Annotated in this window: 46 protein-coding genes (1 of these 46 running past the window's edge); 30 read left to right on the top strand and 16 right to left on the bottom strand. The window is 72.1% G+C overall.

Annotated features, from left to right (window positions below):
* The 3 genes from MOX02_RS16040 to MOX02_RS16030 all read left to right on the top strand — a co-directional run.
* Positions 1 to 200, top strand: the final stretch of a protein-coding gene (locus tag MOX02_RS16040) for an amino acid ABC transporter permease (RefSeq protein ID WP_147026800.1). The gene continues 493 nt to the left of window position 1, outside the view; 200 of the gene's 693 nt are visible here — the last part of the coding sequence; its start codon lies off the left edge, out of view; the stop codon is at positions 198 to 200.
* A gap of 149 nt (positions 201 to 349) precedes the next feature.
* Complete coding sequence (locus tag MOX02_RS16035; RefSeq protein WP_174804936.1) at positions 350 to 1,078, top strand: amino acid ABC transporter ATP-binding protein; 729 nt, start codon at positions 350 to 352, stop codon at positions 1,076 to 1,078.
* 140 nt (positions 1,079 to 1,218) lie between these two features.
* On the top strand, positions 1,219 to 1,479 hold the full coding sequence (locus MOX02_RS16030) for a hypothetical protein (RefSeq protein ID WP_147026797.1): 261 nt from the start codon (positions 1,219 to 1,221) through the stop codon (positions 1,477 to 1,479).
* Between the two features lie 87 nt (positions 1,480 to 1,566).
* Here MOX02_RS16030 and MOX02_RS16025 read toward each other — a convergent pair whose 3' ends face one another.
* Positions 1,567 to 1,932, bottom strand: a complete 366-nt coding sequence (locus MOX02_RS16025) for a c-type cytochrome (RefSeq protein WP_147026796.1) — start codon at positions 1,930 to 1,932, stop codon at positions 1,567 to 1,569.
* A 184-nt stretch (positions 1,933 to 2,116) separates the two neighbouring features.
* On the opposite strand from MOX02_RS16025, the gene MOX02_RS16020 reads away from it, so the two are divergent.
* Complete coding sequence (locus MOX02_RS16020) at positions 2,117 to 2,344, top strand: helix-turn-helix domain-containing protein (protein WP_170267887.1); 228 nt, start codon at positions 2,117 to 2,119, stop codon at positions 2,342 to 2,344.
* Between the two features lie 23 nt (positions 2,345 to 2,367).
* Here MOX02_RS16020 and MOX02_RS16015 read toward each other — a convergent pair whose 3' ends face one another.
* Positions 2,368 to 2,967 carry a PAS domain-containing protein gene (locus tag MOX02_RS16015; RefSeq protein ID WP_147026793.1) on the bottom strand — a complete coding sequence of 200 codons (600 nt, stop codon included), beginning with the start codon at positions 2,965 to 2,967 and terminating at the stop codon, positions 2,368 to 2,370.
* 208 nt (positions 2,968 to 3,175) lie between these two features.
* On the opposite strand from MOX02_RS16015, the gene MOX02_RS16010 reads away from it, so the two are divergent.
* On the top strand, positions 3,176 to 3,799 hold the full coding sequence (locus MOX02_RS16010) for a phosphatase PAP2 family protein (RefSeq protein ID WP_147026792.1): 624 nt from the start codon (positions 3,176 to 3,178) through the stop codon (positions 3,797 to 3,799).
* On the opposite strand, the gene pyk is transcribed toward MOX02_RS16010, so the two are convergent.
* The 3 genes from pyk to MOX02_RS15995 all read right to left on the bottom strand — a co-directional run bounded on the left by pyk (position 3,796) and on the right by MOX02_RS15995 (position 8,006).
* Positions 3,796 to 5,211 (bottom strand): pyruvate kinase, encoded by a 1,416-nt coding sequence (gene pyk / locus MOX02_RS16005; RefSeq protein ID WP_147026791.1) that lies wholly within the window; start codon positions 5,209 to 5,211, stop codon positions 3,796 to 3,798. The two genes, MOX02_RS16010 and pyk, sit on opposite strands and share 4 nt — an antisense overlap.
* Positions 5,212 to 5,318: 107 nt before the next feature.
* Positions 5,319 to 6,617 carry an MFS transporter gene (locus MOX02_RS16000; RefSeq protein ID WP_147026790.1) on the bottom strand — a complete coding sequence of 433 codons (1,299 nt, stop codon included), beginning with the start codon at positions 6,615 to 6,617 and terminating at the stop codon, positions 5,319 to 5,321.
* Positions 6,618 to 6,833: 216 nt separating this feature from the next.
* Positions 6,834 to 8,006 carry a pyridoxal-phosphate-dependent aminotransferase family protein gene (locus tag MOX02_RS15995; RefSeq protein WP_147026789.1) on the bottom strand — a complete coding sequence of 391 codons (1,173 nt, stop codon included), beginning with the start codon at positions 8,004 to 8,006 and terminating at the stop codon, positions 6,834 to 6,836.
* Positions 8,007 to 8,178: 172 nt separating this feature from the next.
* Between MOX02_RS15995 and MOX02_RS15990 the strand changes: the two genes are divergently transcribed.
* The 3 genes from MOX02_RS15990 (at position 8,179) to MOX02_RS15980 (ending at position 12,501) form a co-directional block, all read left to right on the top strand.
* Positions 8,179 to 8,976, top strand: coding sequence for a GntR family transcriptional regulator (locus MOX02_RS15990; RefSeq protein WP_147026788.1), 798 nt, complete (start codon positions 8,179 to 8,181; stop codon positions 8,974 to 8,976).
* 279 nt (positions 8,977 to 9,255) lie between these two features.
* Positions 9,256 to 11,757 carry a glycosyltransferase gene (locus MOX02_RS15985; protein WP_147026787.1) on the top strand — a complete coding sequence of 834 codons (2,502 nt, stop codon included), beginning with the start codon at positions 9,256 to 9,258 and terminating at the stop codon, positions 11,755 to 11,757.
* 60 nt (positions 11,758 to 11,817) lie between these two features.
* Complete coding sequence (locus MOX02_RS15980; RefSeq protein ID WP_147026786.1) at positions 11,818 to 12,501, top strand: hypothetical protein; 684 nt, start codon at positions 11,818 to 11,820, stop codon at positions 12,499 to 12,501.
* A 68-nt stretch (positions 12,502 to 12,569) separates the two neighbouring features.
* Here MOX02_RS15980 and MOX02_RS15975 read toward each other — a convergent pair whose 3' ends face one another.
* The 5 genes from MOX02_RS15975 to MOX02_RS15955 form a co-directional block, all read right to left on the bottom strand.
* Positions 12,570 to 13,301, bottom strand: coding sequence for a DUF2270 domain-containing protein (locus MOX02_RS15975; protein ID WP_147026785.1), 732 nt, complete (start codon positions 13,299 to 13,301; stop codon positions 12,570 to 12,572).
* Between the two features lie 101 nt (positions 13,302 to 13,402).
* A complete protein-coding gene (locus MOX02_RS15970) occupies positions 13,403 to 14,407 on the bottom strand; it encodes a tripartite tricarboxylate transporter substrate-binding protein (protein ID WP_147026784.1) in 1,005 nt (334 codons plus the stop codon).
* Between the two features lie 62 nt (positions 14,408 to 14,469).
* The gene (locus MOX02_RS15965; protein ID WP_147026783.1) at positions 14,470 to 15,975 is read right to left on the bottom strand and encodes a tripartite tricarboxylate transporter permease; all 1,506 of its coding nucleotides are present in this window, start codon (positions 15,973 to 15,975) and stop codon (positions 14,470 to 14,472) included.
* A 36-nt stretch (positions 15,976 to 16,011) separates the two neighbouring features.
* Positions 16,012 to 16,674 carry a tripartite tricarboxylate transporter TctB family protein gene (locus MOX02_RS15960; RefSeq protein WP_147026782.1) on the bottom strand — a complete coding sequence of 221 codons (663 nt, stop codon included), beginning with the start codon at positions 16,672 to 16,674 and terminating at the stop codon, positions 16,012 to 16,014.
* A 195-nt stretch (positions 16,675 to 16,869) separates the two neighbouring features.
* Positions 16,870 to 17,874, bottom strand: a complete 1,005-nt coding sequence (locus MOX02_RS15955; RefSeq protein ID WP_147026781.1) for a Bug family tripartite tricarboxylate transporter substrate binding protein — start codon at positions 17,872 to 17,874, stop codon at positions 16,870 to 16,872.
* 264 nt (positions 17,875 to 18,138) lie between these two features.
* On the opposite strand from MOX02_RS15955, the gene MOX02_RS15950 reads away from it, so the two are divergent.
* From MOX02_RS15950 to MOX02_RS15940, 3 genes are all read left to right on the top strand, one after another.
* The gene (locus tag MOX02_RS15950; RefSeq protein WP_147026780.1) at positions 18,139 to 18,513 is read left to right on the top strand and encodes a hypothetical protein; all 375 of its coding nucleotides are present in this window, start codon (positions 18,139 to 18,141) and stop codon (positions 18,511 to 18,513) included.
* A 588-nt stretch (positions 18,514 to 19,101) separates the two neighbouring features.
* Entirely contained in the window at positions 19,102 to 22,065 is a 2,964-nt protein-coding gene (locus tag MOX02_RS15945) for an Rne/Rng family ribonuclease (RefSeq protein WP_147026779.1), read from the top strand.
* 211 nt (positions 22,066 to 22,276) lie between these two features.
* The gene (locus MOX02_RS15940) at positions 22,277 to 23,533 is read left to right on the top strand and encodes a methyl-accepting chemotaxis protein (RefSeq protein WP_147026778.1); all 1,257 of its coding nucleotides are present in this window, start codon (positions 22,277 to 22,279) and stop codon (positions 23,531 to 23,533) included.
* A gap of 34 nt (positions 23,534 to 23,567) precedes the next feature.
* Here the strand turns inward: MOX02_RS15940 and MOX02_RS15935 are convergent, their stop codons facing one another.
* From MOX02_RS15935 to MOX02_RS32195, 3 genes are all read right to left on the bottom strand, one after another.
* Complete coding sequence (locus tag MOX02_RS15935; protein ID WP_147026777.1) at positions 23,568 to 24,725, bottom strand: pyridoxal phosphate-dependent aminotransferase; 1,158 nt, start codon at positions 24,723 to 24,725, stop codon at positions 23,568 to 23,570.
* Positions 24,726 to 24,804: 79 nt separating this feature from the next.
* Positions 24,805 to 26,076 carry an NAD(P)/FAD-dependent oxidoreductase gene (locus tag MOX02_RS15930; protein ID WP_373866752.1) on the bottom strand — a complete coding sequence of 424 codons (1,272 nt, stop codon included), beginning with the start codon at positions 26,074 to 26,076 and terminating at the stop codon, positions 24,805 to 24,807.
* Entirely contained in the window at positions 26,073 to 26,534 is a 462-nt protein-coding gene (locus MOX02_RS32195; RefSeq protein WP_238179710.1) for a c-type cytochrome, read from the bottom strand. Before MOX02_RS32195 ends, MOX02_RS15930 begins: the two co-directional genes overlap by 4 nt.
* Before the next feature lie 158 nt (positions 26,535 to 26,692).
* On the opposite strand from MOX02_RS32195, the gene MOX02_RS15925 reads away from it, so the two are divergent.
* From MOX02_RS15925 to MOX02_RS15895, 7 genes are all read left to right on the top strand, one after another.
* A complete protein-coding gene (locus MOX02_RS15925; protein WP_147026775.1) occupies positions 26,693 to 27,472 on the top strand; it encodes a DsbA family protein in 780 nt (259 codons plus the stop codon).
* Between the two features lie 132 nt (positions 27,473 to 27,604).
* Positions 27,605 to 28,069, top strand: coding sequence for a type II 3-dehydroquinate dehydratase (aroQ, locus tag MOX02_RS15920; RefSeq protein WP_147026774.1), 465 nt, complete (start codon positions 27,605 to 27,607; stop codon positions 28,067 to 28,069).
* A 5-nt stretch (positions 28,070 to 28,074) separates the two neighbouring features.
* A complete protein-coding gene (gene accB / locus MOX02_RS15915) occupies positions 28,075 to 28,554 on the top strand; it encodes an acetyl-CoA carboxylase biotin carboxyl carrier protein (protein ID WP_147026773.1) in 480 nt (159 codons plus the stop codon).
* 6 nt (positions 28,555 to 28,560) lie between these two features.
* Positions 28,561 to 29,913: an acetyl-CoA carboxylase biotin carboxylase subunit gene (gene accC, locus MOX02_RS15910; protein WP_147026772.1), complete on the top strand. Its 1,353-nt coding sequence runs from the start codon at positions 28,561 to 28,563 to the stop codon at positions 29,911 to 29,913.
* 825 nt (positions 29,914 to 30,738) lie between these two features.
* The gene (locus MOX02_RS15905; RefSeq protein ID WP_147026771.1) at positions 30,739 to 32,595 is read left to right on the top strand and encodes a peroxidase family protein; all 1,857 of its coding nucleotides are present in this window, start codon (positions 30,739 to 30,741) and stop codon (positions 32,593 to 32,595) included.
* Positions 32,596 to 32,767: 172 nt separating this feature from the next.
* Positions 32,768 to 33,451, top strand: a complete 684-nt coding sequence (gene aat / locus MOX02_RS15900) for a leucyl/phenylalanyl-tRNA--protein transferase (RefSeq protein WP_147026770.1) — start codon at positions 32,768 to 32,770, stop codon at positions 33,449 to 33,451.
* A 204-nt stretch (positions 33,452 to 33,655) separates the two neighbouring features.
* Positions 33,656 to 34,699: a PAS domain-containing protein gene (locus MOX02_RS15895; protein ID WP_170267886.1), complete on the top strand. Its 1,044-nt coding sequence runs from the start codon at positions 33,656 to 33,658 to the stop codon at positions 34,697 to 34,699.
* A 4-nt stretch (positions 34,700 to 34,703) separates the two neighbouring features.
* Here MOX02_RS15895 and MOX02_RS15890 read toward each other — a convergent pair whose 3' ends face one another.
* Both MOX02_RS15890 and MOX02_RS15885 read right to left on the bottom strand, forming a co-directional pair.
* The gene (locus MOX02_RS15890; RefSeq protein ID WP_147026768.1) at positions 34,704 to 35,369 is read right to left on the bottom strand and encodes a DUF2155 domain-containing protein; all 666 of its coding nucleotides are present in this window, start codon (positions 35,367 to 35,369) and stop codon (positions 34,704 to 34,706) included.
* 119 nt (positions 35,370 to 35,488) lie between these two features.
* Positions 35,489 to 35,905, bottom strand: a complete 417-nt coding sequence (locus MOX02_RS15885) for an NADH:ubiquinone oxidoreductase subunit NDUFA12 (RefSeq protein ID WP_132252179.1) — start codon at positions 35,903 to 35,905, stop codon at positions 35,489 to 35,491.
* 679 nt (positions 35,906 to 36,584) lie between these two features.
* Between MOX02_RS15885 and MOX02_RS15880 the strand changes: the two genes are divergently transcribed.
* A complete protein-coding gene (locus tag MOX02_RS15880) occupies positions 36,585 to 40,301 on the top strand; it encodes a vitamin B12-dependent ribonucleotide reductase (RefSeq protein ID WP_147026767.1) in 3,717 nt (1,238 codons plus the stop codon).
* Between the two features lie 191 nt (positions 40,302 to 40,492).
* On the opposite strand, the gene MOX02_RS31285 is transcribed toward MOX02_RS15880, so the two are convergent.
* Entirely contained in the window at positions 40,493 to 40,648 is a 156-nt protein-coding gene (locus MOX02_RS31285) for a hypothetical protein (protein ID WP_170267885.1), read from the bottom strand.
* A 480-nt stretch (positions 40,649 to 41,128) separates the two neighbouring features.
* On the opposite strand from MOX02_RS31285, the gene MOX02_RS15875 reads away from it, so the two are divergent.
* The 11 genes from MOX02_RS15875 (at position 41,129) to MOX02_RS15825 (ending at position 56,619) form a co-directional block, all read left to right on the top strand.
* Complete coding sequence (locus MOX02_RS15875) at positions 41,129 to 41,344, top strand: hypothetical protein (protein ID WP_147026766.1); 216 nt, start codon at positions 41,129 to 41,131, stop codon at positions 41,342 to 41,344.
* 374 nt (positions 41,345 to 41,718) lie between these two features.
* Positions 41,719 to 42,228: an RNA polymerase sigma factor gene (locus MOX02_RS15870; protein WP_147026765.1), complete on the top strand. Its 510-nt coding sequence runs from the start codon at positions 41,719 to 41,721 to the stop codon at positions 42,226 to 42,228.
* A gap of 112 nt (positions 42,229 to 42,340) precedes the next feature.
* Positions 42,341 to 43,270, top strand: coding sequence for a FecR family protein (locus MOX02_RS15865; protein ID WP_147026764.1), 930 nt, complete (start codon positions 42,341 to 42,343; stop codon positions 43,268 to 43,270).
* A 148-nt stretch (positions 43,271 to 43,418) separates the two neighbouring features.
* Positions 43,419 to 45,953 carry a TonB-dependent receptor gene (locus MOX02_RS15860; RefSeq protein ID WP_147026820.1) on the top strand — a complete coding sequence of 845 codons (2,535 nt, stop codon included), beginning with the start codon at positions 43,419 to 43,421 and terminating at the stop codon, positions 45,951 to 45,953.
* Between the two features lie 35 nt (positions 45,954 to 45,988).
* Entirely contained in the window at positions 45,989 to 47,572 is a 1,584-nt protein-coding gene (locus MOX02_RS15855; protein WP_147026763.1) for a PepSY-associated TM helix domain-containing protein, read from the top strand.
* A 373-nt stretch (positions 47,573 to 47,945) separates the two neighbouring features.
* Positions 47,946 to 48,875, top strand: a complete 930-nt coding sequence (locus MOX02_RS15850; RefSeq protein WP_147026762.1) for an AEC family transporter — start codon at positions 47,946 to 47,948, stop codon at positions 48,873 to 48,875.
* A 139-nt stretch (positions 48,876 to 49,014) separates the two neighbouring features.
* Positions 49,015 to 50,373: an SWIM zinc finger family protein gene (locus MOX02_RS15845; RefSeq protein ID WP_147026761.1), complete on the top strand. Its 1,359-nt coding sequence runs from the start codon at positions 49,015 to 49,017 to the stop codon at positions 50,371 to 50,373.
* Positions 50,373 to 51,971: a DUF5691 domain-containing protein gene (locus tag MOX02_RS15840; protein WP_147026760.1), complete on the top strand. Its 1,599-nt coding sequence runs from the start codon at positions 50,373 to 50,375 to the stop codon at positions 51,969 to 51,971. Before MOX02_RS15845 ends, MOX02_RS15840 begins: the two co-directional genes overlap by 1 nt.
* Positions 51,968 to 53,068 carry an ATP-binding protein gene (locus tag MOX02_RS15835; RefSeq protein ID WP_147026759.1) on the top strand — a complete coding sequence of 367 codons (1,101 nt, stop codon included), beginning with the start codon at positions 51,968 to 51,970 and terminating at the stop codon, positions 53,066 to 53,068. The genes MOX02_RS15840 and MOX02_RS15835 overlap by 4 nt, the downstream gene beginning before the upstream one ends.
* Before the next feature lie 12 nt (positions 53,069 to 53,080).
* Positions 53,081 to 55,441 (top strand): DUF5682 family protein, encoded by a 2,361-nt coding sequence (locus MOX02_RS15830; RefSeq protein ID WP_147026758.1) that lies wholly within the window; start codon positions 53,081 to 53,083, stop codon positions 55,439 to 55,441.
* Entirely contained in the window at positions 55,438 to 56,619 is a 1,182-nt protein-coding gene (locus tag MOX02_RS15825; protein ID WP_147026757.1) for a vWA domain-containing protein, read from the top strand. Before MOX02_RS15830 ends, MOX02_RS15825 begins: the two co-directional genes overlap by 4 nt.
* Positions 56,620 to 57,671 lie beyond the last annotated feature (1,052 nt).

The raw sequence follows: 57,671 nt of genomic DNA, 5'->3' as shown, positions 1-57,671 counted from the left end.
CGATCATCCTGTTCCAGGACACCTCGCTCGTCTACGTGCTCTCGCTCACCGATTTCCTCGGCGCCGCCTCGAAGGTCGCCCAGCGCGACGGGCGGCTCGTCGAGATGTACCTGTTCGCGGCCGTGGTCTACTTCCTGATATGCTTCATGGCCTCCGCCCTGGTCCGCCGGCTGCACAGCCGCGTCGCGATCGTCCGCTAGAGCCGCGCCGAGGGTCCGCGATGACATCCACCCCGATTCCGGCACCGGACGCGCCCGAGCCCCATTCGGGACCCGACCCGGCGCTCGCGGACGAGGGCCTCGCCAAGGGGCCGCTGATCCCGCCGAGCAAGGCGGCCTCCGGCGAGCCGATGATCGCGATCGACGGCGTCAGCAAGTGGTACGGCGCCTTCCAGGTGCTGACCGACTGCACGACGCGGGTCTCCAAGGGCGAGGTGGTCGTGGTCTGCGGACCGTCGGGCTCCGGCAAGTCGACCCTGATCAAGTGCGTGAACGCGCTCGAGCCCTTCCAGAAGGGGCAGATCTCCGTCGACGGCACCAAGGTGAAGGACCGGAGCACGAACCTGCCGAAGCTGCGCTCGCGGGTCGGCATGGTGTTCCAGCACTTCGAGCTGTTCCCCCACCTCTCCATCACCGACAACCTGACCATCGCCCAGCGCAAGGTTCTCGGCCGCAGCGGCGAGGACGCCAAGCGGCGGGGCCTCGACCTGCTCGCCCGGGTCGGGCTGTCGGCGCACGCGGAGAAGTTTCCGGGCCAGCTCTCGGGCGGTCAGCAGCAGCGTGTGGCGATCGCGCGGGCGCTCGCCATGAACCCGGTCGTGATGCTGTTCGACGAGCCGACCTCCGCCCTCGACCCGGAGATGGTCGGTGAGGTGCTCGACGTGATGGTGGAGCTCGCGCGCGACGGCATGACCATGATGGTCGTCACCCACGAGATGGGCTTCGCCCGCAAGGTCGCGGACCGGGTCATCTTCATGGATCGCGGCGAGATCGTCGAGGACGCGACGAAGGACGACTTCTTCGGGCAGCCGCGCTCGCCCCGGGCACAGCAGTTCCTGTCGAAGATTCTCTCGCACTGAGGGCGGAGCGTCTGCCTGTTCCTCCCGCCGGCGGAAAGATGCTTCCCCGGCGGTCCGTAAAGTTCGACCGGATCCGGAAAGGACCTCAGAACCCTGCCGGCCCCAGCATCGCCCGGACCACACACGCCCGAGCCGATGCCATGTCGATCCGTACAGCTCCCGACGACCTGCCCCACGCCTCCTCGCCGCTGGGGGATGCCCGCATCATCCTGCGCAACCAGCCCGGCGCCTACGGCTGCCGGGCCGTCATCATCAACCGCCACCGCGCCCTCATCGAGACGAGCCTGCCCGGGCTCCTGCCGGAGTGGTTCAGCCTCGCGGTGGCGCCGGATTTCAGGCCGCGGCCCTGCGCCGTGACATGGCGGGGCAAGCGTCTCGTGAAGGTCGCGCTGTTCGAGTGAGCGCCGCGAGCGAGCGCAGACGGTGATCGCCGACCATCACGCTCGAAAACGTGATGGTCGGATGCCGTGCGGACAGCGGGCGTCCCCCTACTTCTTGGTCGAAAGGTAGGCGATCACGTCGTTGATCTTCTTGTCGTCCGGGATGCCCGCGAAGACCATCTTGGTGCCCGGCACCTTGGCCTTCGGGTTCTTCAGCCACTCGTGCAGGCTGGCCTGGTCCCAGGTCAGGCCGGAGTTCTTGAGGGCCGGCGAGTAGTTGTAGCCCTCCAGGCTCGCGGCCTTGCGGCCGACCACGCCGGTCAGGTTCGGGCCGACGCCGTTCTTGTCGAAGGCGTGGCAGGCCTTGCAGGGCGCGAACGCCTTCTCGCCCGCCGCAGGATCACCGGCGTCCTGCGCGTGCCCGGCGACCGGGATGAGAAGGGCGAGCACGGCGCTGACGATGAGGGATCGCATGGTTGGTCCTTCCGAGGCGGATCAGGTGCGGGGTAGCTAAGGCTGTCGCGAAGTCCGCCCACGGCGTTCCGGCCAGGATCACTAATTTGTGAAGATCGGAGCGGGATTAAAACACGATGGATCTTGGAGGTCGGAAGGCGCGCGCCTAGCTTTCCGGTCCGTCCCCATCCCGTGGGAGTGGACCGTGCCGGTTCGACCTCACACCGTCAGCGAATTCCTGGAGCAGTCGGGCTGGACGCAGGCCCGGCTCGCCTGGGAGCTCGGCGTCAACCAGCCGCGCATCTCGCGCTTCATCCGCGGCCTGAAGAAGCCGAACCCGGAACTCGACCGCGCGCTCAACCGCTTCTTCCGGGACCACCCGACCGCGCGGGAGATCGGGCCGGAGGCGGTGCCCCAGGGCGAGCGCAACTGAGCGGCGGGCCGACCGCCACGGCCTCAGTTCAGGCGGCCGCGGGCCCGGTCGATCCGGCGGGCGATGGCCCGACCGATCTCCCACATCAGGAGATCCACCATCTGGCGCAGCACGGGCGTGCCGTCCGCGTCGATGGCCCGACGCGCGGCGATGGCGTGGCGGGCCGCCCGGTCGAGGGGGCTCAGGGGCGCCCGGTCCGTCTCCGACGCCTCGCCGCCCGCGCACATCCGGTGGGTCACGTCGATCAGGATTCCGTGCCCGTGAGCCGGGGCGGCGTCCGTGGCGGCGTAGATGCGGCCGTGATCGAGGATCCAGCGCACCCCCTCGTCGGTCTCGACGCGGTAGGTCAACACGATGGGGCCGCCCTCGTTCTCCGCCTGCCGGATCCGCCGGAAGACGGCGCAGCGATCCTCCGCGTGGACGCGGTCGAGCGCAGCATCGAGGTTGACCGGCGTCTGCGCGAGCGACGCGTCCCCGAGCAGCAGGTCGGCCGCACCGTCATCGAGCACATGGTCCCCGGCACCCCCGTGCCAGACCCAGGTGCCGACGACGACCGCGTCGTCCGCCCGGTTCAGAAGATCGTCGGCGCATTCCGGCGCGTGATCGTCTGCTCGATGTCGCACGGTCTCCCCCCTCCCCCACGAATGCCGGGTTACCAAGCATCTCTCCACTGTTCAACTTTTCGCGATGAAGCCTCGACTGATCGCGGGAAGCATCGATTGCGCACAATACGCTTTTCAACGATCCGCTTGTCTGTACCTGTACACAGCCCGGTCGAAGCGGCGCGCGCGCCGCGCCTGAACGCCGGAGCCGGTCCGCGCGTTGTCGGCGATGCTGCGCAGGGAGGAACCGGGCCGCGATGCCCCGATCGACCGTCTATCCCGCCCGGAACGGGTCGACATCGCCCTCGCCCTGCGCCTCGCGCGGGGCAAGGACGCGCCGCTCGTGCGCGCCCTCGGGACCTTCAGCGAGATCGGGAGCCAGCAGGCGCTTCTCGCGATCGCCGCAGGGGCTCTCGCCTACGGTCGGCTCGCGGGCAACCGCGGAGCGGCGCGCACCGGCGCCCGGATGCTCGCGGCCCATCTCGCCGCGAGCCTCGCCAAGTCGACGATCAAGCGCCTGACCCATCGGACCCGGCCGGACCTGCTGATCGACGACGGGATCTACGAGCGGGGCTGGCTCGGGCCGAACGCGGGCTCCTGGCAATCCTTCCCTTCGGGCCACGTGGCGGTGACCGTGGCGGTCGCCCGGGCGCTCGCGCGCGCCCACCCCGAGTGGCGCGGGCCGGCCGCTGCGGGCACGGCCTTCATCGTGGCGATGCAGGTCCTGCGCGGCTCGCACTTCCCTGCGGACGTGGTGGCGGGTGCGGTGGTCGGCGCGCTCTCCGAGGCGGCCTCCGCGCGGGCCTTCCGCACGCGGGCGGCGGGCCCGGAGAGCGGGACGGTCCGGGACTAAGGAATCTCCAGCACGCGCAGGTTGTTCGTGGAGCCGGCGCGCCCGAACGGGATGCCGGCGACGACGACGATGTGCTGGTGCGCGGTGGCGTAGCCGTGCCGCACCGCCTGCTCGGCGGCGTGGTCCACCATCTCCTCGTAGGAGACGATGTCGTCGGAGCGCACGCTCTGCGTCCCCCAGAGGAGGCAGAGCTGGCGCGAGACGGTCTCGGAGGGCGTCATCGCGAGGATCGGCACGCAGGAGCGGCGGCGGGCGCTGCGGGCCGCCGTGGTGCCGCTGAGCGTGAAGGCGACGATGGCCGAGGCCCGGATCGATTCGGCGAGGCCCGAGGCGGCGGTGGCGACCGCGTGCGGCGGGCTCTCCTCGTCGCCGGGCTCCGAGGCCGCGACGAGGGACGGGTAGAGCCGGTGCGCCTCGGTGCGCCGGATGATGCGGTCCATCATCCCGACGGTCTCGACGGGGAAGCGCCCGGTGGCCGATTCGGCCGAGAGCATCACGGCGTCGGCGCCGTCGAAGATCGCGGTGGCGACGTCGGACGCCTCGGCGCGGGTCGGGGTCGGCGCGGCGACCATCGAGTCCAGCATCTGCGTCGCCACGATCACGGGCTTGGCCGCGACGCGGCAGGCCCGGATCAGTTCCTTCTGGCGGCCCGGCACGTCCTCGGGCGGGATCTCGACGCCGAGATCGCCGCGGGCGACCATCACCGAATCCGAGAGCCGGATGATGTCGCCGATCCGGTCGAGGGCCTGCGGCTTCTCGATTTTCACCATCAGGCCGGCGCGGTCGCCGATCAGGCCGCGCCCCTCCAGCACGTCGCCGGGCGTCTGCACGAAGGAGAGGGCCACCCAGTCGACGCCGAGCTCGAGGCCGAAGGCGAGGTCGTCCCGGTCCTTGCGCGTCAGCGGCGAGATCTCGAGGAGGGTGCCGGGCAGGTTCACGCCCTTGCGGTTCGAGACGGCGCCGCCGATCGCCACCTCGGCGTCGATCGCGTCGCTCGACAGGCCGGTGACCCGGACGCGGACGCGCCCGTCGTCGATCAGGAGCTCCTGGCCCGGCGTCACCGCCCGGAAGATCTCCGGATGCGGCAGGGGAATCGCGGTGCGGTCGCCCTCCTGGCCCTCGAGCACGAAGCGGACGCTCTCGCCGGCCTCGAGGCGGAAGCCGCCGTCCCGCAGGGTGCCGAGGCGGATCTTGGGACCCTGCAGGTCCTGCAGGATGCCGATCGGGCAGCCGGCCTCCCGCTCCAGCGCCCGGATCGCCGCGTGGACGCGGGCGTGGTCGTCCCGGCCGCCGTGGCTGAAGTTGAGGCGGAAGGTGTCGACCCCGGCCTCGAACAGGGCCTTCAGCATCTCCGGCGAGGAACTCGCGGGACCGACGGTCGCGACGATCTTGGCGTGGCGGTGTCTGCGCATGGTCGGCTCCGGCTCTTCGCGTTGTCCGATGCTCCGCGCCGGACCGGAGCGGGACGCCGCCGGGATGCGCGGGTGCGGGCGCCGCGAAGCGCCCGCGCACGCGTGCCTTACTCGGCCGGGACCACCCGCGGCGTCAACGCCTCCGGCTCGACCGCGAACGGGCGCTCGGGGTGCATCGTGAAGGCGAGCGCCGCGCCGACGACGAGCAGGCCGATCGAGCCCGCGAAGGGCAGGATCCAGTTGCCGGTGACGTCGACGATCCAGCCGAAGGTGAGCGGCGAGACGATCGCGGCGAAGGCCGAGCCGAAGTTCATCAGCCCGCTCGCCGTGCCCGCATATTGCGGGGCGATGTCCATCGGCACCGACCAGATCGGGCCGATCACGAGTTCGAGAAAGAAGAACCCGCCGCTGAGGAGCAGCGCGATCAGGGTGAGCTCCTTGGTGAAGAACACGCCCGCGAGGCAGGCGGCGGCGCCGAGCATGCCGAGGCAGATCACGTTGCGGCGCGCCTTCTGGAGGTCGCCGGTCTTCTTCAGGATGCGGTCGCTCATCACGCCGCCGAGCGTGTCGCCGACGACGCCCGCGAAGAACACGCCCGAGGCGAACAGGGCGGAGTTCTTGATGTCGAGCCCGTAGCCGTCCTTGAAGAAGGAGGGCAGCCAGTTGAGGTAGAGCCAGAGCGACCAGCCGTAGCAGAAGTAGGTGAGCGTCACGGGGGCCATCCGCGGCACGAGCCGGCGCCACGGCACGGGCGGCTTCGGGGCGGCGGGCTTGCGGTCGCGGATCGCGAGGCGCTCCAGATCCTCGGTGGTGATCGCCTTGTGGTCGCGCGGATCGTCCCGGTAGTAGAGGAACCACACCGCCACCCAGGCGAAGCTGACGATGCCGAGCAGCACGAAGGCGCCGCGCCAGCCCATGTAGGCCATCAGCAGCACGACGAGGGGCGGCGTGACGGCGTTGCCGAAGCGGGCGAAGGAGTGGGTGATGCCCTGCGCGAAGCCGCGCTGGTCGGAGGCCACCCACGACTGCATGGCCCGCGTCGCCGTGGGGAAGGTCGCGCCCTCGCCGAAGCCCAGGATGAAGCGGGCGAGGAAGAGCGAGACGACGCCGCCGACGAAGCCCGTGGCGATGGTCGCGGCCGCCCAGATCAGGCCGCAGATGAACAGCGTGCGCCGCGCGCCCCACTTGTCGGCCATGGCGCCGCCGACGATCTGGAACACGGCGTAGGGGTAGGCGAAGGCCGAGAAGATCAGCCCGAGCTGGGTGTTGGTCAGCCCGAGCTCCGCCTTGATGGCGGGGGCCGCGGTGCCGACGTTCACCCGGTCGACGTAGGTGATGAAGTACATCAGGCAGAGCAGGAACAGCACCATGCCCGGCGCGGTGACGCGTTTGGGTATCCTGATCATGTCGTTTCCTCCGGAGGGGAGTCCGCGGGCGCCGGTCTCGAGGCCGGGCATTGTCCGCGCATGGGGTGTCGTCGTGCGGGCGGCAGGCGTCCCGCCTGCCGCGTTGTCGCTCCGCCCCGCGGGGCCGGAGTTCGGACGTCCCGGCCGGGCCGCCGTCCGGGAACCAACCGGCGCCCTCGGCGCGCGGATCCCCGGCCGCTCCCGGCCGGCGCGGGCTTAGCGGCCGTCGCCGGCCCGCAGGCTCGACATCGCGGCCAGCACGCCGCCCCGCTGGTGCGGCACGCCCGCGGCGCCGAGGCCCATCTCGACGCCGGAGAGGGCGCCCATCAGCGTCAGCGCGTTGCACTCGCCGAGATGGCCGATGCGGAAGACGCGGCCCGCGAGCTTCGAGAGGCCGGCGCCGAGCGACATGTCGAGATCGTCGAGGACGATCCTGCGGAAGGCGTCGGCGTCGTGGCCCTCGGGCAGGAGGACGGCGGTGAGGACGGGCGAGTACTCGGAGGGCTCCTGGCAGAGCACCTCGAGGCCCCAGCCCTGGACCGCGGCGCGGGTGGCGGCGGCGAGGCGTTGGTGGCGCGCGAAGACCTCGGGCAGCCCCTCCTCCAGGAGCATCGCGACGGCCTCGCGCAGGCCGTAGAGGAGGTTCGTGGCCGGCTTGTAGGGGAAGTAGCCGCCGGCGTTCGGCTTCAGCATCTCCTCCCAATCCCAGTAGGACCGGGGCAGGTTGTTGCTGCGCGAGGCCGCCCGCGCCTTCTCGGAGATCGCCGTGAAGCCGAGGCCCGGGGGCAGCATCAGGCCCTTCTGCGAGCCGCTGACCGTGACGTCGACCCCCCACGCGTCGTGCCGGAAATCGGCCGAGCCGAGGGAGGAGATCGTGTCGACGAGGAGGAGCGCCGGGTGGTTCGCCCGGTCGATCGCCCGGCGGATCTCCGCGACGCGGCTCGTGACGCCGGTCGAGGTCTCGTTGTGGACGACCATGACGGCCTTGATACCGCGGGCGCGGTCCTCGGCGAGCGTCGCCTCGACGATCTCCGGATCGACGCCGCGGCGCCAGTCGCCGGGCACGAACTCGACCTCGATGCCCCAGCGCGCCGCCATCTGCCGCCACAGCGTGGCGAAGTGGCCGGTCTCGAACATCAGCACCCGGTCGCCGGAGGAGAGCGTGTTCACGATCGTCGCCTCCCAGGCGCCCGTGCCCGAGGACGGGTAGATCACCACCGGCCCCTCGGTCTGGAACACGGACCGGCAGCCCGCCAGGACCTCGCGGCCGAGCGCGCCGAATTCCGGCCCCCGGTGGTCGATCACCGGCCGGTCCATGGCGCGCATCACGCGCTCGGGCACGGGGCTCGGGCCCGGGATCTGCAGGAAATGGCGTCCGGTGCGGCTCATGGCGTCCTCCGTCGGCACGGATCCGGCCGAGGCCGCCCGCTCTCTTTGTTGGGCGCCATAAAATGCATTCATTTTTGAGGCCCGCAAGGACTATCTTGTTCTTAATTGACCGATCGACGCCCCGCGAATGCACTGCTACGGTCCCGTCCATGTCCTGCCTGCCATGTCCCGCATGACGACCCTCGGCCGCGACGCCTCGGAGGACCGGGCGGACGGCGCAGACCGTCTCGCCGGCGGGGTCGCGGCGCGCTTCGGGCTCGGCCTCGCGCCGGCCTTCGCCGAGCGCGCGGCGCCGCCGACCTCGCTCCACGGCGAGGTGCTGACGCGCCTGCGCGACTACGTGGTGGAGGGCGACCTCGCCCCCGGCGCCCGGGTGCCGGAGCGGCTGCTCTGCGAGCGCTTCGGCATCTCCCGGACGCCCTTGCGCGAGGCCCTCAAGGTGCTGGCCGCGGAGGGGCTGATCGAGCTCCTGCCGAACCGAGGGGCGCGCGTGCGCCAGCTCGACGAGCGCGAGCTGATCGAGCTGTTCGACGTGATGGGCGGCCTCGAGGCGCTCGCCGGGCGCCTCGCCTGCGAGCGCATCGGCGAGGCGGACTTCGCGGAGATCGAGCGGCTGCACCACGAGATGTACGGCCACTATCTCCGCCGCGACCTGCACGGCTACTTCGCCTGCAACCAGGCGATCCACCGGGCGATCGTGGCGGCGGCCGGCAACGCGGCGCTGAGCGCCGCCTACGCCACCTTCGCGGGGCGGGTGCGCCGGGCGCGCTACTCGGCCAACCTCGACCAGCACCGCGACCGCTGGGGCGAGGCGATGCGCGAGCACGAGGAGATCCTCGACGCTCTCCGCCGGCGCGCGGGCTCGGAGCTCGGCGACATCCTGTTCCGGCACCTGCGCAACAAGTACCGCTCGGCCGCCGACCGGGCCGCGGATGCCGGCAGCCGCCCGCTGGCGCGGGCCGACAGGTGATCGTCGACAGTAGAACGACTTGCGGATCAATTTTGCATTCAATTTTCGCGCGCTTCACGCCGTCTCTCGAACACTCCACGGTGCGTCTGCGTACCGAACCGGAGGCCGTGTGGCCCCGGAACGGCGAAGCTGGCATCCAGTCGGGCCCGTGCCCGACGATCTCACACGCAGCCTCGAACTTTTGATTGCAGCGTCCGGCGCGCGGGCCGTGCGAACCGCCCGTCCGGCTGCTAGAGGCCGGAGGTCACCGCGCGAGTCGCGCTTCCGGCAGGCCGCCTCTTGAAGTTCCCCCGCCTCAACAGACTGCTCCCCGGTGCCCGCCCCGCGGCCCGCCCGGCGCCGAAGGCGGCCTCGGTCCTGCGCGGGAACCTCGACGGCTACCGCGACGGCACCCTCACCGGCTGGGCCTTCGACCCCGACCGGCCGCACGGCTCCGTGGGAATCGAGATCCGGCTCGACGGCGAGCCGCTCTGCGAGCACCGGGCCGACCGCTTCCGGCCGGACCTGCGCGCGGCGGGCATCGGCTCCGGCTGCCACGGCTTCGCGATCCGCCTCGACGACGAGGCGCGGCGGCGGGCCTCGGCGGCGGGGGCGCGGGTCGAGATCCGCACGGCGGGCGAGCCGTCCCTCCTCCTCGGCGAGGTCTCGCTGTCGGCGCTGTTCGCGCCCGTTCCGGCCGAGCCCCTGCCCGTGGCGCTGCTCCGGCGGCTGCAGGACAGGGCCGCCCGCACCGCCGCCGCGCCGGGCGCTCCCCCGGCAGAGGGCGGGCACGGCGACGCTCCCCCGGTCTACCGCAGGCTCCTCGACGCGGGCGCCGGCACGCCGTCCACGGGCGGCGACGGCTCCGCGCTGCCGCCGCTGTCACCCTTCGCGGCGCAGCTTCGCCAGCGGATGGGTCTGGCGGAGCACTTCGCCGAGCCCGGGGACCGGGACCATTTCTACCGCTGGTACATCGACCACTACGCCGAGCGGCGTCCGCTGCGGGCGCCCTTCAGCGCGGCCGAACTCGCCTACCTCAACGCGCCGATCGTCCTCGGCGGCCAGCGCCACGCGCTCTCGCGCGCCGCCCTGTGGTACGCGCTGGAGGATGACGGCATCCGCGCCGTGCTCGACCTGTCGAGCGAGGAGGGCTACCGGCGCGTCCTCTACTGGTGGGCCTGCGACAGGGCGCGCGGCCTCAACGTCGAGGATTGCCTCGTCCCGTTCCGGCAGGTCTCCTTTCTCCAGGCGGTTCCGGCGGCCGAGCGCGGCAACCTCCTGCCCTTCTCGCGCTTCCTGCAGGAGGCGCTCGTGCAGAACCCGAACCTCGCCTGGGTGGGCGCCGCCAGCGATTCGCAGACGCGGATCGCCTGCCACTACGTGGCGCTCCTCGAGGGGCTGGAGGACCCCGGCCTGCTGCGGTTCCTCCCGCGGGAGGTGCTCGACCATTTCCTGCTCGGGCCGGAGCCGCAATTCGACGCGGTCGGCGCCTCCATCGCCGGCACGGCCGAGCCGCCGCTCGACCGGCAGGGCTACCTCGCGGCGGTCGCCGCCCGCGGCTTCGACATCGAGCGCCAGACCTTCGCGACGCTGACCCGCGACGGCGACCGGATCGACCCGCCCCGCCTCGCGGCGAGCCCGGCGCCGGATGAGCGCCCCTTCGTTCAGGTGCTCGCGCCCTTCGACAAGGCATCGGGCCTCGCCACCGCCGGGCGCTCAACCCGCGCGGTGCTGCTCGGCTCGGGGATGCCCGCCCGGTTCGCGAACTTCTCCCTGGAGAACCCGCAGCCCGCGGTGGCCGACGAGGCCCACGACCGGCAGGTCGCGACGGGAGCGGCCGTCAACATCATCCACGTCAACCCGGACCTGCTGCCCCTCGTCTTCGCGCACTCGCCGGACGTGTTCACCGGCGCCCACAACATCGGGTTCTTCTTCTGGGAGCTCGACCGCATCGCCGAGAATCACCGGCTGGCGCTCGATCTCGTGGACGAGATCTGGGTGGGGTCCGAGTACAACCGCCGCTGTTTCGCCGAGGCGACGGGCAAGCCCGTCCACAACATGCGCCTCGCCCTGCCGCCGCTCGCCGCGCCGGACCCGGAAGCGGACCGGGCCGTGATGGACGGGCTGTTCGGCACCGGCCGCGACGACTTCGTGTTCTTCACCTCCTACGATTCGTTCTCCTACACGGAGCGCAAGAACCCGGTCGCGGTGATCCGGGCGTTCCGCGAGGCGTTCCCGGCGGACGACCGGGTCCGGCTGATCGTCAAGACGCACAACGCCGCCGCCCTCACCGACCCCGGCACCCTGCGCGCCTGGCGCCGGATCGCCGATGCCTGCGAGAGCGACCCCCGCATCGCCATGGTCGACCGCACCATGCGGCACGAGGCGGTGCTCAGCCTGATCGCCGCGGCGGATTGCTACGTGTCGCTCCACCGCTCGGAGGGGTTCGGCCTCGGCATGCTGGAGGCGATGCAGCGCCGCACGCCCGTCATCTGCACCGACTACTCGGGCAACGCGGATTTCTGCACGCCGGAGACCGCCTGGCCGGTGGCGTTCGACCTCGTGCCCACGCCCCCCGGCGCCTACGCCTACGCGGAGCCGGGCCACGTCTGGGCCGAGCCGCGCCACGCCGACGCCGTCAAGGCGCTGCGCGCCGTGCGCGCCGGGCGGCCCGAGCGCGAGCGCCGGGTGGAGAACGCCGCCCGCCTCGTCGCGGAAGCCTACGAGCCCGAAGCCCTCGTCGCGCTCTACCGCGCGCGGATCGAGGCCATCCTGCGGGAGCGCGCCGGCCGCAGCGCGTGAGGCCGCCGTTCAGGGACGCGCGGGCAGAGTTCACCCGGGATGCGAACGGGTGGGTGATCGATGGTGAGGACGGGTCTCGTCTCGGCGGCGGCGCTGATCGCGCTTCTGCCCGCGCCGGCAACGGCGCAGTACGAGCGCCGCTACGAGCGCTACGAGGAGGAGCCGGACGGCCGGCCCGACACCGATCGGCGCCGCGGCGCCGACGACCGGCCGGACGAGGAGGACGAGGGCGGCCCCGCCGGCCGGCGCGGCGACGATCGCGGCGAGGACGAGGGCCGCCCCGAGCGGCGCCCGCGCTTCGACCCGGAACCCCGCCGCTCCCGCGACGAGCCCCGCGCGCCGGCGCGCGGGCGCGAAGAGGAGCGCGGCGAGGAGCGCGATGAGGGCGGCGGGCCTGCCGCCCTCTACGTCAGCACCGAGCCGGGCTGCAACGCCGGCATCGTCTCGACGCAGGCGCGCTACCGCCGCTGCGCCACCCAGCCCATCGGGTCCACGCAGGCGGCACCGGGCGGGCGCGGCGCGGCCGTCTATGTCGGGACGGATTCGGCGAATCTCGGCATCGTCACGAACAACCCGCGGCACCTGAACGCGAGCACGCGCGCCATCGGCTACCTGCTGCCGCCGGGCGCGGGCGGGACGCCGCTCTTCGTGGGCGCGCAGCCGAACTGCAACGCCGGCGTCGTGACGACGAGCCAGAACCACATGAACTGCCGCACCGTGCCGATCGGGTCGACCGGCCGCTGAGCGGGCCCTCGCGCGGACGCCAGCGCTCAGACGTGAAGGCTCAGACGTGAAGGCTCAGACGTGAAGGCTCAGACGTGGACCGGCCCGTCGTCGCGCTCGCGCTCGCGGCGGATCGAGCGCAGGACGATGGTGAGGAGGCCCGCGTAGAAGGCGGCCACGAGGCCGATCACCAGCCAGCCGGGCATCGGGCCGAGGGCGGCGTGGGCGAGGACGCCGTCGAGCGCGACGTCGGCCTCGCCCGCGGGGCTGCCGGGCTGGAGCCTCGGGGAGGTGATCTTGAGCGTCCAGGCGAGCAGCAGGATCAGGAACATCCAGCCGTAGTTGCGGCGCAGGCGGCGGGCCAGCGCGTCGGCGAGCGAGATCCGGAAGACCGGGCGGCGCAGGCTCTCTCCGAGGTCGCGCGACCAGTCGGCCTCGCCGCCCGGCAGCGGCGCGAAGACCTGCGCGTAGTAGTGGCGCTCCAGGCGCCGCACCCGGGCGCGGTAGACGTCGAAGAAGCGGTAGCGCCGCGCCTCGATGGCGAGCAGCAGCAGCACGAGGAGCATGGCGAAGAGCAGCACGCCGTGATGCGCGGTCGGCGTCGACAGCGAGACCGAGAGCATCGCGGCGATGACCGTGATCGACCAGTTGGTGGTGCGGTCGATGCGGTCGCGCCAGCCGGCCATGCGGCCGATCTCGCCGCGGTGGTAGTGGGCCAGCACCGTGATGATCTCGCCCGAGCCGCGGGGCTGCGGCACGGGGCCGGGAGGCCCTTCGTGGTGCGGGCCGGGTATGGGCTCGGGCAGCGGCGCGCGGCTCATGGCGGGTCACGGGCGGGCAGGCCCCGCCGATTGTACACGCGCGGGCCGCCCGTCGCGAAGGCCGGATCCCGGGGCATCCCCCGGGATCCGGCGGGTCGGCCTCAGTTGTTGCCGTCTACGGCGGCGCGCAGCACCGGGGTCCAGCGGGCGACCTCGCTCTCGACGAGCTTCTGGAGGGCGGCCGGGCCCCGCTCGGCGGTGGGCGGGACGGTGCCGCCGAGGTCGAGGATGCGCTTGCGGGTCGACTCGTCCTCCAGCGCCTTGCCGAGCGCGTTCACCAGCGCGGCCGAGACGTCCTTCGGCAGGCCCTTCGGGGCGAAGACCGCGTTCCAGGCGCTCACCTCGTAATTGTCGAGGCCGGCCTCCTTGGTGGTCGGCACGTTCGGCAGGGCGGGCGAGCGCTCGGGCGTGGCGATGGCGTAGGCCTTGATGGTGCCGCCGTTGATCTGCGGGGCCACGTTGACGATCTGGTCGGTCATGAAGTCGACCTGGCCAGCCATCAGGTCGTTCAGGGCCGGGCCGGTGCCGCGGTAGACGACGAGCGTCGGCTTGGCGCCGATGATCGAGTCGAACAGCACGCCGGTCGAGTGCGAGACCGAGCCGACGCCGGCATGGGCCTGGTTGACCGAGGCGCCGCCCGACTTCACCGCCGCGAGGAACGCCTTGAGGTCGGGGGCCGCGAAGTCCTTCTTGGCCACGATGACGATGGGCGTGCCGGCCGCCATCCCGATCGGATCGAAGCTCGTGGCGGGGTCGTATTTCAGGCCCTTGAACAGGGCCGGCGCCGCGCCGTGCGTGCCCATGTGGCCCATCATGATCGTGTAGCCGTCCGGCGCGGCCTGCGCGGCGCGGGTGATGCCCGTGGTGCCGCCGGCGCCGGTCACGTTCTCGATCACCACCTGCTGGCCGAGCGTGCGGGACATGTGGTCGGCCACGATCCGGGCGACGACGTCGGTCGGCCCGCCCGCCGCGAAGGGCACCACCATGGTGATCGGGCGCTGGGGATAGGCGTCCGCCAGGGCGCCGGGGGCGGCGAGGCCGAGCCCGGCCGCCGCGCCCGCGATCAGGGCGAGCCCCGCGAGGCGGCGGGTGAGCGTGCGTGTCATCGTCGTGTTTCCTCTCTACTCGTTTCGAACGGCCCGTGCGCCCCGCGCCCCGCGGCGCGGTCTCAGGCCTCGCTGAAGACGTCGTCGCGGCTGCGGCGCAGCGACGGCGTCAGGGCCGCGACCAGCATGATGATCGAGATCGCGAACAGCCCCGCGCAGATCGGACGTTCGAGGAACACCATCGCATCCCCGCGCGAGAGCGTGAGGGCGCGGCGCAGGTACTCCTCCATCAGCTTGCCGAGCACGAAGCCGAGCAGCAGCGGCGCCGGCTCGAAGCCGAACTTGATCAGCGCGTAGCCGATCAGCCCGAACAGGGCGATCAGCATGACGTCGGTGGGCAGCGCGTTGATCGAGTAGATGCCGATGGCGCAGAACATCAGGATCGCCGGGAACATCAGCCGGTAGGGCACCTTCAGGAGGCGCACCCAGACCCCGACCAGGGGCAGGTTGATGATGAGCAGCATCAGGTTGCCGAGCCACATCGAGGCGATCATGCCCCAGAACAGGTTCGGGTTCTTCGTCATCACGCCGGGGCCCGGCACGATGCCGTGGATCGTCATGGCGCCGACCATCAGCGCCATCACGGCGTTCGGCGGGATGCCGAGGGTGAGGAGCGGGATGAAGGAGGTCTGCGCGCCCGCGTTGTTGGCGCTCTCCGGCCCCGCCACGCCCTCGATGGCGCCGCGGCCGAAGCGGCTCGGGTCGCGGGCGATGCGCTTCTCCACGGTGTAGGCGGCGAAGGGGCCGAGCACCGCGCCGTTGCCCGGCAGGATGCCGAGCGTCGAGCCGATGGCGGTGCCGCGCAGGATCGGCCCCGCCGCCTGCCGCAGCTCGGCGCGGCCCGGCAGAAGGCGCCCGATGTGCTGGCGCACCACGTCGCGGGTCTCGGTGTGGTCGAGGTTGCGCAGGATCTCGGCGATGCCGAACAGGCCCATCGCCAGCACCGAGAAGTCGATCCCGTCCGTCAGGAAGGCGAGGCCGAAGGTCAGGCGCTCCTGCCCGGTCTCGAGGTCGGTGCCGACGGTCGCGAGCAGGATGCCGACGAGGATCATCGCCACCGCCTTGAGGATCGAGCCCCGCGCCAGCACCACCGCGAAGACGAGGCCCATCACCATCAGGGCGAAGTACTCGGCCGGGCCGAACACCAGCGCGAGCCGGGTCAGCGGCGCGCCGATCGCCGCGATCAGCATGGTCGCCACCGTGCCGGCGCAGAAGGAGCCGATGGCGGCGATGCCGAGGGCGATGCCGGCGCGGCCCTGGCGGGCCATCTGGTGGCCGTCGAGGGTCGTGATGACGGAGGTCGCCTCGCCCGGGATGTTGACGAGGATGGCGGTGGTGGAGCCGCCGTACTGCGCCCCGTAGTAGATGCCCGCCAGCATGATGAGGGCGCCGACCGGATCGAGCCCGAAGGTGATCGGCAGCAGCATCGCGATGGTCGCGATGGGGCCGACGCCGGGCAGGACGCCGATCAGCGTGCCGACGAGGCAGCCGAGGAAGCAGAGCGCGAGGTTCTGCAGGCTGAGGGCGATGGAGAAGCCGAGCCCGAGATTGGAGACGAGATCCGACACTGCCGGGGATTCCTTGGGACGCGACCCTGCGGGGCGTCAGGTGGTCATCGAGTGGTGGGCGACGTCGACCGGCTGGCGCCGCTGGGCCCGCTCCAGGAAGAGCAGGGCGAGACCGCCGACGGCGAGGAGCCCGGCCGCGAGGCGCAGCAGCGTGCGCGTGGACAGGGTGCCGGACAGCGCGTCCACGACCGCGACGGGGAAGATCGGGATCGGCAGGTTCAGGAGGTCGCCGAACAGCAGCATGCAGCCCGCCGTGAGGAACAGGGCCAGGATCACGAGCTCGCGCAGGCGCGCCTCCGGCGTCGCGAAGCCGCCGACGATCACGGCGAGCGGGCCCGCCACGATCAGCCCGAGACCCGGCATCGTCACGCTGCCGAAGGTGAAGGGGCGGATCGTGACCGCGAAGGCGAAGATCGCCAGGGTGACGACGACGGGACCGCGCCAGGCCGCGCGGGCGAGCGGCTCGCCGTCCTTGAGGAAGGCCGCCAGGACGAGGCCGAGGCCGCAGATGCCGACGCCGACCGACAGCCAGCGCGGCATCAGGCCGGGTCCCATCGCCCGGAGCGTGCCCTGCGGCAGGTCGCCCGAGGCCCAGAACCCGAACAGGGCGAGCGCGACGAGGCCGATGCCGGCGACGAGGCTCTGGGGTCCACGCACCAGGCCACGGCCCGACGCGCGGCCGTGGTTCAGCTCACTCATGTCGTTTCCTCCTCCCGCCGCGTTCTCGCCGGCGCGCTCGCGCGCGGCCGGCCCGCCCGGCGGGCAACCAGATAGTGCCACGTCCCGCCGGCGCCGTCGCGAGGACGGCGGCGGTTTTCCCAAGCCCGGTTCTCCCGGGCCCGGTTCTCGCGAGCCCGGTTCTGCCGAGCCGCGCCGCGCGCAGGCCCGGCCCCGTCACTCCGACTGCACGCCGGCTTCCTTGACCACCGGCGTCCACTTCGCGACCTCGGCCTTGACGTGGTCGGCCAGAGCCTCCGGCGTCGAGCCGACGACGGTGGCGCTGAACGCCTTCATGCGCTCGACCACGGTCGGGTCCTTGAGGGCCGCGACGGAGGCGGCGTTGAGGGCCTCGATGACCGGGCGCGGGGTCTTGGCGGGCGCGAACAGCGCGTTCCAGGTGTAGGTCTCGTAGCCCGGCAGCCCGGCCTCGGCGATGGTCGGCATGTCGGGGAAGGAGGGCGCCCGCTCCTTCGTCGTCACGGCGACGCCGCGCAGGCTCCCCGCCCGGATGAACTCGGAGGACGAGGGCAGGTTGTCGAACATGATCGGCACCTGGCCCGCCACCACGTCGTTGAGCGCCGGGCCCGAGCCCCGGTAGGGGATGTGCTGCATCTGGACGCCCGCCATGCTCTTGAAGAGCTCGCCCGAGAGGTGGAGCGGCGTCGCGTTGCCCGACGAGGCGTAATTGTACTTGCCGGGCTCGGCCTTCAGCATCGCGATCAGCTCCGGCACCGTCTTGGCGGGCAGGTTCGGGTTGACCACGAGGACGTTCGGCACCACCGCGAGCAGGGAGACGGGGGCGAAGTCGGCGACCGGGTCGTAGGGCTTGCGCTTGAGGATCAGGGGGTTGAGGGCGTGGGTGGCCACCGTCCCCATCAGGATCGTGTAGCCGTCCGGGTCGGCCTTGGCGACGCGGGTCGCCCCGACGTTGCCGCCGGCGCCCACCACGTTCTCCACCACGACCTGCTGGCCGAGGCTCTCCGACATCTTCTGGGCGACGAGGCGGCCCACCACGTCCGTCGAGCCGCCGGCCGCGAAGGGGACGATCAGGGTGATCGGCCGGGTCGGGAAGTTCGCCTGCGCCCGCGCCGCGCCGGACCCCGGCGGCAGCGCCGCGAGGCCGGCTCCCGCGAGCAACAGCCCCAGGAGCGCGCGGCGCCCCATACCCGAACTCATCATCGACAGGCTCCTCGGCGTCTCGATCCCGGCGCCCGCCTTCGTCGAACGGGTCGCGCCGGGGCATTGTGGTCCGGCAAAGCCCGATCCGTAAAGGCGAGGCGGTGGATGAGATTGCCGAGTGCGGATTGACGGTGCGGGCGGTTTGTCATGGCGGCGGACCGCGCCCGGCGTTCACCAAGACCGCAGGAAGATCGCGTGTGGCCGCGCCGCGCGCCTGTCGCGGCCCGGCCCCCGTGCTAGGCTCGACAGCCCCCGGAGACCGCGATGCGCCTTCCCCTCCTCGCCGCCCTGCTCGCCGCCCTGACGGGCCTCGCCGTCCCGCTCGCCGCCGCCGCGCAGGTCGACCCCGCGCCGGGCAAGCGGCGCCCGGTCGCGCCGGGCGCGGCCCCGAAGGCCGAGGACCCGGTGCCGGCGACGCCCGAGGAGATGGAGGCGCGGCGCAGCCGCGTCGACGCCGAGCGCAAGCTCCAGGAGAAGGCGTTCGACGACCGCGTCCGGCGCGCCACCACCTCGATCTGCAGCGGCTGCACGACGGGATGCGCCGCGCCGTCCCGGCGCGCGCGCAGCGCCGGGGCCGAGCGCGACACCGCCCCGAGCGACCCCGCCGAGGCGCCGCCGCTGCCCACGGCCCGGCCCTGACGGCACGTCCCGGCCGCCGCGCCGGCACGCGCGCGGCCGCGGCTTTCATCCGCACCCTTGCCAAATCGCTGCGGCGATCTGTAATGATACGGACCCCTTCCGGTCCCGTCGGTCCGTTTCGCGACCCTCGGCCGAGTCCCCGGGCCCCGTGCGCAACGTCGCTCCCGGTCCCTCGCGGTGATCGCCGGATCCTCATTGGAAATCGGGCGGGTGTCGGCAGACGTGGCGGAATTGTCTCCCGCCACACCCATTTGGAATTCGCGGCCGGCAGATGCCGGCCAGGATGTTTTCGCGAGGTCGGGGAAAGGATGGGCGGACGCACAGCAACGGTTGCCGCTGCTCGTGCCGCAAGCGCGCGTGTTTCGCGTCGCGCCGGGTCGCCCTTCCCCTCGGCCATGTTCAACCCCAGGCGCGCCGATCACCGGCGCCGAGCGGCGGTTGACGGCAATCCCTTCCCCACAGCCCCCACGGCCCCGGTGACGAGGCCGTCGCGAGCGTTTCCCAGGATGGCCCGCGGGCCGGGAGAGGCTCCACCGGGACGCCTCGGTCCAAGGTGTGCGACGTCGGCCGCCATGTCGAAAGTTCGTCATGGCCAACAACAAGATGCTCATCGATGCGATGCACCCGGAGGAGACCCGGGTCGTCACGGTCCACGGCTCTAGGGTCGAGGAATTCGACTTCGAGGCCGCCAACCGGCGCCAGCTGCGCGGCAACATCTATCTCGCCAAGGTGACGCGCGTGGAGCCCTCGCTCCAGGCGGCGTTCGTGGAGTACGGCGGCAACCGCCACGGCTTCCTCGCCTTCAACGAGATCCACCCCGACTACTATCAGATCCCGCTCGCCGACCGGCAGGCGCTGCTCGAGGACGAGGCGCGCGACGCCGAGGAGCACCGCGACCGCGAGGAGCGCCGCCGCACCTCCCGCCGCTCGCGCGGGCGCCGGGCCGAGGCGGCCTCCGCCCGCACCGGCGAGACCGTGAGCGCCGAGGACGCGGAGGGCGCCGCGCGGCCCGAGAGCGACGAGGCGGTGGTGCCGGGCGGCGACGCCTCGGCCGACCTGCCCGAGAGCGCGCTCGAGACGGGCACGGGCGAGGCTTCCGCCGAGGGCGCCGAGACCCGAGCCGAGGGCACCGAGGCTTCGCCGCAGGGCGAGGAGGCGACCACGGGCGCGGGCGACGCGACCGAGGGCGCCGAGGGCGCGGCCGCCGAGTCGGCGCCCGAGCCCGTCGCCGAGGGCCATCCCGAGCCCGCCGCCGTCGCCGCGGAGGCGTCCGGCGAGCCGGAGGCCGAGCGTTCCTCGGACGAGACCTCCGAGGATTCCGACTTGGACGAGGAGGACGAGGACGACGATTCGGACGAGGACGAGTCCGATGAGGACGACGAGTCCGACGAGTCGGAGGAGAGCGACGACCCGGACGCCGAGCCCAAGATCGCCCAGGTCGGCGGCAACGGCGACGCCCTCGCCGAGATCCCCGAGCGGCCCCGCTCCTACCGCCGCCACTACAAGATCCAGGAGGTGATCAAGCGCCGCCAGATCATCCTCGTGCAGGTCGTCAAGGAGGAGCGCGGCACCAAGGGCGCGGCGCTCACCACCTACCTGTCGCTCGCCGGCCGCTACTCGGTGCTCATGCCCAACACCGGCCGGGGCGGCGGCATCTCCCGCAAGATCACCAGCGCCGCCGACCGCAAGCGCCTCAAGGAAGTGGCGCAGGACCTGGAGGTGCCGGATGGGATGGGCGTCATCCTGCGCACGGCCGGCGCCTCGCGCACCAAGCCCGAGATCAAGCGCGACTTCGAGTACCTGATGCGCCTGTGGGAGAGCGTGCGCGAGCTGACCCTGTCCTCGCAGGCGCCGGCGCTCGTCTACGAGGAGGGCTCGCTGATCAAGCGGGCGATCCGCGACCTCTACAACAAGGACCTGGAGGAGGTGCTGGTCTCGGGCGAGGACGCCTACCGCGAGGCCAAGGACTTCATGCGGATGCTGATGCCGACGCAGTCCAAGGTCGTGAAGCCCTACCGCGACCCGACGCCGATCTTCGCCCGCTACGGCGTGGAGCAGCAGCTCGACGCGATGTTCTCCACCCACGTCTCCCTGAAGTCGGGCGGCTACCTCGTCATCAACCCGACCGAGGCGCTGGTCTCGATCGACGTGAACTCGGGCCGCGCCACGCGCGAGCACGACATCGAGGACACCGCCCTCAAGACGAATCTCGAGGCGGCCGAGGAAGTCTCGCGGCAGTTGCGCCTGCGCGACCTCGCCGGCCTCATCGTGATCGACTTCATCGACATGGAGGAGAAGCGCAACAACCGCGCCGTCGAGAAGAAGCTCAACGAGTGCCTGAAGAACGACCGCGCCCGCATCCAGGTCGGCCGGATCTCGCCCTTCGGGCTCCTGGAGATGAGTCGCCAGCGCATCCGCACGGGCGTGCTCGAATCCTCCTCGATCCCCTGCGCCCATTGCGGCGGCTCGGGCTTCGTGCGTGCCACCTCGTCGGTGGCGCTCCACATCCTGCGCTCCATCGAGGAGGCGCTGCTCAAGTCGCAGAGCCACAACCTCGTGCTGCGCACCCGCACCGAGGTCGCCCTCTACATCCTCAACCAGAAGCGCGCCCACCTGCGCGAGCTGGAGGTGCGCTTCGGCGTCACCGTGACGATCGCCGCCGACGAGCGCCTCTCGGCCACCGCCGCCTTCCAGCTCGACCGCGGCGAGCCCGCGCAGCGCCCCGAGGGCCCGGTGACGGGCGTGCGCGCCGTCGCGATCTCGCCCGCCATGGAGGTGGACGACGAGATCGAGGAGGAGGATCTCGCCGAGGAGACCTCGGAGGAGGTCGAGGGCGCCGACGAGGGCGAGGCCCGCGCCGAGGGCCGCGACGACGGTCGCGAGGAGGGCCGGGACGAGGGCGAAGGCCAGCGCCGCCGCCGTCGCCGCCGCCGCCGCCGGGGCGGGCGCTCCGAGGAGGCCGGCGCCGAGGGGCAAGAGGCCGAGGGGCAAGAGGTCGAAGGGCAAGAGGCCGACGGACAAGAGGCCGAGGCCCGCGACGAGGAGAGCGAGGACGAGGCGGGCGAGCGCGAGGAGGCCGGCATCGGCGCCGCGGCCGAGACGCAGGCCGAGCCCGCTCGCGGCGCGGAGGACGAGTCCGGCGGGCGTCGCCGCCGCCGCGGTCGCCGGGGCGGGCGAGGCCGGTCCGAGGGACGCGGCCAGGGCGCGCCCGAGGCGGGCTCCGATGCGGACTCGGACGAGACGGCAGAGGTCGCCGCGCTGTCGCCCGAGGAGCCGGTGAGCGCCGAGGCGCTGGCCGAGACCGTCGCGCCGGCCGCCGACGCGGCCCCCTCCCCGCTGCCGATGGAGGCCGCTCTCGACCTTCCGGTGGCCGCGAGCCCGGCCGAGGAGCAGAGGGCCGCGGCGGGCCCCGAGGCCGCCAACGACGCGGCGGCGCCGGCTCAGCCCGCGCCGGAGCCGGTCGCCGTGGTGCTGACCCCGCCGTCGGACCCGAACCGCCCGAAGCGGGCCGGCTGGTGGTCCCGCACCAAGGCGGCGATCACCGGCGAGTGAGTGCGGCTCGCGGGCGGCCGGATCCCGGGATCCGGCCACCCGCGCCGCATCGCGCCGGACAGGCCCGGAAAGTGTTCGATGGGCCGGAAGCGTCACCGTGATGTCGTCACATAGTGCCCAGAAGCGGCCCGATAGTTTCGAACACGCTTAACGGTCGCTTGATCTTTTCCTGAGCACTCTGCCACGACGACTCTCGAAGGCGTGGCCCTGCATGTTCCGTCTCTTCCGCATCGCAGTCACCGAGCCGACAGCGCAGATTGCCCCCCCGGCGGCCGCCTCGAACGAGGCGCCCGTTGAGAGGATCGAGGCGCCGCCCGCCCCGGCACCCGGGCCCAGCATCGACCTCCTCGAGCGGCAGGCCCGCGTCTCGACGGCCGCCTCCGAGGCCGGCGTCTCGATCGGCTGGATCACCCACGATTCCGCTCAGGTGGCCGAGCAGGCCCGCCTGATCGCCGCCGCGAGCGAAGAGGTGGCGGCCTCCACGAGCGAGATCGCGGCGCGTTCGGCCGGCTCCGCCGACACCGCCGAGCGGGCACGGGCGGGCATCGCCGAGTGCGCCCTCGACATGCGGCAGGCGCGCGAGCGGATGCAGGTCATCGAGGGCTGCACGGCCGAGATCGGCGACCGCCTCGACGGGTTCGCCGTCGCCGCCCGCCGGATCGAGGAGATGGCGAGCGCCATCGCGGCGATCTCGGCCCAGACGAACCTGCTCGCGCTCAACGCCACCATCGAGGCGGCCCGCGCCGGCGAGGCGGGGCGCGGCTTCGCCGTCGTCGCCGGCGAGGTGAAGGCCCTCTCCGCCCAGACCGCCAAGGCCACCGAGGAGATCCGGGCCCGGCTCGCCTCGCTCCAAGGCGAGCTCGCCGCCATGCAGGGCTCGGTCGACCAGAGCCGCGGCGCCGTCTCGGCCGGCTCGGACGTGATCGCCCGCGCCAACGCCCGCGTGGAGACCGAGAGCGCGTCGGTCGCCGCGGCGGCCTCGGAGATGCGCGCGCTCGCCGAGATCATGGACCAGCAGATCCAGGCCACGGGCGAGATCTCCACGAACATCACCCGGATCGCGGCCGGGACCGACAAGTCGCGCGGCGAGATCGCGGACGCGATCGGAAGCCTTCTCAAGCTCGAGGCGGCGAGCCGCGAGCTCCTCTCCGGCGACGATACGGTGGCGGTGCGCCTCGCGCGCCTGCCCGCCGATTGCGCGGCCTGGCGCCGCCGCCTCGCGGCGGTGCTCGTCGGGCTCGAGGGCGCGAGCGACGCGGCCACGACCTGCGAGGGCCAGTCGGCCCCCCTCCCGGGCCCGGTCCAGGGCCACCTCGACGCCGCGCGCGCCAAGGCCGCCGCGATGGTGGCGGGCGTGCGCGCGGCGGACTGGGAGGCGGCGGCGAACGCCTTCCGCGATTTCGAGGCGCGGCTGCAGGACGCCGTGACGGCGGCGAACAGCGGCGCGGCCCGCGGCCTCGCCGCCTGAGACGCCGGGACGGGGGAGATGTCCGCCCCGCCCCTCAGCCCGTCAGCCAGCCCTTCAGCCGGGTGACCGCCTCGCGGCACTCGGCCTCCGAGCCCGCGAAGGAGAAGCGCACGTGGTGCGCGCCCTCGGCCGGGTCGAAATCGAGCCCCGGGGTCGCCGCGACGCCCGCCTCGTCGAGCATGCGCCGGCAGAAGGCGGTGGCGTCGTTCGTCAGGTTCGCCACGTCCGCGTAGAGGTAGAAGGCGCCGTCCGCCGGGTGGGTGCGGCCGAGGCCGAGGCCCGGGAAGGCGTCGAGCAGGATCGCGCGGTTGCGGGCGTAGCCGTCGCGCACGGCGTCGAGCTCCTCCCGCGCGTCGAAGGCCGCGAGCGCGGCCACCTGCGACAGGTAGGGCGCCGAGATGTAGAGGTTCTGGGCGAGCCGTTCCACGGCGCGCACGAGGCCCGCCGGCACCACCATCCAGCCGATGCGCCAGCCCGTCATGCAGTAGTACTTCGAGAACGAGTTGATCACGACCGCGTCGGGGTCGAACTGCAGTGCGGTGGCGGTCGGCACGCCGTAGCTGAGGCCGTGGTAGATCTCGTCCGAGACGAAGGGCAGGCCGAGGCCGCGGGCCGCCGCGCAGAGCTCGCCGAGGCGCTCCGGCACGATCACCGTGCCCGAGGGGTTGGCCGGGCTCATCACGAGGACGCCCGCGAGCGGGGCCGCCGCGTGGGTCGCCCGCAGCGCGGCGGCGGTCGGCGCGTAGCGCGCCTCGTCGCGCAGCACCATCGGGGCCGGCACGAGGTCGAGGGCGGAGAGGATGCTGCGATAGGCCGGGTAGCCGGGCTGGGGCACCGCCACCCGGGCGCCGGCATCGAACAGGCTCAGGAAGGCGAGGATGAAGCCCGCCGACGAGCCGGTCGTCACCACCACCCGCTCGGACTCGACGGCGACGCCGTAAGTCTCGCGGTAGTGCTGGGCGATGCGCTCGCGCAGGGCATGCATCCCCAGGGCCTCCGTGTAGGGCACGCGCCCGCTCTCCAGCACGGCGCGGGCGGCCTCGATCACCGGGCGCGGCGCGGGCGCGGAGGGCTGGCCCACCTCCATGTGCACGGTCGCGGCGCCGGCCCGGTCGCGCGCCGCGGCGGCGGCCATCACGTCCATGGCGAGGAACGGGGCCACGGCGGCGGCGCGGCGGGAGATCTCGGGCATCCCATCCTCTCAGGGGCGCGGGTGCGGGGCCGCCCTGTTACCGGCTGCGCGCCCGCGCCTCAACACGCCGGGGGCGGGATCAGCCGTAGAGCTCCGCCGTGACGGCGCGGAACCACGCCGCGCCGTTGCCGGCCTCGCGGGCGCGCAAGGCGTCCGGCGCGCCGACCGGGCTGATGCCGGCGGCCTCGGGAATGGCCACGAGCCTGTCCCACTCGATCCCGTAGACGCCGGCGATCGAGACTGCGCGGTCCGGCGCCACAAGGCTGTAGCAGACGTTGATCAGGCGCGGCGTCTCGGGCGCGCGGCCGTGCAGGAGGTCCGCGACGGCGCGGGCGCACGTCTCGGCCTGCGCGTGGGCCGAGAAGGCGGATTTCGGCATCGCGCCCGCGATGGCCGCGTCGCCGATGACGTGGACGCCCGGCACGAGGCGCGACTCGAACGTGACCGGGTCGATCGGGCACCAGCCGCCCGCCTCGGCGAGCCCGGCGTCCCGGCAGAGTTCCGGCGCCCGCTGCGGCGGGATCACCGAGGCGACCGCCGCGCGCACCGTGCCGCCCTCGGTGCGCAGGCTCATGCCGGCCGCGTCGACCTCCAGGAGCGCGCCGCCGCGGGCGCGGGGCACGTACTCTAGGAGCCCGCCGTACCGGGCGGCCCAGGCCTCCTCGAAGAGCGGCTGCTTCGAGAACACGTCCTTGGCGTCGAGGATCAGGACCTTCGAACGGGGCTTGTGCGCCTTGAGATAAGCGGCGATCAGGCTCGCCCGCTCGTAGGGGCCGGGCGGGCAGCGGTAGGGGTTGTCGGGCACCGCGAGGACGACGAGGCCGCCATCCTCCATCGCGGCGAGGCGCCGGGCGAGATCCTCCGTCTGCGCCCCGGCCTTCCAGGCATGGGGCATGACCGCGCTCGCGGCCGCGTCGTAGCCGGGGATCGCGTCGAGGCGCATCTCGACGCCGGGCGCGACGACGAGCCGGTCGTAGGCGAGGCTGCCGCCTCCGGCGAGCCGGACGCGGCGGGCGGCGGCCTCGATGCCGACGGCGCGCCCGTGCACCACCGCGACGCCCGAGCGGGCGAGGCCCTCGTAGCCGAAGACCTGCGCCGCCATCGGCCGCAGGCCCGTCACCACGGCGTTGCTCAGGGGGCAGGCGCAGTAGCTCCGCGACGGCTCGACCAGCGTGACGGCGAGGCCGAGCCGATGCAGGGCCCGCGCCGCCGCGGCGCCGCCGAAGCCGCCGCCGACCACCACCGCCCGCGCCAGCGCGCCGCCGAGGGCCGGCGCCGCGACCAGGGCCGGCGCCGCCGCGAGGGCGACGGCGCCGGCGACCGCGCCGCGTCTCGTCAGCCCGCCCCTCACGGCGCGGCCGGGCCCCGGCCCCCGAGATGCTCGGCGAGCGCCCGGATCTCCTCGTGCGAGAAGCCCCGGGCGAGGACGGGCATCACGGAGCCGGGCCGGCGCCCGGCCCGGAACGCCTCCAGCGCCTCGGCGATCGCCTCCGGCGAGAGGCGCGCGAGGCAGGGCGGCGCGGCCGGGTCCGCGGGGCAGGCGGAGTGGCACACGGCGCAGGAGCCCGCGGCCTGCGGCGGCCGGACCTCGGCAGCGGAGGCAGCGAGGGGCGCCAGCCAGGCGGCGAGGAGCGCGAGGGTGGCGGCGAGGAGCGCGAGGGGGGCGGAGCATCGACCGCGCGCGGGCCTGCCCGCCGAGGAGGGTCTCCCGTCGCGGGGCCCGGGACCCGGGCGGGATGAGCGGGCAGCCGCGCTCGCCCGCGCCGCCGCCTGCGCCCGCGCGCCTGCCCGATCCGCCGATGATCCCACGCCGCCCCCGTTGTCGACCTACCACTTGGTAGGCGAGGCCCCTCTCCGGAGCAAGATCGGCCGCCCGCGATTTGACCGGCCGCCGTGAAAACGCCTAACCCCGTCGCTACCGACCCTTCGCTCACCGGCACCGGCCGGTCCGCGTCCCGCGAGGTTCCATGCTCCGCCTACCCTCGATCTCCGCTCTGGCCCTGACGCTCGCCCTCGGCGCCCTGCCCGCCGCCGCGCAGACGACGCCGGAGGCCGGGACCTTCACGGACGCGCAGCGCAGCGCCATCGAGGCGATCATCAAGGACTACCTCGTCAAGAACCCGGAGGTCCTGCAGGAGGCGATCGCCGAGGGCGAGAAGCGACAGATGGAGACGCAGCGCCTCGCCCAGGCGGCCGCCCTCAAGGAATCCCGCGAGGCGCTCCTGAACGGGCCGCACGACGTGGTGGCCGGCAACCCGAACGGCGACGTCACCCTGGTCGAATTCTTCGACTACAATTGCGGCTACTGCCGCAAGGCGCTCGCCGACGTGCAGGCGCTCATCAAGGGCGACCCGAAGCTGCGCGTCGTCATCAAGGACTTCCCGGTGCTCGGCGCGGAATCGCTCGAGGCGAGCCAGATGGCGGTGGCGGCCAAGCAGCAGATCAAGGGCGAGAAGCTGTTCGAATTCCACCAGAAGCTCCTGGAATCGAAGGGCCGCGTGAACGCCGCCAAGGCGATCCAGGTCGCCAAGGAGATGGGCCTCGACACGGCCAGGCTGCAGAAGGACGCGACCGGCCCCGAGGTGAAGGCGGCGCTCACCGAGAACCGCGCGCTCGGCGACAAGCTCGGCCTCTCGGGCACGCCGGCCTTCATCGTGGGCGACGAGATCATCCCCGGCGCCGTGGGCGTCGACCCGATCCGCAAGACGATCACCGATGTCCGGCAATGCGGCCACGCGAGCTGCTGAGCGCGGCGGGCCGCGTTCCGTGCGCGGGCAGGCGGCCCTTGTCGCGGACGAGGCCCATCGTCTAAGAGCGGCCCACCTCGCGCCCGCCCGCCGGACGGGCGCGCCTGACGGCGCGGTTGCGTGTTCTCGCCCATGACCTCGATTCACGTCCTCAACGGGCCGAACCTCAACCTGCTCGGCCGCCGCGAGCCGGGCATCTACGGCACCGCGACGCTCGCGCAGATCGAGCGCGATCTGCGCGCGCAGGCCGAGGGCCTCGGAATCACCCTCACGTTCCGCCAGACGAACCACGAGGGCGAGCTCGTCGGCTACGTGCAGGAGGCCGGCCTCGCCGGCGCGGGCGTGCTCATCAACGCCGCCGCCTACACCCACACCTCGGTGGCGCTCCGCGACGCGATCAGCGGCAGCGGCGCGCTCGCCGTCGAGATCCACCTCTCGAACGTGCACGCGCGGGAAAGCTTCCGCCACGTCTCGCTGATCGCCCCCGTCTGCGCGGGCGTGATCTGCGGGTTCGGCCCGATGAGCTACCGCCTCGGCCTCGACGCGCTGGCCGGCCTCATGGCCGCCCGCACCCCGATCCCCGCTTCCGAAGACTAGAGCCGATGCCCAAGCAAGATTCGATCGATCCCGAGCTCGTGCGCGAGCTCGCCAACCTCGTCACCGAGACCGGGCTGACCGAGATCGAGGTCGAGAAGGGCGACCTGCGCATCCGCGTCGTGCGGCGCCTGGAGCCGGTGAGCCTGCAGGTCGCCGCGCCCGCGCCCATGGCCGCGGTGAGCGCGCCCGCCGCCGCCGCGCCGGTGGCCGGCCCCGCCCCCGTCGAGAAGGGCAAGGCGGGCGCGGCCCATCCGGGCGCCGTGCTCTCGCCGATGGTCGGCACGGCCTACCGCCGCCCCTCCCCCGACGCCAAGGTCTTCGTGGAGGTCGGCTCGCAGGTGGCGGCCGGCGACAAGCTCCTCCTCGTCGAGGCGATGAAGACCTTCAACGAGATCGTGGCGCCCCGCGCCGGCACCGTGACGGCCGTCTTCATCGAGGACGGCCAGCCGGTGGAGTTCGGCGAAGCTCTCCTGGTGATCGAGTAGGCGCCCATGTTCGACAAGATCCTGATCGCCAACCGCGGCGAGATCGCGCTGCGCATCCTGCGGGCCGCCAAGGAGCTCGGGATCGCCACCGTGGCGGTGCACTCCACCGCCGACGCCGATGCCATGCACGTGCGCCTCGCCGACGAGAGCGTCTGCATCGGCCCGCCGTCGGCCCGCGAGAGCTACCTCAACATCCCCTCGATCATCGCCGCCTGCGAGATCACGGGCGCGGACGCCGTGCATCCCGGCTACGGCTTCCTCTCCGAGAACGCCCGCTTCGCCGACGTGCTCGCCCACCACAACATCGGCTTCATCGGGCCGAAGGCCGACCACATCCGGGTGATGGGCGACAAGATCGAGGCGAAGCGCACCGCCAAGCGCCTCGGCATCCCCTGCGTGCCGGGCTCGGAGGGCGGGGTCGAGGACGCGGACGAGGCCAAGCGCGTCGCCGCCGAGATCGGCTATCCCGTCCTCGTCAAGGCGGCCTCCGGCGGCGGCGGCCGCGGCATGAAGGTGGCGCGCACGGAAGCGGACCTGGAGCAGGCCATCGGCATGGCCCGCTCCGAGGCCAAGGCCGCCTTCGGCGACGACGCGGTCTACCTGGAGAAGTACCTCGAGAAGCCGCGGCACATCGAGGTGCAGGTGCTCGGCGACGGGCGCGGCGGCGCGGTGCACCTCGCCGAGCGCGACTGCTCCCTGCAGCGGCGTCACCAGAAGGTCTGGGAGGAAGGCGGCTCGCCCGCGCTCAACGCCGAGATGCGCGCCGAGATCGGCGGCATCTGCGCGAGCGCCATGCAGGAGCTCGGCTACCTCGGGGCCGGCACGGTGGAGTTCCTCTACGAGGACGGCCGCTTCTACTTCATCGAGATGAACACCCGCATCCAGGTCGAGCACCCGGTGACCGAGATGATCACCGGCATCGACCTCGTGATCGAGCAGATCCGGGTCGCGGCCGGGAGCCCGCTCTCGGTGGCGCAGGAGGACATCCGCGTCGAGGGCCACGCCATCGAGTGCCGGATCAACGCCGAGCACCCGGCGACCTTCCGCCCCTCCCCCGGCCTGATCACCTATTACCACCCTCCGGGCGGCCTCGGCGTGCGGGTCGATTCGGCCGCCTTCCAGGGCTACCGCATCCCGCCGAACTACGACTCGCTGATCGGCAAGCTCATCGTCCACGGCCGCACCCGCAACGAGTGCCTGATGCGCCTGCGCCGGGCCCTCGACGAGTTCGTGGTCGACGGCGTCGACACCACCCTCCCCCTGTTCCGGACGCTCGTCCGCAACGCGGACGTGCAGAACGGCCTCTACGACATCCACTGGCTCGAAGGCTTCCTGGCGCAGGGCGGGTTCGACGCCTGAGCCGGTCTCGTCGGGGAAGGCGTCCTGACGTGCGCCTCCGCCCGCGCCCTCCTGCCGGGGCGGACAATTTGCCGGTGCGCGCCGTCCTCGCAAGACGAACCGGCGGGCGCCTGAGACGGCAAGCCTAGCCGCGAGATCATACCGCCGGAGCCGGTCCGTCGCGGGGACGCCGCGGGCCGTCCTGCCGGCGCGGACGGTGCCGGAATGCCTGCGCCGCAGCCCGCCGGCGCGCGCCGATGCGCGTCGCTTCGCGCGGACATCTGCACGTCCCTCGCCCGCCGCGGCGCCAATGCCGCAGATCTGCGGTAGGCAGGCGGCCGCGCGGCGGAAGGACAGTCGTGCGATTCAGCAATAACCGGCCCCACGGGCATGTGCCGTGGCTCGACCCGCCTCCGCAGTGATTTGACAGCTCAACAGTGGATTACCCATTACTTCGAGCGTTTATTTGCGGTAGCAATACAGGCGTAGATCTGAGACTTGATCAAAACGTCAAAAATTTAACATTTGCGGGTTGAACCCGCTTCGAATCATTCCGTATGGTCGAGTTGGCCATCGAACTGGCTGCCTCCTCGGGGCCAGTCTTCCTGATCAGTCGGCACGCTGCGGCCGCGCGCGGGAACGCCACCCGCACGCGCCGCCCCGCGGAACGGCGCCCGGGACCGGGCGCCGCCGCGGCCATGAGGAACCGCGACCGGCGGCGCGCCGGCCGTCGGTCCCCGCGTGCCCCCGTACCCCGGCACCTCATCGCCGGGCTCCGCCCCCGGAGCCCGGGCGCGGTCCCGCGCGGAGCGGGCGAGGCACCAACAATCAGGGAGGACGAACGCGATGGAGCCCTACGCGATCGACGGCCGGAACAACAACCCGACCGATCCCGGCCTCAACGCCGTCGGGGCCACCTTCGCCCGGCTCGGCGAGGCGCACTACGCGGACGGCATCTCCACCCTGGTGACCGGGCCGAACCCGCGCGCCATCAGCAACATCGTCGTCGGCGAGGGCGACCCGACCATCCCGAACCCGCAGGGGCTGTCGGGCATGCTCTACGCCTGGGGCCAGTTCATCGACCACGACCTCGACCTGAGCCCGACCGACCGCGTCACGCCGATCAGCGTCGTGATCCCGCCGGGCGACGCCTACTTCCCCGCCGGCAGCGTGCTGCCGATGACCCGCGCCGTCATCGACCCCGCGACGGGCCCGGGCACGGGCGAGCCCGCCACGGCGGTGAACGCGATCACCGGCTGGCTCGACGCCTCGATGGTCTACGGCTCGGACCCCGCCACCGCGGCGAGCCTGCGGGCGCCGGGCGGCCGGCTCGCGACCTCGAAGGGCGAGAACCTCCCCATCGTCGACGGCGCCTTCGCGGCGGGCGACCAGCGCGCCGCCGAGAACCCCTCGCTCACCGCGCTCCAGACGCTCTTCGTGCGCGAGCACAATTACCAGGTCGAGCGGCTGCTCCGGATCGATCCCGGGCTCGACGACGAGATCGTGTTCCAGGAGGCGCGCGCCATCGTCACGGCGGAGATCCAGCACATCACCTACGACGAGTTCCTGCCCCACCTCCTCGGCTCGGACGCCATCGCGAGCTACCGGGGCTACGACCCGGACACCGACCCGCGCATCAGCCTGGAATTCGCGGGCGCGGCCTACCGGTTCGGCCACTCGATCGTCTCGGCCGAGACCGAGCGGGTCGACGAGACCGGCGAGGTGGTCGGGCCGGCGCTCCAGCTCCGCGAGACCTTCGGCATGACGCCGCAGGACTTCGCCGCCGCCTCCGGCGCGGACGGCTTCCTGCGGCACCTCGCCGACGACGCCTCCCAGAGCATGGACGCGCGCATCGTGACCGACCTGCGCAACTTCCTGTTCGACCCGCCGGTCGGCCAGGACCTCGCGGCGATCAACATCCAGCGCGGGCGCGACCTCGGGCTCGGCACGCTGAACCAGACGCGCGAGGCGCTGGGCCTGCCCCCGCACGAGCGCTTCTCGGACATCACCGACGACGCAGCGACCGTGGCGGCCCTGAAGGAGGCGTTCGGCAGCGTCGACGCGGTGGACCTCTGGACGGGCGGGCTCGCGGAGCGGCAGGCGCCGGGCTCCTTCATCGGCGAGACCTTCTCGGCCATCGTCGCCTCGCAGTTCGAGCGCCTGCGCGACGGGGATCGCCTCTGGTACGAGAACGACCGCTTCGACGAGGACACCCTCGACGCGATCCGGGACACCACGCTCTCGGACATCATCCTGCGCAACACCGACACCCGCTACCTGCAGGACGATGCCTTCACCTTCTTCGACCGACGCGGGAGCGACGTCGCCAGCGACGACCCGGAGGCGCACCAGCTCGTGATCGGCACGCCGGGGCAGGCGCGCCTCGTCGGCGGCCCGCAGGGCGACGTCCTCGTGGCGGGCTCCGGCCGCCAGGTCCTGACCGGCGAGGGCGGAGGCGACCGCTTCGTGTTCTCCGGCGACACCCGGGCCGTGGTGACGGATTTCCGGCCGGGGCACGACCACCTCGTCTTCGAGGAGACCGGTGCGGAGAACGGACGGCCCTGCGGCCGGCACGACGGCGCGGGCGAGCCCGTGATCCTCGAGAGCCACGGGCACGCGGTGGTCGTCTACGGCAGCACCCGGGTCGAGCTCCTCGGCGTCCGCGCCGGCCAGCTCTCGCCGGACGACCTGATCGTGGCCTGACCTCCGTCGGTGAGCGGACGGACCGGCGCGTGCCCAACCTCGGCAGCAGGGCGGGCTTCCGGGTCTTCCGAGGCGCGCCCGGACGACAAAGCTGCGGCGGAGCGTCAGCTCCGCCGTTTTCGTCACGACAAGCCTCTGGTCTTCCGGCGGCCGCCGCGCCAGACTCTCCCGCATGCACGATGGCGCCCGTGTGGAGATCACACCCGAGATCCTGCTCAAGGCTTACGCCGCGGGCATCTTCCCGATGGCGGAGGACGCGAGCGACCCGACCCTCTACTGGGTCGAGCCGCGCGCGCGCGGCGTGCTGCCGCTCGACGGCTTCCGGATCTCGCGGCGCCTCGCCCGGACCGTGCGCTCCGACGTGTTCGAGGTCCGCAGCGACACCGACTTCGATGGCGTGATCGCCGGATGCGCCGCGCCCCGGCGGGACAGCGAGCGGACCTGGATCAACCGGCGCATCCGCGAGCTCTACGGCGCCCTGTTCGACCAGGGCTACGCCCACACGGTCGAGGTGTATGCGGGCACGCCGCGCCGGCTGGTCGGTGGTCTCTACGGGGTCTCGCTCGGGGCGGCCTTCTTCGGCGAGAGCATGTTCCACGAGGTGCGCGACGCCTCGAAGGTCGCCCTCGTCCACCTGATGGCGCGGCTGCGCCGGGGCGGCTACCGCCTCGCCGACACGCAGTTCGTCACGGACCATCTCGCCCAGTTCGGGGCGCACGAGCTGCCGCGCCACGTCTACAAGCGCCTCCTCGGCGAGGCGCTGGCCGCCCGCGCGAACTGGGCGGTCTGGCCCTCGGACGGGTCGGTCAGCGGCGCGCAGGCCCTCGCCATCCTCGGTCACGGCCCGGACGCCTGAGCGGGACGCCCGCGCCTGAGCGGAGCGCCGGCATCAATACAACTAGTAGTAAGTATTGAGTCGGGCGAAGACCTTCCGCTATAGAGCGCCCGCGCGGTCGCGCAACCATCGGGCACGGCGTTGTGCCGGTCGAGAACCGATCCGCAGTTCCGTCGATCCCGGAGACTTCGACGTGCGTCCACCGCGTCTCGCGAGCATCGTCCGGTGATCGAGGCGGCCGATCTCGCCTTCTCGTCCCGGACGTTCCTGCGGCTCGTGGAGAGCGTCGGCCTGACCGGCAGCTGGGGCTGGACCTTCGCCACCGACGAGCAGATCTGGTCGCCCGGCCTGTACCGGCTCCTCGGGCTGGAACCGGGCAGCGTCGCGCCGAGCTACGCCCTCCTGCACGATCTCGTCCATCCCGAAGACCGGCCCGTGCTCGAGACCGCGCGGCAGATCCGGCAGGGCGGGACGCCGGGCCACCATGTCGCCCGCATCGTCCGCCCGGACGGGACGGAGCGCGTCCTGTCGCTGCGGGGGGAGCAGTTCGTCGCGCCGGACGGCCGGCCCCGCGGCGCGGCGGGCACCCTCCTCGACGTCACCGAGAGCGACCGGCTGGCGGTCGTCCGCCGGGCCGAGGCGCGGCGCCGGCGCGCCCTGTTCGAGTCGACCGGGACCTGGTTCACGGCCCAGTCCTTCGAGCCCGCCGAGAGGGTCCGCTTCCGGCCGAGCCCGGAGCTCGTCGAGCTGACCGGCCGCCCGCGCGAAGACCTCTCCGAGGACATCGCCCGGGCGATGGTGACGTCCGAGCGCCGGCACTGGCACGCCACGTTCGGGCCCCTGATCGCGGCGGGCAGACCCTTCGTCGTGACCCCGAGCATCGTGCTGGCGGGCGGCGGCGAGCGCCGGCTGCGCGCCCGCTACGTGCCCGTGCAGCACCCCGGCCGCGCCCACGAGTGGCTGATCGTCAACGCGCCCGCCGAGGCCGAGCCCGGCCTGCCGCCCGACGCGGTGCCCGGCGCGCTGCGCAGGGGACTCGAGCAGGCGGTGGCGGGCTGCCACCTGCGCGCCGCGCGCGCCCTGATCGGTTGGTCGATGACGGACCTCGCGAAGGCGAGCGGGATCTCGTTCTCGACGGTGCGGCGGCTGGAGGAGAACGCCGAGACCGCCTTCGACCGCTCGCGTCACGCGGCGGTGAGCGCGCTCCGGCAGGCGGGGATCCGCTTCGCCCTGCTCGACGACGGCAGCGTCGCGGTGGGGCGGGCCTGAGGCTCTAGCGGAACAGGGCGTCGAACAGCGATTGCGGCTGCTGCGGCGCCGGCGCCGGGCCCTCGTTCGAGGGGAAGAACTTGCGCGAGGGCTTCTGGCGCGGCTGCACCGGCACGCCGCGCGGCGCCTCGACGTCGACCTGCCCCGCCGAGTTCACCTGCTGGGCGGTGCGGGTCGGATCCTTGTCGCGGTTGCGCTTCGGCTTCTCGGGCTTCGCGGCGAGGGCGGGCACGTCCTCCTGCTCCTTCGCCTCGGCGATCAGGTCGGTGCCGCCCTTACAATCGACGAGCCAGACGTCGTAGATCGGGTGCTCGATGGCGTGGAGGCCGGGGCTCGCCGCGAACATCCAGCCCGTGAAGATGCGCCGGTACTTGTTGTCGAGGGTGACCTCGTCGACCTCGAGGAAGGCCGTGGTCTTGGCGCTCTCGGTGGGGGGCCGGGTGTAGCAGACCCGCGGCGTGAGCTGCAGGGCGCCGAACTGCACGGTCTCGTCGACCGCCACCTCGAAGGAGACGATCCGGCCGGTGATCTTGTCGAGGCCGGAGAAGACGGCGGTGGGGTTCTTGATCTTGTCGGCGGCGGCCGGCAGGGCGCAGGCCCCGAGGGCGAGCGCGGCGAGGACGGATCGGCCGAGCGTGGCGCGCGCGAGACGTGCGGTGATGCGGCTCAAGGCTCGCCCCTCTCGAATGGACGGCGCGCCGGCGGCGGGCGCGTCCGGCCATCAATACCCGAACGGTGGTGGAAAAAGGGCGGTCCGGCCCCAGGCCGCCCGCCCTCCGGCGCCCCGCCTCAGTCGCCGGGCGTCCAGGGCACGTAGTCGCCGGTCGCGGCCGGGCGCTGGCCCCAGGAGAGCTGCGAGCCCTTCGGCCGGTAGGCGGCCGCGGTCCCGGTGAGGTTCTCCTCGTAGGGCTTCTGCCACTCGCGCGGGCGGTAGCCGTCCTCGCTCGGGGGCACGTCGCCGTTGTGGCACAGCCAGGCCCGCCAGCCCGGCGGCACGCGCGAGGCGTCCGCGTAGCCGTTGTAGACGACCCAGCGCCGCTCGGAGCCCACCGAGGCGTCGATGAGGGGCCCCTGCGCCCGGTAGTAGGTGTTGCCGAGTTCGTCGGTGCCGACGAACTGGCCGCTGCGCGCGGTGTAGAAGGCGAGCGACATGGTCTGCCCGTTCCACCACGTGAAGATGCGCAGCAGCGTGTCCTTGAGAGCCATCGACGTCCTCTCGTCCCGCGGCCGCTCGCGGCCGGCCGCGCCTGTCCGCATGCGTTATGCTGAGAGGGTCCGCGCAAGTCCAGCCCGCAGAGGGCCGCAGGCGGCGGCGGAGGTCCGCGACGGCGCCCGGGACGGTGATTCCGGGCGCGGGACCGCCCCGGCATACGGAATCACGGCCCCGCGAGGCTCGAATCCGGGTGCGCAGCGCAAGAGAGCCCGCGCGGTGGCCGGACGCGGGCGCCGGAGGTGTCGCTTTTCGGGCACGCGATCCCCCCTTTCCCCGCGGCGCACCCGCCTCGGGGCGCACCGGACGCCCTGCCGGACGGCTTTCCCCTGTGGACGCAAAAATTTTCCGCCGTGAATCCCGAAGGTAAAAAGCGCACTTAGCGGCGCGCCCCGGATATCCACAACTTTTGGTTCGTCACCACAACATCTAGCGCGGAACATAGCCGCCGAACACCAGTTGTTGACGTGACGACGGGCCGGGCGTTAATGTTCGGGTCACGGTTCGGGAGCGGCAGCCGGTCGGTTCGCGCCCCTCCCGAAGGTGTCACCGTCACGTTCTGCGGCCCGGAACGCACCGTTGGGTGCGGCCGGAGTCGGCACCCAATGATCGGGCATACGTCCCGCGCGGCGTCGCGGGCCGAGACCTCGCGTCTCGTCGGGAGAGGTATGTTTCATGCGGTTCGAGCGGCGCTACACCAGTGCGGGTCAGTCTCCCTACGCGGCGATTTCCTTCCGGAAGGCTCTGAGCGAGATCCGCAACCCTGACGGCTCGGTGGTGTTCCGGCTGGAGGGCATCGACGTGCCCGAGAGCTGGAGCCAGGTCGCGGCCGACGTCCTCGCGCAGAAGTACTTCCGCAAGGCCGGCGTGCCCGCCCGCCTGAAGAAGGTCGAGGAGAACGACGTCCCGAGCTTCCTCTGGCGCTCGTTGCCCGACGAGGCGGCGCTGGCGGAGCTGCCCGAGGAGGAGCGCACCGGCTCCGAGATCTCGGCCTGCCAGGTGTTCGACCGGCTCGCCGGCTGCTGGACCTACTGGGGCTGGAAGGGCGGCTACTTCTCCTCGGAGGAGGACGCCTCCGCCTTCCTCGACGAGCTGCGCTTCATGCTGGCGCGGCAGATGGTGGCGCCGAACTCGCCGCAATGGTTCAACACCGGCCTGCACTGGGCCTACGGCATCGACGGGCCGGGCCAGGGTCACTATTACTGCGACTACCGCACCGGCGCGCTGACGAAGTCGCAGAGCGCCTACGAGCACCCGCAGCCCCACGCCTGCTTCATCCAGTCCGTGCAGGACGACCTCGTGAACGAGGGCGGCATCATGGACCTGTGGGTGCGGGAAGCCCGCCTGTTCAAGTACGGCTCGGGCACGGGCTCGAACTTCTCGCTGCTGCGCGGCGAGAACGAGCGCCTCGGCGGCGGCGGCAAGTCGTCGGGCCTGATGAGCTTCCTGCGCATCGGCGACCGCGCGGCGGGCGCGATCAAGTCCGGCGGCACCACGCGCCGCGCCGCCAAGATGGTCATCGTCGACATCGACCACCCCGACATCGAGCAGTACATCGACTGGAAGGTGAAGGAGGAGCAGAAGGTCGCGGCCCTCGTGACCGGCTCCAAGGTCGTGTCGAAGCACCTCCAGGCCGTGATGAGGGCCTGCACCCAGTGCGAGGCGGAGGGCGACGCCTGCTTCGACCCCGAGCGCAACCCGGCCCTCAAGCGCGAGGTGAAGGCCGCCCGCAAGGCGATGGTGCCGGACGCCTACATCAAGCGCGTCATGCAGTTCGCCCGCCAGGGCTTCACCAAGATCGAGTTCCCGATCTACGACACCGACTGGGATTCGGAAGCCTACCTGACGGTGGCCGGCCAGAACTCCAACAACTCGGTCTCGCTCACCGACGACTTCCTGCGCGCCGTCGAGGCGGACGCCGACTGGAACCTCACCGCCCGCACCACCGGCAAGGTGACGAAGACGCTCAAGGCCCGCGACCTCTGGGAGAAGATCGGCGAGGCGGCCTGGGCCTCGGCCGACCCGGGCCTGCACTTCAACACGACGATGAACGACTGGCACACCTGCCCGGCGGGCGGGCGGATCCGGGCCTCGAACCCGTGCTCCGAGTACATGTTCCTCGACGACACGGCCTGCAACCTCGCCTCGGCGAACCTGCTGACGATGTACGACCGCGAGGCGCGCCACTTCGACGTGGCCGCCTTCGAGCACCTCAACCGCCTGTGGACGGTGGTGCTCGAGATCTCGGTGATGATGGCGCAGTTCCCCTCGAAGGAGATCGCCGAGCTGTCCTACCGCTACCGGACGCTCGGCCTCGGCTACGCGAACATCGGCGGCCTGCTGATGACGATGGGCCTGCCCTACGACTCGGCGGAAGGGCGCGCGCTCGCCGGCGCGCTCAGCGCCATCATGACGGGCACCGCCTACGCCACCTCCGCCGAGATGGCGGCCGAGCTCGGCACCTTCCAGGAATACGCCGAGAACGCCGACGCGATGCTGCGCGTCATCCGCAACCACCGCCGCGCCGCCCACGGCGAGGCCGAGGGCTACGAGTTCCTGAGCATCACCCCCGTCCCCCTCGACCACGCCAACGTGCCGCAGGCCGACATCACCGAGCGCGCCATGGCGGTGTGGGACCGGGCTCTCGCCCTCGGCGAGGAGCACGGCTACCGCAACGCGCAGGCGACCGTGATCGCGCCGACCGGCACGATCGGCCTCGTGATGGATTGCGACACCACCGGCATCGAGCCCGACTTCGCGCTGGTGAAGTTCAAGAAGCTCGCGGGCGGCGGCTACTTCAAGATCATCAACCGGGCCGTGCCCGACGCGCTGCGCGCGCTCGGCTACCGCGAATCCGAGATCGCCGAGATCGAGGCCTACGCGGTCGGCCACGGCTCGATGGGCCAGGCTCCGGGCGTCAACCCGGGCAGCCTGCGGGCCAAGGGCTTCACCGACGAGAAGATCGCGGCGGTGGAGGCCGGGCTGAAGTCGGCCTTCGACATCAAGTTCGTCTTCAACCGCTGGACGCTCGGCGACGACTTCCTGACGAAGGCGCTGAAGGTGCCGGCCGAGAAGCTCGCCGACCCGACCTTCGAGCTGCTGCCCTTCCTCGGCTTCTCGAAGAAGGAGATCGAGGCCGCCAACACCCATGTCTGCGGGGCGATGACGCTGGAGGGCGCGCCGCACCTGAGGACGGAGCACTACGCGGTGTTCGACTGCGCGAACCCGTGCGGGCGCATCGGCAAGCGCTACCTCTCGGTCGAGAGCCACATCCGCATGATGGCGGCGGCGCAGCCCTTCATCTCGGGGGCGATCTCCAAGACCATCAACATGCCGAACGACGCCACGGTTGAGGATTGCAAGGAGGCCTACAAGCTCTCCTGGACGCTGGCGCTGAAGGCCAACGCCCTCTACCGCGACGGCTCGAAGCTCTCGCAGCCCCTCAACGCGGCGCTGATCGCCGACGAGGACGACGAGGCCGAGGATGCCCTCGAGGCCGTCATCCAGGCGCCGGCCGCCGCCAAGGCGGCGCAGGTGGCCGAGAAGATCGTCGAGCGGGTGATCGAGCGCGTCGAGCGCATCCGCTCCCGCGAGAAGCTGCCCCACCGCCGCAAGGGCTACACCCAGAAGGCGGTGGTGGGCGGACACAAAGTGTACCTGCGCACCGGCGAGTACGACGACGGGCGCCTCGGCGAGATCTTCATCGACATGCACAAGGAGGGCGCGGCCTTCCGGAGCCTGATGAACAACTTCGCCATCGCGATCTCGCTCGGCCTCCAGTACGGCGTGCCGCTCGAGGAGTACGTGGAGGCCTTCACCTTCACCCGCTTCGAGCCGGCGGGCTTCGTGCAGGGCAACGACGCGATCAAGAACGCGACCTCGATCCTGGACTACGTGTTCCGCGAGCTCGCCATCTCCTATCTCGCCCGCATGGACCTCGCCCATGTGGACCCGTCCGAGATCGGCAGCACCGTGCTCGGCGGCGGCGTCGGCCAGGACCGGCCCGACGAGAAGCCGGCGGCGGTCTCCCACGTGGTGTCGCGCGGCCTGCTGCGCGGCTCGGCCGACCGCCTGACCCTGATCCAGGGCGGCCCGGCGGGCACGCTCCCGGGCGCCCAGACGGCCCCGGCGGCCGGCGTGGTCCACGCCATGCGCGGGGCGACCGCGCTGAAGGCGGAGCCGGCGGAGGCCGGGCGCGCGGAGGCCCTCGTCGACGCCCTCCCCTTCGCGCGCCCCGAGCCGGCCGAGCGCAGCGTCGCCGACCGCCGCGCCGAGGCGAAGATGAAGGGCTACGTCGGCGAGGCCTGCCCGGAATGCGCGAACTTCACGCTCGTGCGCAACGGGACCTGCCTGAAGTGCGACACCTGCGGAAGCACGACGGGGTGCTCGTAGCCGTCTCGCCTGCTGCGGATGCGACGAGCACCTTCGTTGGTCCGCGTTCGAAGAAGGCCGGCCCGCAGAGAGAGCCAGAGGTGGCCCGCAGACTGAATGGCGCAAGGACACGCGTGTCCTTGCGCCCGGCACCGGCGCTGACCGATCGTCGAACAAGCGTCGGGCCGCCGAGCGCTCGGGTCTGGACTCGATCAGCACCGGAAGGCGACGGCGGCGGCCGCAGCGCCCGCTGAGGCGTCGTTGCGGACGCGTTTGTCGTCGTGGGTCGCGATGCGGCGGACGTCCTCGTGACGGTTGACGGTCACCTCGATGCGCCGGCGTTCACGGTAGAGCGTTTTCGTTTTCATCCGGCTCATATCCTGCGGCGGCGAAGACGTCGGCGCACTCGTCGGGCGTGACGGCCTCGACGAGCCGCCACCGTCCCGATCGTCGCCAGTGCAGCCATCCAGCGGATCGCCCCAGCAGCCCCCACCCCGAAGCGCCCGGCCGCCCGTCGGCGCGACGTCGCCCCGCCCGCGTCCACCTCCCGCTCGCGCAGACCCCGGCCGTAGGGTCGCCCCATGCCTCGCGCCTCATCTGGAGCGAGCAGCGGACCCGCCGCGCAGCGATGCGGGAACGGCAGCCACGCGCTTCAGCTCAAGCCGAAAACGCTCCTACAGGGTTTCGGCGGACGCGGAGTGGCGTGATCTGTCCACGAACGTAAGCCCGCGCTATTCGTGGCAGGCTTATTGTTGCTCGGACGAACACTTTAATAAGAATATATCCAATCTAGCCTGCCGCACCAGTATGTCGCTTGAAATCTTGAGGCTGCGCCTCAAGTCGCAATCATGAACATCGATGGGGTTCAGCTTGCCTTGCTGCTTCGTTTGCGGCGAGGGGCAGTCACATTCACCGGCGTTGAAACCGCTGACGAGCAGTTGGCTATGCTGCAGCTATACACCCTCAAGCTGGTCGTGCAGGTCACAAATCGGAAGAAGCGGGGAGCAATGGAGTGGCATCTCACGACCGAGGGGAGGCAGCTTGTTCGTGAATTGCGCCGCTAGCAGAGGGCCACCCCTCATCCGGGGCGAACGTAGCGGTGCGGAAGACAGTGCCATCGCTCCGCAGCCTCACGGATTCATGCAACTCGCTCACTGCCGTTCGCGGCGCAGGCAAAGACGGGCCGGAGCTTGATGCGCTGTGACGCTGCTGCAACGCAGCAGGAGAAAACAGGGGCGAAAATAACGTGTCCTCGGCGTGGATGAAATCCCCGTCGACCGTTTTCAGCAAAAATACAAAGACTTGTCGACGATGCAGAACTCCAGTTTAGAAGAAGTATGAATCTAATAACCTGCTAGTCATCTGCATCCTGCTTGCCCGAACCACCGCGAAGTGCTTCAGCGGTCCTTCGTGATGCAAAGATCCCAGGGCTTCCAGAATGCAGCCGATATCGATCGACGCGCTGCACCGTAGCGAAGGTGTCAAACTTCGGCGCATCCTGTGTCGGCTACTCGGCAATTCCGTCGACGCGGCCGATGCTCACCAGGAAACCTACCTGCGGATGCTGGCTGCGCTCACGCGCACGGACGTCGAGCAGCCATCGGCCTTCCTGTTCCAGATCGCCGGAAACGTCGCGCGGCGGATGCGGAATCGGCAGCGTCTCGAAGGCACGATGTTCCAGGCCCTGAGCGACAGCGAAATGGCTGACATCGTCGATGGATTCGCGCTTCCGGAACGGCAGGCGATGGCCCGGCAGGAACTCAAGCGGCTCGCAGCCGCGGTCGACGCGCTGCCGCCCCGATGCCGCGAGGTGTTTCTGCTCGCCCGCCTCGACGGTATGTCGAACGGCGAGGTCGCGGCACGCCTGCGCATCAGCCGCAACATGGTCGAGAAGCACCTCATCAGGGCGCTTCTGCAGTGTCGCCGACATTGCGGTGATCGACTCTGACAGATGACGTCAGGAATTCTGCGCCTCGTTGATCCTCGATATGGGGACACATCGTCGGGCCGCCCGGGCCTTGGTGAGACCCGGAGGGAGCGGAGCCGTGGCTGAGAGCAGCATGTCCGATCCTCAGCCAGAGAGCAGCGACGATCCGGTCTACGAGGCCGCCGCGGAGTGGGTCGCGCGCCTGTCTTCGTCCGATGCGACCGCTGAGGACCGGGAAGCCTTTGAGGCCTGGCGCGTGGCCGATCCGCGGCATGCCGAGGCATACGCGGAGTTGGACGAGCTGTGGCGCAAGCTCGGCCATTTGGAGGATCCCCGGAAGCGGCGCCGGACTTCGGGACCACTGATCTGCCTGGCCGTCGCGGCCGTGCTCGGCGTCGCTGCTGCAGACCAACTCGGTCTCGTGGACTGGCTGCGATCCGACCTCTGGAGCGGCGTCGGCGACATCGCGCAGGCGACCCTGTCCGATGGCAGCCGTGTCGATCTGAACACCGGCTCGGCGCTCGCGCTCCGCTTCTCGGAGACCGAGCGCGGAATCGAACTCCTGCGCGGCGAGGCATTCTTCGACGTCGCCTCCGACCCGCAGCGCCCGTTCGTCGTGCGCGGCGGCGGCCTGAGCGTCCGGGCCGTGGGCACCTCCTTCTCGGTTCGGGTGGACGGCACCGATACGCCCGTGGATGTCGCCGAGGGGCGCGTCGACGTCTCGGCGTCCGGCCAGCAGGTTCGCGTCTCGGCCGGCGAGGCGGTCCGGCTCGAGCGCGGCACCTCTCTCGCCGTCGTCAAGGCGGACGTGAACCGCGCGACCGCCTGGCGCGAGGGGCGCCTGATCGTCTCGGGCGAGCGCCTGTCCACGGTCCTGGCGGAACTCGGACGCTACCGTCGCGGACGGATCGTCCTCCTCGACTCCCGGGCCGGCGAGCGGCGCGTCACGGGTGCCTTCGACACGCGCAGCACGGACGACGCTCTCGACGCGATCGCGGCGACGATGGGGGTGAGCGTCACGCGATTGACCCCTCTTCTCGTCCTCGTCGGGTCGCCGCTGTGAAAGCCTAAAAAAATCTCGCGACCGGACGTCAGGAGATCGCGGCCTCGTTGATCTCACTCAATAGGGGTCGAGAGAGCGCGAAGCGTGCCGCCCCTTGGAGATGGGGCGTGGGATGGCGGCGCGAGACCGTGAACTCGGATGTGGGCGGCTGGTCGGGACCGCGCTCGCCGGCATGTCGATACTGGTGATGCCCTCTTCCGGGGCGCTCGGCCAGGACACGGGCCGCGCCCCGTCGCGAAAGGACCGCGAGCCGGGCATCATCGCACTCGCCCCGGCGCCTTCGGCCTCACAGGATGCCGAGACGGTCTTCCTGGACATCCCGCAGGGGCCGCTCGAACCGGCACTCGTCGCCTTCACCGAGCAGGCCAGGGTCAAGCTGGTCTACGCCACCGCGTTGACGGCGAAGCTCACGACGAACGGCGTCGCGGGCGTCCTTCAGCCCCTCGAGGCCCTCGGCCGGATTCTCGAGGGCACCGGCCTGGCCCACAAGGCGGTCGGCCCTTCCACGATCACGCTCGTCAATCCGCGCTACGTCCAGTTCGGCGGGGAGGTGCCCGGGGCGGTCACGCTCAGCGAGCTGAGCGTCGAAGGACAGCGGCCAGGATCCGTCGCGGGCCTGCCCCCGGCGAGCGGCACGGTCGGCCAACCCCCTGTTCCCTATGCGGGCGGGCAGGTCGCGACAGGGGCCCGGGTCGGCCTTCTGGGCAACCGTCCCGTCCTGGACACGCCCTTCAACGTCACGAGCTTCACGGACAAGCTGATCCGCGATCAGCAGGCCCGCTCGCTCGCCGACGTCGTCCTGAACGATCCATCCGTGCGCAACGATGCGCCGCCGTTCAGCGAGCGCGACTCGTTCTTCATTCGCGGCTTCTCGGTCACCAACCTCGACACGGCCTTCGACGGCCTGTTCTACATCAACAATCCGCGCCGCAGCCCGCTGGAGGGTATCGAGCGCGTCGAGATCCTGAAGGGGCCGACCGCGCTTCTGAGCGGTGGCGTCGGTCGTGTCGGCGGCACGATCAACCTCATCCCGAAGCGCGCCTTCGACGAGCCGCTGACGCGGATCACCACGACCTATTTCAGCGACGCGCAGGTCGGAACGCACGTCGATCTCGGCCGCCGCTTCGGCGCCTTCAAGGAATGGGGCGTGCGCTTCAACGGCGCCTATCGCAACGGCGCCACCCCGCTGGACAAGAACGCGATCGAGTGGGGCGTCGCCGCGCTCGGCCTCGATTACCGCGGCGAGCGGCTCCGTGCCTCGCTCGACCTGACTCACTCAAGCCAGAACGTGACGGCGCCGACCTCGCTGTTCAACGCGGCCGCGCCGAACATCGTCATCCCCCGGGCACCGAACAACCGGCGCAACACGGCGAGCGCGTTCGAGTACAACGACAGCCGGTACGAGATGGCCGCGGGCCGCGTCGAGTACGACCTCCTGCCCGAGACGACGATCTACGCCGCGGGCGGCATCAGCCGCTATCGCGAGGATTCCCTGAGCTCGTTCTACCAGATCACGAGCAGCACCGGGGCGGCGACGAACACCCTCGCCATCGCACCCACGGAGTTGCAGGGCCTCACCGGCGAGGTGGGATTGCGATCCAACTTCCAGACCGGCTTCATCGGGCATCAGTTCACCGTCTCGGCGGTCGAGGCGAACAACAAGAACTTCTCGCGCGGCTACTTTCCGCCGAGCCTGCCGAGCTTCCGCACCAACATCTACGACCCGGTCCACCTGCCGTTCGGATCGATCGCCACGGCGGGGCTGCCGCGTGCGAGCCGCCAACCCCTCTTCACGGAACTCACGCTGCGCAGCGTGGCCGTGGCCGATACCCTGTCCCTGGGCGATGACCGATTCCTGCTGACGCTGGGCGGCCGCTACCAGGACGTAGCGCTGAGGAGCTTCAACACCCGTCCGGCGGCGAACCAGGGCACGATCGCCTCCAGCTACCAGGAGGGCCGGTTCAGCCCGGCCTTCGCTCTGGTGGTCCGGCCGTTCGAGAACCTCTCGTTCTACGGCAACTACATCGAGTCTCTCTCCGAGGGAGCGACGGCGCCGGCCACGGCCGTCAACGCCAACGAGATCTTCGCGCCCTTCGTGAGCCGCCAGAAGGAGATCGGCGCCAAGTACGATTTCGGAACCGTCGCGCTCACGGCGTCGCTCTTCGAGATCGAGCAGCCGAATGCCTTCACCGATCCCGCGACACGGCGCTTCTCCCTCAGCGGCCTCCAGCGCAACCGCGGCGCCGAATTCGCCGTGTTCGGCGAGCCTGTTCCGGGCGTGCGGCTCCTCGGCGGCGTCACGCTCATCGACGCGCGGCTCGTCAGCACCGCTGGCGGCCAGTTCGACGGGAACGCCGCACCCGGCGTCCCGACGACGGCGTTCAACCTCTACGGCGAGTACGACCTGCCGCCGTGGCTGGCGCCGGGCCTGACGCTGACCGGACGGGCGATCTACACGAGCGGTCAGTTCTACAATCAGGCCAACACCCAGTCGGTCCCCGACTGGACGCGCTTCGATGCCGGCCTGCGCTACGTCTTCCCGGGGGTGAACGGCAAGCCCGTCGTGGTTCGAGCCATCGTCGAGAACATCCTCGACGATTCGTACTGGGCCTCCGCCGCCCGCGGCTTCCTGGCGGTCGGAGCACCGCGCACGTTCATCGTCTCCGCGCAAGTCGACTTCTAGAGGAGCGTCTCCGGACATCGGCGCCTTGACCGACCATGCATAAGGGCTTCCGGCAATCGATGGCGTGGCTGCACACGTGGTCCGGCCTCGTGGTCGGCTGGGTGCTGTTCGCCGTCTTCGTCACCGGCACGGCGAGCTACTACCGGCCCGAGATCACCCGCTGGATGCAGCCTGAGCTGCACAGCCGGGAGGCATTCGGCCCGGACGCCCTCGCGGCGGCTGTCGAGCGCGGCGTCGCCTACATGCACGTGCACGCGGACGGGGCGCGGGCATGGTTCATCACGCCGCCGCGGCCGGACAAGCCGGTGGTCGAGCTCTTCTGGCGGCGGGGAGCCGGTCAGGCTCCGGGCCACGTCCTGCTCGACCCGGAGACGGGCGCACCCGCCGCCGTGCGCGACACGCGGGGCGGCGACTTCCTCTACCAGTTCCACTTCGAGCTCAACCTGCCGCCCCTGTGGGGGCGCTGGATCGTCGGCATCTGCACGATGATCCTGCTCGTCTCCCTCGTCTCCGGCATCATCACGCACCGGCGCATCTTCGCGGACTTCTTCACCTTCCGGCGGAACAGGTCCCACCAGCGCGGCTGGCTCGACGCGCACAACGTCACGGGCGTGCTGGCGCTGCCCTTTCACCTGATGATCACCTACACCGGTCTGATCACGCTCTCGTTGATGTACATGCCCTGGGGCGTCACGGCGGCCTACAAGGGCAACGCGCAGGCGATGTTTGCCGAGAGCGGTCAGATCGCGCGGCCACGACCGCCCGTGGGGCAGCCCGGCACCCTGGCCCCGGTCGGACCGATGGTGCTCAATGCGATGGCGCGCGTCCGCGAGCCGCTGGAGCGCGTCTCGATCCAGAATCCGCGCGACGCGAACGCGACCGTGATCGTGCTGTTCGAGGAGCCGCACGGCCTCTCCCACCAGCATCCCCAGGTCGCCTTCGACGGAACCACGGGTGCGGTCGCGCAGATCGTGGCCGCCGAGTTGAAGCCCGCCACCAAGACCGTCGCGACGATGATCGGCCTTCACGAGGCGCATTTCGCCGGTCCGCTCCTGCGCGCCCTGTTCTTCCTGTGCGGGCTGCTGGGCTGCGCCGTCTCGGCAACCGGCCTCATCCTCTGGACGATGGCCCGCGTGCCGGCGCCCGGCGCGCGCGCGAGCCTCGGTCTGCGGCTCGTCCGGGCTCTGAACATCGGGGCGGTGGCCGGCCTGTCGGCGGCAGTGGCGGTCTACTTTCTCTCCAACCGTCTCCTGCCCACGGACCTTGTCGGTCGTGCCGATTGGGAGGTCCGTGCCTTCTTCGGGACATGGATCATCGCGGCGCTGGTGCCGCTCGTTCGTCCGCAGCGCCGGGCGTGGTGCGAGAGTCTGGCCGGCGCGGCGGTGCTGTATTTCGCCGTCGTCGCGGCCGACATCCTGACGATAGCGGAGCATCCGCTGCGCGGATCCGGCGGCGATCTGCTGCTCGCGTGGTTCGACGGGCTGATGCTGCTGCTCGCGGTCCTGTTCGCCGCCGCGGCACGCAAGATCCTGCGCCGTGAGGTGCTGCGCGGAGCGCGAGCGATCAGAGCGGACGCAGCTCCTGCCCCCGCATCCCCGATCGGAGCGCGCGGCACGTGACCTGCTGCGTCAGGTAGCGGGCAAGGGTGCCCGAAGCGCATTGAGCGGTGCCCCTCCCTGCATCCAGCCGTGAGCCCGCTTCAGAATTCGGCGACGCATGCCCTGAACGGCACGAATGGGCGCGAAACGATCGAAATCGAGCACGACCAGGCGCCCTATCCGGATGCCACCGGGACCGGCTCGCGCCTCGCGGTCGTCGGCTTTCCGGCGGACGGGGCCGACGGCCGATCGCATCCGCCGCGCAGGCCCGCCGCCGAGGTGCGGACAGGTAGGCCGAGAGGAATTTTCCCTCGCATCGGTACGGTGTTAGGCAGCCGCTCTGCTCGGCCCGATGGGCGGACGACTCCCTCTCTGAAGCCCTCGGAGGCAGATCATGACCGGCGCCGTCCTTCTCGCCCTCCTGCCCGTCGTCATCCTGACCGCGCTCGGGATGGTGCTGCGGCATTCCCGGTTCCTGGAGGACGCCTTCTGGCCGCAGGCCGAGCGGCTCGCGTACTTCGTCCTGCTCCCGTGCCTCTTCTTCCACGGCCTCGCGACCGCGCAGCTCGAGGCGCTGCCCGTGCGGGAACTCGCCCTGACGCTCATCCTCTCGACCCTCGCCGTCGCCGCGCTCGTCGTCGCCGCGCGACCGCTCATGAAGCTGGAGGGGCCGGCGTTCACGTCGGTGTTCCAGGGCAGCGTGCGCTTCAACAACTACGTCGGCGTGACCCTGGCGGCCGGGCTGTTCGGCGCGAAGGGCATCGCCCTGGCGGCGATCTGCAATGCCGCCATCGTGCCCACGGTGAACATCCTCTGCGTGCTCGTGTTCGCCCGGTACGGCTCCGCGAGACTGACCCGGGCCGGCCTCCTCCGGCAGCTCGTGACGAACCCGCTGGTCGTCGGCTCCCTCGGCGGCATCACGTTCCAGATGCTCGGGCTAGGCATCCCTGCGGGGGTCGAGCCGGCCATGCGCGCCCTGGGGGCGGCCTCGCTGCCGCTCGGCCTTCTCTGCATCGGCGCGGCGCTCGAGTTCCGCTCGGTGCGGCACTGGATGGGGCCGGTCGCCTCGTCCTCCGCCATGAAGTTCCTCGCGATGCCGATCGTCACGCTTCTGGTCGCCACCGCGCTCGGGTTGAAGGGGCCGGCGCTGACGACGGCGCTCCTGTTCCAAGCCCTGCCGACCGCCTCGTCCGCCTACATCCTGGCGCGGCAGCTCGGCGGCGACGCCGCCCTCATGGCCGGCATCACCGCGACGCAGACCGTCCTGGCCTTCGCGGCGATCCCCCTGGTTCTGATCGGCCTCGGCACTGTCGTTCAGCCTTGATGTCCGGCCGCTACGAGGACACGGCACGCGCGCGGCGCGGGCCGCCTACGGGGCGCGGGCGGGAGCCGGCTTTGACAAGGCCGTCGATCTTCTGAACGGTCGCGCCGACCGCCGAATCAGGAGCCCAGCGTCCTTCCGCATGAGCCTGACCGCAGCCCAGATCCTCGATCTCGCGCCCGACGCATCGAGCCGCAAGGCCGGTCAGGATCAGGCGAAGCCGGCGAAGTGGCTCGGGCTCGGACGCGCCGGCACGCTCGTCTGGGGCGAGATCAAGGGCAGCGGAGCCGCGCCCTACCGCACGGTCGCGGATCTCGGCGGCCCCGCCTCGAAATGCACCTGCCCGAGTCGGAAGTTTCCCTGCAAGCACGCGCTCGGGCTGATGCTCGTGGACGCCGCGGGCACGCTCCCCGAGGCCGAACCGCCGGACTGGGCCGCCGCCTGGGCGAAGGGGCGCGAGGGCCGCGCCGCCGCCGAGGCGAGGACCTGCGAGCCGGCCAAGCCCGTCGACGAGCGGGCGCAGGCCAAGCGGCGGCAAGCGCGCGAGGATCGCGTCGCGGCCGCCCTCGACGAGCTCGATCTCTGGCTCCGCGACCTGATGCGCCGCGGCCTCGCGGGCGCCAGGGCCGAGCCCTACGCCTTCTGGGACCGGATGGCCGGCCGCCTCGTGGACGGTCAGGCACCCGGCCTCGCTCGCCGCGTGCGCGCCCTGCCGGGGTTCGCCGCCGCGGGCGCGCGGCCTGGCGCGGCGGGACCCGAGGCGGCGCTGGCGCTCGGGATCGGCCGGCTCGCGCTGCTCGCGCGGGCGGCGCGCCGTCTCGACGCGCTCGACCCCGGGCAGGCCGCGGGCGTGCGCGCCGCCATCGGCTTCCCCGTCTCCGCCGAGGAGATGGCGGCCCGGCCCGACCACACAGACGAATGGGCGGTGCTCGCCCACGCGGTCGAGGAGGAGGACAAGCTCACCGCGCGCAGCGTCTGGCTCGCCGGGCGCGGCTCGGGCGCCCTCGCGCAGGTGATCGAGTACGGCACGGGCGGCGCGCCCCTGCCGCCGGCTCCGGCCGCGGGCCAGGATTTCGGCGGCGCGCTCGCCTTCCATCCGGGGGATCCCCCCTTGCGCGCCGTGTTTCGCGAGGGCCGTGCCGGGCCGGCGCGCGCCGCGAGCCTGCCGGGGGCGGGAAGCGTCGCCGCGGCGCTCGACGGCTATGCCGGCGCCCTCGCGCGGGCGCCCTGGACGGAGCGCTGGCCCCTGCGGCTGGCGGGCGTGCGGCTCGGTCGCCTCACCGACGGGCAGGCGCTGGCGGCGGGCGACGCGACGGGCTGCCTGGCGCTGCGGGCCGGTCCGCACCTGCCCGCCCTGGTTTCGGTGGCGGCGGGCGCACCGGTCGACCTGTTCGGCCTCTACGACGGGTTCGGGCTCGAGGCCCTCGCGCTGGTGGCCGGCGGCCACCTCTACGCGGTGCCCGCGCGGGACGCGCGTCCGATCCTGATGCGGGCGGCCTGATGGAGGGGATTGGGCAGGCCGCCGACGGCTGGGAGGCGGCGCTCGCGACCGCCCTGCTCGGGGCGGACCGGGCACCGACAGGTCTCGCGGGCGCTCCCCTCGAGCCCTGGGGCGAGCCCGGCCCGGCCTCGGATCCCGGTGCCACCCTCCTGGCGCGGCTCGCGGGCCACGGCGTTCGTCACCTCGCCGGACGGGCCCTGGCGCCCGGGCTGCTCGTCCCGGCCGAGCCCCGGCCGCCGGCCGGGCCGGAATGCCCGTCCGCCGCGGCGGCGCGCCTCGCCCTGCTGCTGTCGGGCGGCGCCCGCGACAGGCTCGCGGAGTGGTGCGGGCTCGCCGCCGCGGCCGGGGTGCGGGCCCCGCCCTGGCTGGTGCCGGCGCTCGCCGCGCACCGCGCCGACCTCGCCGAGGCGGTCGGGCGGATCGCCGGCTCCGAGCTCGCCTGGCTCGACCGGGCCTGTGCGGACAACCCGGCCGAGGCGGCCGAGCCTGTCTCGGGCGACTGGAGCGAGGGCAGCCCGTCCGAGCGCCGAACGGCGTTCCTCGCCGTCCGCGCCGACGCGCCGGAGGCCGCGCGCGCGGCGCTCGAGGCCGCGTTCCGGACCGAGAAGGCGGAGATCCGCCAGAGCCTCGTTGCGGCCCTGGAGGTGGGCCTGTCCGAGGCGGACGCGCCCTTCCTCGAGATCTGCCTCGACGACCGCGCCTCGGGCGTGCGCGCCGCGGCGCAGCGCCTGCTCTCGCGTCTGCCGCGCTCCCTCCTCGCCTCCCGCATGGCGGCGCGGGCGCAGGCGGCGCTCGCGATCACCGCCAAGCGCCGGCTCTTCGGCGGGACCACGCACGCGCTGGCGGTGACCCTGCCGGAGGAATCGCCGATGCTCGCCCGCGACGGCGTGGAGCCGCGCGCCTACGAGAGGCGGGGCGGCGGGACGGGGGCCGGGCTCCTGCGGGAGATCCTGGGCGCGGCGCCGCTCCACGCCTTCGCCGAGCACCCGCCCCGGCTCTGGATCGAGCTGGCCCTGCGCAGCGAGTGGTCCGACCCGATCATCGAGGGCTTCCTCGCCGCCGTGCGCCGCGAGGGCGACGCGGACTGGGCGCGCGCGCTGGCCACGGTGCTGGGCGAGGCCCATGCGGGGCGCCTCTCCGGCGTCCGGCCAACCGACCCGCTCCGCGAGGTCTGGGCGAGGGCCGCCGGGCTCCTGCCGGCGGCGGAGTGGGAGCGGCTGGTTGAGGCTGCGTTCCGCGGCGGCGAGGCCGAGACGATCCTCGCCCATCTCGGCCACGGACCGGCCGCCTTCTCGGAGCGCTTCACCGCCGCCCATCTCGACTGGCTCGCCGCCGTCACCCGCGGCGCCCGGGCCGACCGCGACGCGCTGGCCCGGAGCTGGATGATCGACCGCCTCGCCGAGCGGGCCCACCCCGACGCGGAGGCCGCGGCCTCGGCCGCCGCCCTCCTCGCCCGCCTGCCCGACGAGACGCCCGAGGATCCCGACGGGCGCCTGCGCCGGCAGGTCGCGCGCCTCGCCGAGACGCTCGAGCTGCGCGCCGCGATGCGTCGCGAGTTCGAACCCTTCACCATCGCAGCGGAGAACGCCCGGGCATGACCTCGACGAACGGGAGCGGGGCCGCGCAGCTGCGCCGGGCCGCCGAGGACGCCTTCGCGGAGGAGATCGAGGCGCTTCGCGGGGCCGACGACAGGCCGCGCCCGCCGAACTGGCAGATGTCGCCGCAGGCGGTGGTCACCTACCTGCTGGGCGGGCGCCTGCCCTCCGGCTTCGTCGTGACCCCGAAATACATCGGCGACCGGCGGCTCATGGAGATCGCCGTGGCGACGCTCGCCACCGACCGGGCGCTGCTGCTGCTCGGGGTGCCCGGCACCGCCAAGAGCTGGGTCAGCGAGCACCTCGCGGCGGCGATCAGCGGCACCTCCCGCCTCATCGTGCAGGGCACGGCCGGCACCAGCGAGGAGGCGATCCGCTACGGCTGGAACTACGCGCTCCTGCTCGCCAAGGGCCCGAGCCGCGAGGCGGTGGTCGGCTCGCCCGTCATGCGCGCGATGAGCGAGGGCCGCATTGCCCGCGTCGAGGAGCTGACGCGGATCCCCTCCGAGACGCAGGACAGCTTCATCACCATCCTGTCCGAGAAGACCCTGCCGATCCCGGAACTCAACGAGGAGGTTTCCGCCCGGAAGGGCTTCAACGTGATCGCGACGGCGAACAACCGCGACCGCGGCGTCAACGAGCTGTCGAGCGCGCTCAAGCGCCGCTTCAACACCGTGGTGCTGCCGCCGCCGGCCACCATCGAGGCCGAGATCGCCATCGTGGAGAGCCGGGTAGCCGCCCTCGGCCGCGCCTTCGAGATCCCGGCCGAGCCGCCGGGCGCCGAACAGATCCGGCGCGTCGTCACGATCTTTCGCGAGTTGCGGGAGGGGGTCACCGCGGACGGCAAGAGCAAGGTGAAGCAGCCCTCCGGCACCCTCTCCACCGCCGAGGCGATCAGCGTGGTGGGCAACGGGCTGGCGCTGGCGGCCCATTTCGGCGACGGCCGGCTCTCGGCCCACGACCTCGTCTCCGGCATCAGCGGCGCGGTGGTGAAGGACCCCGTCCAGGACGCCATCGTCTGGCGGGAATACCTTGAGACCGTGGTCAAGGAGCGCGCCGACTGGAAGGATCTCTACCGGGCCGCCCGGGAGACCGCCTGACGGGGCGCTCCGATGTCCGAGATCCGCCTCTTCGGCATCCGCCATCACGGGCCCGGCTCCGCCCGCTCGCTGCGCGCGGCCCTGGACGCCTTCGAGCCCGATTGCCTGCTGATCGAGGGACCGCCGGACGCCGAGGCGCTGATCCCGCTCGCCGCGCAGTCGGGCATGGTGCCGCCCGTGGCGCTCCTCGTCTACCGGCCCGACCGGCCGCGGGACTGCGCCTTCTTCCCCTACGCGGGCTTCTCGCCCGAATGGGTGGCCCTGCAGGGCGCCCTGGCGTCGGGGATCGCGGTGCGGTTCATCGACCTCCCGCACGCGATCCAGCTCGCCGACGGGTTCGGACCGCCGGGCGTTGCGCCGCCCGGGATGCCCGAGCCCTCGTCGGAGGACGAGGCCGGGCCGATCGACGGGGGTCCCGCCGCCCCGGCGGCCGACGCGCAGGCCGGGGACGCGGCCGGGGACGATCCGGAGGTCCCGGCGCCGGCGCCCGCCGCCCTCCGGCGCGACCCGCTCGGCGAGCTCGCGCAGGCCGCGGGCTACCCGGACGGCGAGCGCTGGTGGGACGCCCTCGTGGAGAGCCGGGCGGGTGCGGACGGCGACGTGTTCGGCGCCATCGCCGAGGCGATGACGGCGCTGCGCGAGCAGGCCGAGCCCGACCCCGGCGAGCGTTTCCGGGAGGAGGCGCGCGAGGCGCACATGCGGCAGGCCATCCGCCGGGCCGCGAAGGAGGGCTTCGCGCGGGTCGCCGTGGTCTGCGGCGCCTGGCACGTCCCGGCGCTCGCCCTGCACGACGCCAGGGGCCGGGCGGGCGCCGACGCCGCGACGCTGAAGGGCCTTCCGAAGACCAAGATCGCCTGTGCCTGGGCGCCCTGGTCCTACGAGCGGCTTGCGACGGCGTCGGGCTACCGGGCCGGCGTGCTCTCGCCCGAGTGGTACGACACCCTGTGGAACCACGAGGGGCAGGTGGCCGCCCGCTGGCTCGCCCGGGCCGCCGCGCTCCTGCGCGAGGCCGACCTCGACGCCTCGCCGGCCTCCGTGATCGAGGCCGCGCGGCTCGCCGAGGCGCTCGCCGGCTTCCGCGGCCGGGCGCGGCCCTCGCTGGACGACCTCGACGAGGCGGCGCAGGCGACCCTGTGCTTCGCGGACCCGGGCCCGATGGCCCTGATCCGGCGCAAGCTCGTCATCGGCGAGCGCCTCGGCGCGACGCCGCCCGGCAGTCCCGGCACGCCGGTCGAGGCCGATTTCGAGGCGCAGTGCCGCCGCCTGCGCCTCAAGCCCGGCGCGGATGCGGGCGAGATCGTCCTGGATCTGCGCAAGGAGACAGACCTCGCCCGCAGCCATTTCCTCAACCGCCTCCACCTCATCGGCATACCCTGGGGCGACCGGCGGCAGGCGCGCGGCCGCGGCACCTTCAAGGAGAGCTGGTTTCTTGCCTGGCAGCCCGAGTGGGTGGTGGAGCTCGTCGCCGCCTCCGCCGAGGGCGGCACCGTGGCCGAGGCGGCGGCGGGCCGGGTCCGCGCCGCCGCGCGGCGCGCCGAGCGGGTGGCCGAGCTCGCCGGGCTGATCGGGACGCTTCTCGACGCCGACCTCGGGGCGGCGGGGGCCGAGGTGGTGCAGGCCCTCGACGACCGCGCCGCGGTCTCGGCCGACGTGTTCGACCTGATGGAGGCGCTGCCGCCCCTGGCCGAGCTCGCCCGCTACGGCTCGGTCCGCTCTTCCGACACCGCCCCCGTCCTGGCGGTGGTGCACGGGCTCGTGCCGCGCGCGGCCGCCGGGCTGGTCGCCGCCTGCCAGAGCCTCGACGACGAGGCGGCGGCCGCCGCCACGGCGCGCATCGTCGCCGTCTCGGGGGCCGTGGCGCTCCTGGAGGAGTCCGGCCTCCGGGCGACCTGGCAGGAGGCGCTGCGCATGCTCGCCGACCAGGAGCACGTCCACGGCCGCGTCGTCGGGCGGGCGGTGCGCCTCCTCTACGACGCGCGCGTACTCTGCGCCGACGAGGCCGGCGACCGCCTCCACCGCGCCCTGTCGCGGGCGGCCGGCGCGACCGCGGCCGCGGCCTGGATCGAGGGCTTCCTCGAGGAGAGCGGCGCCGCCCTGATCCACGGGCAGGGCCTGCTCGCCGTCATCGACGCGTGGCTCTGCGGCCTCGACGCGCAGACCTTCGACGAGCTGCTGCCGCTGGTGCGCCGGACCTTCGCGACGATCGTTCCGGCCGAGCGGCGGGCGATCGGCGAGGCGCTCGCCCGGCCGGGCGGCCGGACGGAGGCGGGTGGCCCCGGAACCGGCTTCGACGCGCAGCGGGCCGACCGGGTCCTGCCCATCCTGCGCCTGCTCCTCGGGCCCGAACACGCGACCACGGAGGACGCCTCGTGAGCGAGCCGGTGGAGGAGAGCGAGCGCTTGCGCCGATGGCGCCTCGTGCTCGGCGGCGGCCAGGCCGAGGGCACCGGCTGCGCGCTCGGCGAGCGGGACCGGCGCATCGACCGGGCGCTCGGCGCCCTCTACGATTCCGACCGCTCCGGCGGGCTCGGCAGCTCCGCCCCGTCCGTGCCGCGCTGGCTCGGCGACATCCGCGCGTACTTCCCGGCCTCGGTGGTGCAGGTGCTGCAGCGGGACGCCTTCGAGCGGCTCGACCTCAAGCGCATGCTGGCCGAGCCCGAGATGCTGGAGGCGGTCGTGCCCGACGTCGCCCTCGTCTCGACGCTGATCGCGATGCGCGGCCTGCTCGGTGGCCGCACCCGGGAGACCGCCCGCCTCGTCGTCGGCAAGGTCGTCGAGGCGCTGCTGCGCAAGCTCGAGGAGCCCCTGCGGCAGGCGGTGAACGGGGCGATCGACCGCGCCAGCGTCAACCGCCGCCCGCGCCACGCCGAGATCGACTGGAACCGGACCATCCGGGCGAACCTGCGCCACTATCAGGCCGAGTACCGCACCATCATCCCCGAGACGCGCCTCGGCCACGGGCGCAAGAGCCGCGGCTCGCTCAAGGACGTGGTGCTGTGCATCGACCAGTCCGGCTCGATGGCGAACTCCGTGGTCTACGCGAGCATCTTCGGCGCGGTGATGGCCTCGCTGCCCGCGGTCTCGACCCGGCTCGTGGTCTTCGACACCGAGGTGGTCGACCTGTCCGACTCCCTCGACGATCCGGTCGAGGTCCTGTTCTCGGTCCAGCTTGGCGGCGGCACCGACATCAACCGCGCGGTCGGGTACTGCGAGTCGCGCATCACGCGGCCGGAGGACACGATCCTCGTGCTGATCTCCGATCTCTACGAGGGCGGCGTCGCGGCCGGGTTGCTCGCCCGGGCCCAGCGCCTCGTGGCCTCGGGCGTGCAGATGATGGCCCTGCTCGCCCTCTCCGACGAGGGCGCGCCCACCTACGACCGGGCGCTCGCGGCCCGACTCGCCAGCCTCGGCGTGCCGGCCTTCGCCTGCACGCCGGACCTCTTCCCCGACATGATGGCCGCGGCGATCCGAAAGCAGGATCTCGGGGCCTGGGCAGCGCGGGCCGGCATCGCGGCGGTGCCGGCCGACCCCGGCGTCGGCGCGGATGCATGAGCGGGAACGCCCGCGTCCGGCCTCACCCCGCAAGGGGCGCCGGTGCGGGCGCGGCCTCGCCCAGCCGAACGGGTTGCCGGGACGCTGAACGCCCTCTCCGAACCCAGACCCGCCGCCTCCGGGGCTGAAGGCCGCCGCGGATGCCGCCAACGCCGCCGGACCAGACTTCCTGGCGAACGAGAGCCGTCAGATCCGGACGCCGGACGGCATCTCGGGCTTCATCCGGTTGCGCCTCGCCAAGCCCGATCTGCCCGTGGGAAGCCACGGGGACGCTCGGCTGATCGACCCGAGTCGGAACATCCAGCGACGCTTCGAGCACCGGAGCCATCGCGATGGCCATAGGATTTTATACAAGGGTGATGAAGGCGATTTTGCCGAAGCGCCTGCCGTAAACGACTGATTTTGCCCAAGCTGATTGCCAGATTATCCCGTCGATTGACTCGAATTGTGAAAAGTTTCAAGCTCGGATCCAGTGTCGCGCACGGCTCCTGTGCAACACCGAGACCGATCTGACGGATTTCCGACCTGCGAAGTAAAGCTCAAGAAGAAACGGCGAGGCCATTCGACCTCGCCGTGATCAATAAGCTCCAGAGCGGTCCAGGCTGAAGAGCCGTCAGATCCAGTCGCAAACAGGAGTGAGCGTAAACATCGCCACAGGCCAGTCAATATCGTAATGAGAGAAATCGGCGGTGTCATAAAAATTAAGTCTCAAGACAAAACTTCTATTTCTAGCTGGCCAATTTGTTCGATCGGAGATTGATTTCTATTGCTCTCACTTATCGATGTTCAAATATTTATGTTTTGCTTATTGCAATTACCGTAAGAGCCGATATCTATGTGCTGGTTAGGCAGATGAACCTGCATCAATGGCGGGAAAACTGCCGGCCAGAGCAGACAGAGAAACAGCTTCGATCGTGTCGCTGACCGGTCTGCAGAAAATCCACGGAGGAACCATGAGAGCGGTCCATCTTCTCGCACTCGGTGCAGGGCTCGCAGCCGTGCCCGCACTCGCCAATGAGAGCGTCACGAAGGGCATCAACAATCCGGCCGAA

The sequence above is a fragment of the Methylobacterium oxalidis genome, assembly GCF_007992195.1.
GTDB classification, from domain to species: Bacteria; Pseudomonadota; Alphaproteobacteria; order Rhizobiales; family Beijerinckiaceae; genus Methylobacterium; species Methylobacterium oxalidis.
This window is presented reverse-complemented; position numbering and strand designations above follow the sequence as displayed.

Bases quoted from the DNA above. Each gene is read 5' to 3' on its own strand.
- MOX02_RS16000 (WP_147026790.1), bottom strand. From the start codon at position 6,617: ATGATCAGGATACCCAAACGCGTCACCGCGCCGGGCATGGTGCTGTTC.
- accB (WP_147026773.1), top strand. From the start codon at position 28,075: ATGCCCAAGCAAGATTCGATCGATCCCGAGCTCGTGCGCGAGCTCGCC.
- MOX02_RS15950 (WP_147026780.1), top strand. From the start codon at position 18,139: ATGCGCCTTCCCCTCCTCGCCGCCCTGCTCGCCGCCCTGACGGGCCTC.
- MOX02_RS15990 (WP_147026788.1), top strand. From the start codon at position 8,179: ATGACGACCCTCGGCCGCGACGCCTCGGAGGACCGGGCGGACGGCGCA.
- aroQ (WP_147026774.1), top strand. From the start codon at position 27,605: ATGACCTCGATTCACGTCCTCAACGGGCCGAACCTCAACCTGCTCGGC.
- pyk (WP_147026791.1), bottom strand. From the start codon at position 5,211: ATGCGCAGACACCGCCACGCCAAGATCGTCGCGACCGTCGGTCCCGCG.
- MOX02_RS15865 (WP_147026764.1), top strand. From the start codon at position 42,341: ATGTCCGATCCTCAGCCAGAGAGCAGCGACGATCCGGTCTACGAGGCC.
- MOX02_RS15855 (WP_147026763.1), top strand. From the start codon at position 45,989: ATGCATAAGGGCTTCCGGCAATCGATGGCGTGGCTGCACACGTGGTCC.
- MOX02_RS16030 (WP_147026797.1), top strand. From the start codon at position 1,219: ATGTCGATCCGTACAGCTCCCGACGACCTGCCCCACGCCTCCTCGCCG.
- MOX02_RS15980 (WP_147026786.1), top strand. From the start codon at position 11,818: ATGGTGAGGACGGGTCTCGTCTCGGCGGCGGCGCTGATCGCGCTTCTG.
- MOX02_RS15845 (WP_147026761.1), top strand. From the start codon at position 49,015: ATGAGCCTGACCGCAGCCCAGATCCTCGATCTCGCGCCCGACGCATCG.
- MOX02_RS15940 (WP_147026778.1), top strand. From the start codon at position 22,277: ATGTTCCGTCTCTTCCGCATCGCAGTCACCGAGCCGACAGCGCAGATT.
- MOX02_RS15970 (WP_147026784.1), bottom strand. From the start codon at position 14,407: ATGACACGCACGCTCACCCGCCGCCTCGCGGGGCTCGCCCTGATCGCG.
- MOX02_RS15835 (WP_147026759.1), top strand. From the start codon at position 51,968: ATGACCTCGACGAACGGGAGCGGGGCCGCGCAGCTGCGCCGGGCCGCC.
- MOX02_RS15955 (WP_147026781.1), bottom strand. From the start codon at position 17,874: ATGATGAGTTCGGGTATGGGGCGCCGCGCGCTCCTGGGGCTGTTGCTC.
- MOX02_RS15945 (WP_147026779.1), top strand. From the start codon at position 19,102: ATGGCCAACAACAAGATGCTCATCGATGCGATGCACCCGGAGGAGACC.
- MOX02_RS16025 (WP_147026796.1), bottom strand. From the start codon at position 1,932: ATGCGATCCCTCATCGTCAGCGCCGTGCTCGCCCTTCTCATCCCGGTC.
- MOX02_RS15875 (WP_147026766.1), top strand. From the start codon at position 41,129: ATGAACATCGATGGGGTTCAGCTTGCCTTGCTGCTTCGTTTGCGGCGA.
- MOX02_RS15935 (WP_147026777.1), bottom strand. From the start codon at position 24,725: ATGCCCGAGATCTCCCGCCGCGCCGCCGCCGTGGCCCCGTTCCTCGCC.
- MOX02_RS31285 (WP_170267885.1), bottom strand. From the start codon at position 40,648: ATGAAAACGAAAACGCTCTACCGTGAACGCCGGCGCATCGAGGTGACC.
- accC (WP_147026772.1), top strand. From the start codon at position 28,561: ATGTTCGACAAGATCCTGATCGCCAACCGCGGCGAGATCGCGCTGCGC.
- MOX02_RS15870 (WP_147026765.1), top strand. From the start codon at position 41,719: ATGCAGCCGATATCGATCGACGCGCTGCACCGTAGCGAAGGTGTCAAA.
- MOX02_RS15975 (WP_147026785.1), bottom strand. From the start codon at position 13,301: ATGAGCCGCGCGCCGCTGCCCGAGCCCATACCCGGCCCGCACCACGAA.
- MOX02_RS15925 (WP_147026775.1), top strand. From the start codon at position 26,693: ATGCTCCGCCTACCCTCGATCTCCGCTCTGGCCCTGACGCTCGCCCTC.
- MOX02_RS15830 (WP_147026758.1), top strand. From the start codon at position 53,081: ATGTCCGAGATCCGCCTCTTCGGCATCCGCCATCACGGGCCCGGCTCC.
- MOX02_RS15885 (WP_132252179.1), bottom strand. From the start codon at position 35,905: ATGGCTCTCAAGGACACGCTGCTGCGCATCTTCACGTGGTGGAACGGG.
- MOX02_RS15880 (WP_147026767.1), top strand. From the start codon at position 36,585: ATGCGGTTCGAGCGGCGCTACACCAGTGCGGGTCAGTCTCCCTACGCG.
- MOX02_RS15905 (WP_147026771.1), top strand. From the start codon at position 30,739: ATGGAGCCCTACGCGATCGACGGCCGGAACAACAACCCGACCGATCCC.
- MOX02_RS15995 (WP_147026789.1), bottom strand. From the start codon at position 8,006: ATGAGCCGCACCGGACGCCATTTCCTGCAGATCCCGGGCCCGAGCCCC.
- MOX02_RS15840 (WP_147026760.1), top strand. From the start codon at position 50,373: ATGGAGGGGATTGGGCAGGCCGCCGACGGCTGGGAGGCGGCGCTCGCG.
- MOX02_RS15960 (WP_147026782.1), bottom strand. From the start codon at position 16,674: ATGAGTGAGCTGAACCACGGCCGCGCGTCGGGCCGTGGCCTGGTGCGT.
- MOX02_RS16010 (WP_147026792.1), top strand. From the start codon at position 3,176: ATGCTGCGCAGGGAGGAACCGGGCCGCGATGCCCCGATCGACCGTCTA.
- aat (WP_147026770.1), top strand. From the start codon at position 32,768: ATGCACGATGGCGCCCGTGTGGAGATCACACCCGAGATCCTGCTCAAG.
- MOX02_RS15850 (WP_147026762.1), top strand. From the start codon at position 47,946: ATGACCGGCGCCGTCCTTCTCGCCCTCCTGCCCGTCGTCATCCTGACC.
- MOX02_RS16035 (WP_174804936.1), top strand. From the start codon at position 350: ATGATCGCGATCGACGGCGTCAGCAAGTGGTACGGCGCCTTCCAGGTG.